Consider the following 57,671-nt stretch of genomic DNA (forward strand, 5'->3'; position numbering starts at 1 on the left):
AAAATAAAGGTCGAAAACCCGGTTAATGTTGCAACCTTATTAACCACATTACGCTTTGTCATTTAAGCCGTTTTTTCTTAATGTGGGTGTAACTCAGGAACAATCACGGTGTAACCTCCACAGGTTATGATATATCTCGTTAAGTAATTGATAGACAGATTCACTAATCAAAAGGAGGACATTCATTTTTATGAATATCAAAAAAGTTTTAGTATCTACATTGGGAACTGCAGCCGTTTTAGGCGCTGGCTTCTTCGCTAGCACCACTTCCGCAAATGCCGACGTCCGGGTTTCGGTTAAGTCGGGAGACACGGTTGCTAAGATCGCTAACCAATACAACTCCAGTGTTTCATCAATCGAACAAGCAAACAACTTAAAGAACGTTAACTTGATTTACGTCGGTGAATCCTTAGTGATTCCTAGCGCTGCTTCAACTAGCACTAGCACGACTACGGCGGCTACGACTGGTTCAACGACCACGACGACGCCTAGCCAATCAACGACGTCAAACACGAACTCAGCAAACTACAGTGGCACTTCTAACTACAACCACAATACTGCCTCAACTGGGACGACCAGTTCAGCTTCTACGGCTTCGACGACCACATCTGGCTCAAGCTCTTCAGCTAAGTCATGGATTGCGAACAAGGAATCCGGTGGCTCATACACCGCTACGAACGGGAACTACTATGGGAAGTACCAATTGAGTAAGTCTTACTTGCACGGTGACTATTCAGCCGCTAACCAAGAAAAGGTAGCGAACTCTTACGTATCTTCTCGTTATGGTTCATGGGCTGCTGCCAAGTCATTCTGGCAAGCAAACGGCTGGTACTAAACTGATTTAGATCAGTAACTTAATTAAATCACGAAATAAACGACGGAAAAGTCCTAGCGGCTGACCGTCGTTTTGTCGTACCAAAATCCCGCTATTTCGGCATTTTGACGATGAATGTTACACCAGACTGCAAAAAATGGGGTTGGCCGTTACGGTTTTGTAACATTCGGACAATCTGGCTGTAACGTTTAAACGTTATGCTAAACTTAACAAATTCGCTAGGAGGGAAAATCTTTGAAATTAAAATCATTTTTCATGGTCATCGTGATGGTTCTTACGTTGGCCGTTCCTAGCGTCACATCCGTTGTGACTCCAGCAACGACAGCAGAAGCCAGCACAACTTATGTTTCCACGTTATCCAAGAAGGAACAGAAGGCTAAGGCCTGGATCGCTATGAAGGAATCTGGCGGTAATTACCGCGCCCGTAATGGTCGTTACTACGGGAAGTACCAATTAACGATTTCCATGTTACGTGGGGACTACAGCAAGACTAACCAAGAAAAGACCGCTGACAAGTACGCGCACAACCGTTACGGCTCGTGGACGAAAGCCAAGCGTCACTGGTTAGGCTACGGCTGGTTCTAACTTAAAACTTAACTGAAATAAAATCCCTACTAGTCGGTTGGCTAGTGGGGATTTTTTGTGTTTGGGTGGGAAAAGTCAGGCGGTCAATCAGCAAGTTGATTCTGTTTTAAGTCTAAATGAAAGCGAAGGATGATCAATAAGTTGAAACCCACAGTCATGGCAATCATCATCAGCCAAGCCCCGGGAAGACTTACATTGGTGGAGATTGCCGAACGGAGAACTTGAATCAAGTAGGTCATGGGTAGCCAAGGATTCACTAGTCTGGCCAAAGGGCTAACTAGCGGCAGGGGGTAGAGGCCACCGGAGCTGGCTAACTGGAAGACGAGCACGATGGAGATGAGCCAAGTGCCAAAACCGCCTAGTAAGAGTCGCAGGCAGAAGATGAGGGAGAGAAATAGCAGTGATCCGAGAAAAATCGCTGCCAGTAATTCAACCTGCGAACGGGCGGCAAGGTGATTGGCAAGAGCCAACGTGCTAGCGAGAATACCACTCTGTAGAATAGCAACCCCGCCGATTAGCAAGGCTTTGCTGCCCCACCAGTTCAGGGCCGACTGGGGTCGTTCATAAGTTCGGTGACCGTCGTACATGGTCCCTAGGGCAATCCCACCAACGTAGAGGCCAATGGCAATAGCAAAGGGGGCCATACCGGTCCCATTGTTTGGAACGCTGGCCACGTCATGTGTCTGCGCGACGATTGGTTGGGTAATGGCAGTGGCGTTGGCCGGTCCAGTTTGAATACCGGCCAGTCGACCACTGCCGGTAGTGAGAGCGTCACTCAGCTCTGCATTGCCTTGCTCTAGACGCAGTAGGCCGGTCATTGAGGCAGTGAGTCCTGCAGATAGTGCTGGATTGTGAATCGGCGTTGTAGAAGTTTGCAGTTGTTGATTGCCATTTAAGAGTCGCTGAGTGCCACTGGTTAACTGGGTGTTACCAGCAGCGACACGGCTCATGCCGGTCGTACTTCCCCGTAGCGCTTGTAGAAGGGTAGTTGATTCCAGTTGAGTGACGCTATGGCTGACCTTAGCTGTAATTGTGTTCGCCACACCGGTCGTCATTTTAGAGACGATGAAGTTAGCACCGGAATTGATCTGATAGTGAAGGCGTAGTCTTTGAGGAGTTTTAGTCAGAAGAGTTGTCGCATTCTGTGAGAAGTTATGAGGGATGGTGACAATTAGATAGATTTTCCCTTGACGTAACTGATGATTGGCAGTGGTATCGCTCAGTTTATGAAAGTCTAGGGAAGTTGAGGTTTTCAAGTTATGCGTCAGGGATTGGCCAATGGCAATGTGATGGTTGTGGAAGGTAACGGGATGGTCGTGGTTAACGACGGCAACGGGGAGGTCGTCTGTGTGGCCGTACGTGTTCCACATGGAGGAGAGGTACAGGAAACAATAGATTGCGGGAATCAAGGCAATCATAAACAGGACGACGAACGTTTTCTTATGTTGACAAAGAAATTGCCATTCACTTTTGAACATCAAATCACACCTTTCAAATAAACACTTGGTTGATTGACCGTCTACAGAATACGCATTGAAACTGAGGGAAGCAATCAACAATTTAGTGAGAGATGTTTGGTGTTAGGGCAAGATAAATAGCCTAGATTCTGGTTTCATCGCATATGATTAGTGACATAACTAGCAACAGAAATGATCACGTTGTTGATTGCTTGGTGGTAGGAAAAGATGATTTAATTGGGGCAGAAAGTTCAGTGACCGATTATTTGGGGGGATGGCTATGGAAAGTAATACGCAGGTATTGATGACGGAAGCTAGATTGCAACGCGCTTTTATTAAATTAATGGCGCAGGAGGGCTTTGACCGGTTGACGGTTCAGAAACTTACTCGGATTGCAGGTATTAATCGCGGAACGTTTTATTTACACTACTTGGATAAGTTTGATCTGTTGGCACACTATGAGGGGGAACTAGTTCAGCAGGTTACTGAGATCTTTCAGCGTTACACCAAGCCAGTACGGGTAACGGATACGTCACCAACGCGGGATGCCTTCTGGCAATTCTTTCAGTACGCCTATCGGCAGCGTGCGCTATTGATCACCCTGCTTCAAAGCCCCGCTTCTAGCCTCATGACTCAGACAAAAGCGGTTATCAATCAGGTCGTTGGGGTCCCACTGACTAAGGAGATGCCAACTGACTTTGCTCAGGAACTCATATCGCAGGGAATCTTGGATTTCATTATTTTTTGGTTAACGCGACCAGAAGTATTAGCTCCACGGGCCGCCTACACAATCTTTGTGCAGTCGCGGACCCTTTCACCGCAGCAGTTATTAACCGAGTAAGTGCAAAGAATGGACCAGTTTTTCACTAAAACGAGAATTCTTTCTTGAAAACGGTTACAAAATTCTTTAGACTAGGAGGTAACCGAGAAAAAAACGATTGGGAGGAGTATCATGGCAAAAACATTAGCAATTAACGCAGGTAGTTCAACACTGAAGTGGAAACTCTTTTCCATGCCCGAAGAAAAAGTTATCGCATCGGGTCTGGTTGACCGTTTGAACTTACCCGGTTCCATTTTTAAAGTGAAATTAGCGGACGGTAAAAAGATTACCGATACGCAGGATAACATTACGAATGAACTCGCAGCAGCAATGGTGCTGACGCGGTTGAAGTCCTACGGTATCGTGAAACACCTTAGCGAAATCACTGGGGTGGGTCACCGAATCGTTGCTGGTGGGGAAGTCTTCAAGGACTCCGCTGTCATTACGCCAATCGTACTCAAACAGATCAAGGAACTGAAAGACTACGCACCCCTTCACAATCCCGTGCAAGCGTACTACGTGGAAGTCTTCCAAAAGTTACTGCCAGAAGCCAAGCAGGTCGCTGTCTTTGACACGTCACTGTACGCTGACATGCCTGCAGTTAACTATATGTACAGCATTCCTTACGAATACTATGAAAAATTTGGTGCCAGAAAGTACGGCGCTCACGGAACCAGTCACCGTTACGTGGCTCACCGTACGGCCGAATTGCTGGGCAAACCGCTAGAGGAACTCAAGTTGATCACGCTGCATTTGGGCTCTGGTTCGTCCGTCACGGCCTTTGACCACGGTCACGCTATCGATACCTCGATGGGCTTCACGCCGCTCGCAGGGGTCATGATGGGGACCCGTTCTGGGGACATTGACGCTTCATTGGTCGCCTTCCTGGCTGAAAAGCTCCACAAGACGATGCCAGAGATGATCGATGTTTTAAACAATAAGTCTGGGTTACTTGGTATTTCAGAACTTTCACCCGACCAACGGGACCTGGAACAGACCCAGGATGAACGGCCAAAGTCTAAGTTGGCCCTGCAGATGTTTGTTGACCGCGTTGTTCGCTACGTGGGGAGCTACATTGCTGAACTAGGTGGTTTGGATGCCATCGTCTTCACGGCGGGTTCTGGTGAAAATGGTGTTGAGATGCGCCAAGCGGTTGCCGATAAGCTGAGCTACTTTGGCATTGCCATCGACCCAGCCAAGAACGATTTCCGTGGGGAAGAACACATTGTGAGTCCTGATGGCAGTCACATCAAGACGTTAGTTGTACCAACGAATGAAGAATTAATGATCGTGCGAGACGTTGAACGTCTGACCAAATAGGACGCAGGTTTAATTGCGTATGATTATAGGTGAAAAGCAGTCTACCAAGTTAGCTTGGTCAGACTGCTTTTTTCGTTTAGCGGGCACAGGGTGGCGTCGCATAAATCCCCCAATAATACCGTATCATAACGGTGTTAAGGGTAGCTTAAGTGGACCATTAACCCTTTCTTGAACACTATGTCATTTTGGTAAAGGCCGTGACAAATTGTCATGAAATTTACGTTCGCTTAATCAATCGGTAACGTGGCAATCACGGGTTTGAGATATTGTGGCAGTAAGCTATGGGTAATCGAAAGGGAGGAACACATTGATGATTAAGAAAGTAATTATCACCACGTTAAGTACCGCCGCCGTTTTAGCCGCAGGTATCGGCGCCTCCAGTGTGACCGCAAATGCCAGCACCCTTCATTCGCAGGCACCACGGAGCGCACAACGTTATCACTACCAACCACAAACTTCAACCTATGGGGCATACACCTCAGCTACTAAGAGTACGGGCAACATCAAGACGACCACTGCCAGTGCCACGACGACCCAGGCAAGTGGCGCCACCATTACGGTTGCCCAATTTGAAAGTCAGGGCGTCGTTTACCTCAACGGAAATAAGTGGACGTACTATTCCGGGAGTTTGACCGCTGATGGCACAAAGATCAGTGCCAACGGCCTGGATCCTAATGGTTACCGGGTCGTGGCCGCTCCAGCCAACGTGGCTTTTGGGACGAAGATTATGACGCCGTTAGGGATGGGTGTCGTGCATGACCGCGGGACGGCCATCACTGGCAACCACTACGATGTTGTGATTCAGTAGTTGGCGCCTTACCGGTCACAGCAGATGGGCTGGAACGGTGCCGACACAATTTTAAGCCTCACCAAGCCCGTGAGTCTTAAAACTTGGTCTTATTCTAACTGCCAGAAAACCACTGGCACTAAGAATAACGAGGCGCCTGAGCCCATCTGCTGCGACCTCTCGGCTTTGATTGCTGACCACAAATTAAAGTGAGTAGATTTTGTATGGTATGATAGCCCCTTGCTCGAACAGCAAATCATAAATTAACCGCGTCATCTCCTGGTTCTAGCCGGGGATGACGCGGTTTTTAGGTGCTTTTTAGAAGGCTGGGGGAGCCAACATAAAATAGCATACTGGAAGCTTGAGAAAATTGCGAGGATTATTACGCCGTACTAATTGGACCGTCACTGGTCTGAGGTGGTAATCGGGTGGTTATTGAAATGGTTAAAATATGTGACTAGTTCAGTAATCTTGATGGTAGATTAATGGACTAATTTTTATTAGCCAAGTAATAATGAAATGAGGCATGAAATCAAAAAATAGCGCAGAAGTCCGGAAATAGTGATGCTTGTGCAACCGCCCCCGTCCATGTCGTACTTTTCACACATGTCTTTTATCTCCCAAGGGTAAATGTATTGCACACGTATTAGTTGCACACAATTTTTGATTTGGCTTAGTGTTGTGGCGCTAAGTAGATGGCTGCGTCACCAAAGTTGACGCCCTCGCCAAATTCTTGGTCAGTCTGGGTGGCGACGCCAATGTGCCACCCCTTAAAGGTAGCCAATTTGGCAGCGGGGTAGCCAGCAGTGATTAGGGCCTCACGGTAACTCTGGGCGGTTGGTTGTGTCACTTGGTTGTAGAGGCGAATGTAGACCTGTCCTGCCGGTACTTTGGGAGAACGTTCCCCGTCAGAGGGGTTGATGGCGGCACTAGCCTGGTTGCTCAGGGTAGTGTCGCTGACAGTTCCAGGAAAGAGACTACGAATAGTATTGTCAAATCGTTGTCCCTGTTCCTGGTTGAGGTCGACGGACGGCTTGTCGGTGGGGCTCGGTTTAACGGTGGCACCACCAGGGGTTAAATACCCGCGCCAGATCCAACCACCGTGGCGACCATCAAAACTATTTACGTGGTAGTAAATAGCGGCTTTGTGGGTGCGTTTGTCGTAAAGTTTTTCGTGAGCGTTTGTGATCCACGTGATGTCCTCCGTGTTGCGACCATAACGGACGCCCAGATGCTTAGAGTAACGGGAGCCGCGGTGAGTATGGTAGAGGTGTTGATGCATAGAATGACGCCAGACCAAACGGACCGAATTGGCGCGAGCGGCAGAGTATTCAGATGCCTGAACGTTGGCAGGGACCAGGAGCATGGTGGCTAGGGTGGTACCGATGAGCAGTAAGCTGGCTGATGGTTTCATGAAGGAACCTCCTTTTGCTCTTGATATTACGACTAATTCGGCAGATTACTAGGCTAAATTCGGTCGGACAGTCTATATATAAACGTTGATATAACAGTATTTGTAAGGCCTTGCGATTCAATAATTGAACGAGCTGAAGAAGTCTAGAACGTCATATTAAATCGGTAACTGTTCTAAGTACAAAGGTATATCCGGGGCAATAAATATTTATATTATCTAATTCATCAACGACTACGTGGATTTATAATCAAAAAAGTGGTGATATCGCCAGTATTCCGGCAACATCACCACTTCACGTTCACTATTTTAAATGATTTAATTCTGATTGAATGTTTGCATAGATTACAGTGTAGCCGCAGGTAGTCAGGGAACGGGACCCGCAGTGTCGGCGGTGTTGGTCGGGGTATTTTCCCGGCCTACAGCGCGGGTCGAGCTTGGAGATACGGGGCTTTCGTAGCTTCAAGTCGAGGTGGAAACCCGGGTTGGGGGTTGGAACCGACCCCACAGCGGGTCCCGTCCCCTGGCTGCCGTAGGCGGACAATTAGAGCTGTTTCTCTCCATAGGCGGGCAATTAACTCATGTGTAAATCACGCCGCCGGTAGCCGAACCAACCGATTAGAACCAGTGCTAGCGCCAACCCAATCATCCAACTAAATGTGGTCCAGTTAACGTCGTGAATTGGGACTCGTGGCATCCAACCGGCCGGTGTCAGGTTTTTGACCCAGCCAGGAAGCTTCAGAAGACTGCCCATGTAGACGCTCACGAAGCCCAGTGCAAGGTACGCCCAACTCAGTGATTTCAGACGCGGCCAGCAGCCAACGAGTAACACACTCAACGCGAGAAATACCCAGATTTCAGGGAGTTGGGCAGCTACGGCTTGCCAAAATTCTGACGCACTAATGCCGTCTTTAATGTGCGTCAGGCTGGCGTCACCCATGACAACAATACCTGCTAGGCCGCCCATGTAGGCCAGCGTGCTGGTGACAAAGGCCGTACCTACGTAACTGAATAGTAGGCGGGTACGACTCAATGGTCGTGCGTAGAGGGCTTCTAGCCAACCGCGGGTCTCATCGGTGTGCAATTTTAAAATCAATTGCATGCCAGGAATAACGGAAACGGCGGCCATCACCACGGCCAACAGGGCAGTAAAGCTCACTAGGATGCTGTGGTTGGCCTCGTGGACCATGGTGGCACCAAAGACCTGTTGCATGGTCGGATTGGTCTTCAGGATGTCGCCAATGGTGTTGAAGACCGTCCCGTAGGCTGCACCAAAGATGATGATGCCAACCAGCCAACCAATCAGTACGTTACGTTGCCGCCGCCAAATCAGAGAAATGGGACCGCGTAAGAAAACGGAGGCTTGTTTGCGGCCGGGACGGGTCGTGATGGCACCAGCCCCCAGGTCCCGGTGACTATTGGCCCAGAAGGCAATGGCTAAAAGGATGAACGCCAGTCCTAAACTCAACCAGACAGGCTGCCAGGTAGGGTCATTGTAGGGGGCTAATTTTTCCACCCACCCCAGTGGTGACCACCACGTCAGCTTGGGGTGCTGGACGTCGGTGACCATCCGGGCTAGGTAGCTCAGGCCAAACAACGTGTAAGCGAGGCCAGTGGCACTCGAGGAGTGGTCAGCGACCTGGGCGGTTATGAGGCCTAGCATGCCAAATAGCAGACCGGTGGCCGCTAATCCGATACCGATCAACCAATTACCTTGGGTGGTGGCGCCGGGCATGTTTGCGGCGGTCAATCCGGCACCGTAAAGAAGTCCCAACAGACCGTTGACTAAGACGAGCTCAATGGCCGCGGCTGACAGTGGGGCTAACGTTCCCACCGCGTGTGCTCGTACGAGCTCCGTAATGCCTAAATCTTCTTCAGCCCGCGTTGCGTGGACACTCAGTGCGAGGTTCATTACGACCTGAATCAGTCCCATGAACAGGAGCATCTCATTGGCAAAAATCTCGGCCGTGGTGACTTTGCCACTAAAGGAAAAGGCGCCAAACATGGCAACGATACCGGGGCTAGCCAACGTCCCTTTGATAGCGTTGATTTCAGTAGGAGTGCCGTAGATGCCTTCAAATTTCCAGGCAACGCTGGCCATTAGCGCGGCCAGAATAAGAATCCACATGAGAATGCGAAACCGGTCCCGGCGTAAGTTTAACCGAACCAGTTGGCCAGTACGTCCATAACGAGACATCGTGGTCACTCCTTTCCCGTGTAGTAGTGCATAAAGAGGTCTTCCAGCGTGGGTGGCGTGCTTTGTAAAGCCACGATTTCGTGTTGCGCTAGCGTAGCCATAACGGCTTTTAGTTGGGCATCTTCTACCGCAAATTGCCATTCTTGAGGTTGGTGACCAGCAGTTACACCATGGACGCCTGCTAACGTGGTGACGTCAAAGTCATCGCCCAACGTCACGGTGATCATGGTTCGCGTCAGGTGGCGCATCTCGGCTAAGCTGCCGGTCTCGATAATCTGGCCTTCACGGATGATGCCGATGCGGTCACACATGCGTTCAACCTCTGATAGGATGTGGCTGGATAAAAGGACGGCTTTGCCACGCGCCTTTAAGTCCAGAACCGCTTCCTGGAAGATGCGTTCGTTCAGGGGATCGAGTCCGGACGTCGGTTCGTCAAAGATATAGAAATCTGCGTCCTGGGAAAAGGCTGCAATGAGTGCCACTTTTTGGCGATTTCCCTTTGAATAAGTGCGGGCCTTCTTGGTGGGATCGAGGCCGAAACGTTTAATAAGTTCGTCGGTTTTTTCGGAGTGGGCCGTTCCGTTCATCTTGAGTAGGAGGTCGATGATTTCGCCACCAGTTAAATTCGGCCACAGGTAAACGTCGCCGGGAACGTAGGCCAGGCGTTGATGAATCTTGACGCTGTCGTGCCAAACGTTTTGACCGAAGATACTGGCACTTCCGCCGCTGGCCCGGATGATGCCCAGGAGGACGCGAATCGTCGTGGATTTCCCCGCGCCATTGGGGCCAATAAAGCCGAAGACTTCGCCGGGATGGACGTCAAACGTAATATCTTTTAGGGCCTGAAAATGGCCGAATTTTTTTTGTAGATGGGTGATTTGAAGTACAGGATTAGTTGTCATAAAAAATCCCCTCCTCGCAGTTTTTAAATCGCTATCATCGTAAGCCCGGGGATACCCAAAGTCAATGAAAAAGTGAACTATTTTAACAAAATAGTTCACTAAAATTAAAAACGCTGGTGGAATGCGTTATGATAAAATAAACGAAGAGAGTTTAGCGAAGGTGGCGACGGAATATGGCGACAAATCAGGAACGAAAGCAACGTCAACGTCAGAGTATTTTGGCCGCGGGAATGAAACTATTTATGCGTGATGGCTATAAACCGACCCACATCAAGGCGGTAGCAGCCGAGGCGGGTGTTTCCCAAGTCACGTTGTACAAGTACTTTGATAGTAAACTAGAACTCGGACATCAGGTCGTCATCGACTTGATCAATCAGGGATATGCGAGCTTTCGGGAAACTGTTGACAATCAGCAGATGTCCTTTACCGAAGTCGTTAAGTGGATGATGACGACCAAGGTCGCGATGAGTGACGGTCTGAATCCGGATTTTTACAGTTTTGTGATTGATGAAATGCAGGGTAATTTAGGTAGTCACGCGGTCAAGGACGCCTATGAGGCCGGAAAAAAAGAATTCTGGGACGCCATGGTCGCCCGTGGGCGCGCCGCTGGGAGTATTAACCCAGAGATTTCCAATGAAGCCTTGATGTTATTTCTAGATATGTACGTCGATTTCTTTAGTCGCGCTAAGGTGGGGCCAGACGAGTATCAACACTTGGTTGATCAGTTGATGCATCTCTTTTTCTACGGGCTCGTTGGGGGCCCCGTACCACCTAAACCAGAACAGCCATCCAAGGAGGATCAAGCATGACAGCAGCAACAGTATTAGCAGCAGTTCGTGAATTTTCAAAATCTAAAATGGGGGACGACGAGACGGGCCACGGGTTTGATCACATTCAACGGGTCGTAGGGTTAGCCGATCGGTTAATTCAGTCGTATCCTGAGGCTGACCGCGTGGAAACGGTGACCGCCGCCTACCTCCACGACGTCATTGACGAAAAATTGGTGACTGATACTGAAGCGGCGAGCGCTGAAGTCACGCAATTTTTAACGGCTCAAGGATTTTCCACCGCGCAAATCACCACGATTTTTCTGATCATGGATAACATGTCCTACCACAAAACCCTGGATGGGACCGCTAAGCCGTTACCTTTGGAAGGCCAAATCGTCCAAGATGCTGACCGACTAGACGCCATTGGGGCCATCGGTATTTCGCGGGCTATCTATTTTGGCGGTCACTTTGGGGAAAAGATTTATGATCCAGCGGTGAAGCCCAGAACGGCCATGACGCACGCCGAATATCGCAATTTAGATAATGAAACTATCATCAATCATTTTTACGAAAAACTCCTCACACTGAAGGATTTGATGAACACGGCGGCAGCGAAGCAGTTGGCTGAACACCGCCAGCAAGTTATGTTGGATTTTCTAGCCGAATACAAGGCAGAATGGAATGCGGAAGCTTAGGCGACCGTGTTTTTTATTTGAAACCGGTTTAAGTGAAATTAACCCATGCATTTTGGTAAAAATGTGCGTATGATTGGGAGTAATGCTAATTTGAGAGAAGAGATTAAAATGCAAACAACGACTCAACCAGAGAAGGTGCCACGGGAGAACCTGATTGCCATCTTTGCGATTGCGCTGATGGCCTTCCTGGGCATCCTGGTCGAAACGTCAATGAACGTGGCGTTTCCAGCCCTGATGAAACAGATGCACGTGTCCCTGAACACCGTGCAGTGGATCACCACCGGTTATCTACTAATGGTAGCGTTACTGATGATTACCTCAGCGTTTTTAAAGCAACGTTTTACGAATAAACAATTATTTGTGACCGCCGCGCTGGCGTTTATTTTAGGTGATTTAATTTGTGCGCTCGCAACTAATTTTCCTATTTTATTGCTTGGTCGCTTGATTCAAGCAGGGTGTGCTGGTTTGGCGATTCCCCTGATGTTTAACATCGTGGTTGAAAGTGTCCCACGGTCCCGACTGGGATTTTACATGGGCATGGCTGGTTTGATTTTGATGATTGCACCAGCAAGTGGGCCGACGTTTGGTGGGGTGATGGTTTATTTAGCCAACTGGCGGCTGATCTTTTGGTCAACGATGCCGGTAGAAATCATTCTCTTGTTGCTGGGGATGGGAGCCATCAAACAGTACGCACCAACGCAGAAAATTTGCTTCAACTGGGGCCAATTTATCTTATTAGCCGTGGCGTTCGTGAGTTTTACGCTGGGCGTTAACAGTCTGTCATCAGCCGGATTGGTGAGTTGGCAGTTTTTAGGTGGGGTCTTATTGGCCGTAGCGGCACTCCTGGGGTATATCTGGATTTCTAAACGCAGTGAGCGTAAGCTCTTGAAGCTAGAAATCTTCAAGAATCCGGTCTTCACATACAGTTTCTTTGCCTACGTGATTCTGCAGTTCTGTAATATCGGAATCAACTTTGCGTTGCCTAACTATGCCCAAATCGTGGTAGGCGCGACATCACTGATTGGGGGCATGATGCTCCTACCCGGGAGTCTGATTACGGCGATCCTGCAACCCTGGTTTGGCCATTTACTTGATGAGCACGGTGCCCGGTTACCAATTTTACTGGGGAGTTGCCTATTCTTGATTGCCGCGCTGATGTTTACCTTGTTTGGTCAGGGACTTAGTGTGATTATGATTGCCGTTCTCTACATTATCTTCAGTATTGGCCGGTCGATGGCCTTCAGTAACACGTTGACGAATGGTTTAAAGGAAGTCGACGTGAGTCAACGGGCGGATGCCAACGCCATTTACAACACTGGTCAACAGTTTGCCGGATCACTTGGGACCACGATTCTGGCAGCATTGATGTCATCGGTTAAGGTATCGGGCATGTCCTACGCGCATGAAACGGCAATTGGGAGTCAGCTGGCATTTGGCCTGATCTTTATCCTCAGTGTGGTTAACTTTGGGTTTTACTTTATTGTGTTCCGGTATCAACGGACTGATAAGTAATCGGGAGAGTGGCATTGCTAAATTAGTACTCTGGTGGCCAGGTATTCTGCCTGCTGTGGGGCGCTTCAAGTATGCCAGTTTTCTCACTCGCTTAACCTGTATCTTCAAAGTCGCTGGTGCTGTGAACTTTTAACTTCCAGATGAATAATTTCAAAAGTAGGGTGTGGGACAAACGTCTCACACCCTTTTGTGCTCTGAACGTATATGGTTGAAACGTGCGTCAGAAGGCGGTTAGTCAATGTTCATTGCCTAACTGCCTTCTGGGCCACTCTGTTTAATGAATCTTGCGAATCCGCCATAAATCAACGATTCCCATCATCGAGCCAAAGAAAATCGTCCGCCAGAATAGGCCAGTGAGGCTGGTCCATTTGATCAACTCCCGTAGCGCACTCACCTTATCAGTCGTGGCATCGGTGATGGCAAACAAAAAATAGGTGGCCACGCCATACATTATTCCGCTCACGATGGCTGCCCGTAAAACGAGTTTTAGAGCACTAACCTTATCTGGGGCATCAGCCGGATCTGACGATCGAATTTCTATGCTCCGACCGGCGAAGCGCAGGTAGAACAGAAGGTAGAAAATAAATATAATGTCGGCGTAAATGAAAACGAGCAGTGCCGTGGTCGGTTGGGCAATCCAAATGCTCACGACCACGGGGATTACCAATAAAAAACCAATACACATTAATAGTGCATTGAAGATAATTTGATGAAGGGCCCGACGCTGCTCAGCACTCAGGTCCCAGTTGATGCCGTAGAATCGCTTGATGAGTTGCTCACGAAAATCCCGTTGCTTGTGCATGGCATGATTCCTCCCTTGAAACGACCCGTGAACTGGGCGAATGAGGTCGCTGATTAGCCCTAGTCTGCGAGGGGACGGATTGTCAGTCAAGGCGGACCCCTTAGCTGGTTCGTTGACTGTTCGAGAAGATGTTTCATGTGAAACAGATGGTTGGACTATCAGGTTAGTAATCCAAAAGGTTGAAAGTACTGAAATACCCACTGTGCCTGATTCAACAAGGATTGGGTGTTGGAGCTTAGTCAGACATAGTGGAAAATTGCCGCCTGACCGTTCGCCAAATTTGGACCGGAACGCGGTGGGAAGGACGGGACAAGCCAAAGGGCGGTCTTGCCCCTCGCTTGAAGCCGCAAAGGCACGTCTTCAAGTCGCCATTTTTAAGAAAATCACTTAAAAATCCCACGGCTGAGTCCAAATTTGGCTCACTCTACGGCTACGTAGTGGCACACCAATAATATTGAGTAAGTGCTGTCATGCAAGTTCTTAAGCTAGCTCGGTTCCTAGAACCCGTTTAACCGGAGGGGGTCAGAGGTGGAGCCAGCTGTGTCGACGGTGTTAGCCGATTCTCGGCTTACAGCGTGGGAAGTGGTTGGAGACTGGTGGTTTTTCCAGACTTCAAACCGAGCCGCAGGACCGCTTTTCAGGCCGCAGGCGTTCCCCACAGCAGGCGGAATCTCTGACCGCCTCTGGTGGCTGGGTGAGACTAATTTTAAGTCTATACCGCCTTACTATTCTTGGTTTGATAACGTTTTTTTTTTGAACTTTTAACCTTTAATTAGTAACTCAAAAAAGCGGTATGACTGCCGTCATACCGCTTCCTATGAAGCATAGTTTAAATTTATCCGGTACGACTAGTGATCCTTAATCTGCAAACCCAAGCGGACTAGTAGATTAGTCAGGAAGGAGACAAACAGAGAGTAGCCGAGAACCAGCGCTAATAAGGTAATTGCTGCCGCAACGACCTTTAAAAAACCGTCCGCCAGATTCAGCATGGTGAGGATCACGGTTACGGCCGTGATGATGCCAATGAAGCCAATTAGCCCGATACGGGAGTTGGCAAAGTCCGCGGCACTTAGATCGAAGCCACCAATACTAATATTGAGCGATAGCAAAATCATAATCGTCCAACGAATGAACGGGTGGGTATCGCCACCCAGCGCCTGTGAGAAGCCCTGCCAATTCAGGTTGAAAGGGTCGGCTACTAGGGCCAACATGCCGTTGAAAATACTGGGAATCAATAAGGCCGTCAAGCCTAACAACACTGCGGCACAGCCGAAAATTGGGGCAATACCGATAAACAAATTGCCAATGGTTTGGTACCAGTTGCGTTGATTCCAGGTGTGATTGACGTAGCCTAGTGCCAGGTCAGGCTGGCCATCGGCACCAACTCGATCTGGATGGGGTCGCTTTAATAATCGGACGCGATCGATGCGATGACCAAATAAGACGGCCGTTAGCAGGTGACTGAGTTCATGGAAGAAGATACCAATGAATCCTAGGTAGAGCTCGCTGTTCACGCCGAAACCATTGGCTAAGAATTTTTTCGTATCGCGGTTGAGGTAGGTGAGCAACGTGACGAAGATGAAGGGAATCACTAGGAGGTTTAGTCCCACGATGCCGAGATTTTTAAAAATCACGGTCAGATCCGTATTCATTTCCTTACTCCAGCAAGTCGGTGAACGTGCCATGAACCAGCGTTGCTAATTCTGTGGCATCGAGTTCCACCGACCGGCCAATCTGACCAGAGGAAACCAGTATCTGTCCCTGAGCTTGCGCCGTGTTGTCGAAGTAGATGGGGAAATGGTTCTTTTCCCAAATTCCGACGGGCGTGTTGGCACCGTGCTCGTAGCCGGTAGTTTTAACTAAGTCTTTTAAAGGCACCATGTCGACTTTTTTATTACCAGAAGCCTTGGCCAGCTTCTTCTCATCGAGGTGTTCATCAATAGGTAAAACGCCGACAACGGGACCAGTGGTAGGGCCACTCAGAACCAAAGTTTTGTAAATGTGGTGCTCATCGACGTTATCGTGTTCAACGTCTAACTGGGCCACGTCCCCCTTGGTATGGGTGGCGAATTCAAACTGCTTGTAGGTAATTTTATTCTTATCTAATATCTGTTCGACGAGCGTCTTGTGGAGACGTTTGCCCTTTTTCTTTTTAGCCATGGGACTCACCTTTCGAAAGTAATCTTTATAATTGGACCGCACTTTAAAAATAAATGGAACGGTTGTTTTTGAAGAAAAGAAGACACCGCCACTAAAACCTGTTATACTCTAACACAGAGAATTGTCTAGTTGAAGAGTTTATGAGGAGATATCATGGCAGATTTAGTCTATCGACAAGTAATGCGCGACTTGAAGCAACGCATTCATCAAAATGAATTTCCCAACAAACGGCTCCCGGATGAACGGAGTCTGAGCGAGGCCTATGGGGTCAGCCGCAGCTCCGTGAAGCGGGCCCTAAGTGTTTTGGCCAACCAGGGGATCATCTTTAAGAAGCGGGGATCAGGAACCTTCATTAACCCATTATATATGAAAAACCAATCGATTTTTCAATATGAAGGATCTAATTTAGGAATTACCGACAGTATGAAGTCAGCGGGGAATACACCAGGGATTCGGTTGTTAAAGTTTGACGTGGTGCCTGCTAGTAAGGAAATCCAACAAGATTTATTTTTGGACGCCGGGGACTTTGTCTACGAAATCAAACGACTGCGGTTATTTGATGACAAACCCTTTATGATTGAAACGGGCTACATTCCCATCAAGATTGCGCCTAATCTATCCCAGAAAACGGTGGGGGACTCCATCTTTAACTACCTTGAAAGTCAGGGTAAGGTGGTTACTAAGTCCTTCATGTCGATTCAAGCCCAGCCCTCAACGGCGGAAGATCAAGAACTCCTAAACCTGAAGCCGGTGGAACCCGTCGGCATCATGGAGGGTGTGTTCTTCCTGGATGACGGCACACCGTTTGAATTTTCTAACATGCGGTTGCATTACCAGTATTTGAACTATAACACCTTTGTTTCATTAGAAGAAGAATAAAGCGACCGTGGATTGTGAAAGTGGTTTGTCCGCAAAGAAATTTACCGGTTGTCGTACGGTTTAACTATATACGTTCGGAACGCTAAAGGGTTTGAGACTTTTATCTCAAATCCTTTTTTTATGGATGCAATTGCTTGTGGTCCGTGTTTTTATAAATTGATACGACCCAATTTTCTAAAAGGTTGACTTTTCAAAAAAAGAAGCTATGATAGAGGCTGTAAAAACATCCCGGTATTCAATACGAGATAAATTTTACACATTTTCTATCAACTAGATTATGCAGTTACGAATTCAAAGAAGGAGTGTTAATTACATGGCAAATACAGACTTCGACTCCAAGGCATACTTGGAAGGCGTAGACAAGTACTGGCGTGCAGCGAACTACCTGTCAGTCGGTCAATTATTTTTGCGTGACAACCCATTATTGAAGCGTGACTTAACCTCTGATGATGTAAAGATTAAGCCAATTGGTCACTGGGGAACAATCGTTTCTCAAAACTTTATTTATGCTCACTTAAACCGGGCAATCTTAAAGTACAACTTGAACATGTTCTATATTGAAGGTTCAGGTCATGGTGGCCAAGTTATGGTTTCTAACTCATATCTTGATGGAAGCTACAGTGAAATTTATCCAAACATTTCCCAAGACGAAGAAGGTTTGAAGCGTTTATTCAAGCAATTCTCCTTCCCAGGTGGTGTTGCATCTCATGCCGCCCCTGAAACACCAGGTTCTATCCATGAAGGTGGGGAACTCGGTTACAGCCTTTCCCATGGGACTGGTGCTATCTTAGATAACCCAGACGTCATTGCCGCAGTTGAAATTGGTGATGGGGAATCCGAAACTGGCCCATTGGCCGCTTCATGGTTCTCAGACAAGTTCATCAACCCAATCAAAGACGGTGCCGTTTTACCTATCATCAACATGAACGGGTTCAAGATTTCTAACCCAACCATCCTGTCACGGATGTCCGACGAAGACTTGACCAAGTACTTCGAAGGAATGGGCTGGGATCCTCACTTCGTTGAAATTGATGAAAACGAAAAGGACTTCACGCGGGTTCACGAAGACATGGCTAAGACGATGGACGAAGTTATTCCTGAAATCAAGTCCATTCAAAAGCATGCTCGTGAAAACAACGATGACTCATTGCCTAACTGGCCAATGATTATCTTCCGTTCACCTAAGGGCTGGACTGGTCCCAAGGCTGATTTGGATGGTAACCCAATCGAAGGCTCCTTCCGTGCGCATCAAGTGCCAATTCCCGTTGCCGCTGGCGACATGGAACACGCTGACACGTTGGTCAACTGGATGAAGTCTTACAAACCAGAAGAATTATTCAACGAAGACGGTTCCGTTAAGGAAGAAGTCCGTGACATGGCCCCTAAGGGCGATCAACGGATGGCAATGAACCCTATCACTAATGGTGGGATCAAGCCAGAACCATTGAAGTTGCCAGACTACAAGAAGTACGCTTTGGACATCCCAGAACACGGGAAGACCATCGCACAAGACATGTTAGTTTGGTCTGATTATCTGGCTGATGTCATGAAGTTGAACCCAGAAAACTTCCGGGCTTTTGGTCCTGACGAATCCAAGTCTAATCGCCTTTACAGCATGTTGGATTACGGTAAGCGTCAATGGATGGAAAACATCAAGGAACCAAATGATGAAAACATGGCTCACGAAGGCCGGGTCATTGACTCACAACTTTCCGAACACCAAGCTGAAGGTTGGTTGGAAGGTTACGTTCTGACTGGTCGTCATGGTTTCTTCGCCACCTACGAATCATTTGGGCGGGTTGTTGATTCCATGTTGACGCAACACATGAAGTGGTTGCGTAAGGCTACGGAACAAGACTGGCGTCATGACTATCCATCATTGAACTTCGTGGATACCTCAACTGTCTTCCAGCAAGACCACAACGGGTACACCCACCAAGATCCTGGTATGTTGACCCACTTGGCTGAAAAGAAGCCAGAATTCATTCGTGAATACTTGCCAGCCGATGCCAACACCTTGTTAGCTGTTGGTGACGTGGCCTTCTCTAGCCGTCAAAAGATCAACTTGATCGTGACGTCTAAGCACCCACGTCCACAATGGTTCTCCATTGATGAAGCCACTAACCTGGTTCACAATGGGTTGGGCTACGTTGACTGGGCTTCTACTGACCAAGGTCAAGAACCTGATATCGTCTTTGCTGCAGCTGGTACTGAACCAACTTGGGAATCATTAGCCGCAATTTCATTATTGCATGACGAATTCCCTGAAATGAAGATTCGCTTCATCAACGTGGTTGATCTCTTGAAGCTTCGTTCACCTAAGTTGGACCCTCGTGGGATTTCCGATGATGAATTCGACCGTCTGTTTACGACAGACAAGCCTGTCATCTTCGCCTTCCACGGCTACGAAGACCTGGTTAAGGATCTCTTCTTTGACCGGACGAACCACAACCTTTACGTTCACGGTTACCGTGAAAACGGTGATATCACCACGCCATTTGATATGCGTGTCCTGAACCACTTGGACCGTTACCACTTGGCTAAGGAAGCCGTTAACGCCATCGATTCATACGCTATCAAGGGTGCTTACTTCACTCAGCGGATGGACGACATGGTTGCTAAGCACAATGCTTACATCCGTGAGGTTGGGACCGATTTACCAGAAGTTAACGACTGGCAATGGAAGCCACTTAAGTAATCTACGGATTACAGTGGTTTAAAAAGCAAACTTAAATAAGACGCGCAAGAATTGCTCGAAAGGGCCGTTCTTGCGCGTCTTTTTTGTTGTGTCACTGCTTGTGGTCATGGGTCACCGGTGGTCAGGGACTACGCCTGCTGTGGGGACCGCCTGCGGCCAAAGGGCGGTCCTCCGGCTCGACTTGAATCCCTGTTCAAGGTGCGAACAGAGCTTCAAGTTCGTCCCACGCTGTAGGTTGGCTTAAAATCGCCAGCCAACACCGTCGACACAGCTGACTCCGTCCCTGACCACCGGTGACGGGGTTGGTTTCAGACAGAGACACCAATGAAGTTTGTTTTTTAAGCACAGGTTACTTCTTTAGCGTTATCTATTTTTAGTGATACCGTATAAAATAGCGACGATTACCAAGACTATGTAAATGATGATAGACTCAGCCGTCGCGGCAATATCAAGGATGATTCGTAGCGAAAAAAGCTACCAACAACTCGTTAAGAACTTATTGGTAGCTTTTTGCGTTATCAGCTTGCTGAAGATAGTGGATGTTGTGGTTAGGTGGTTAGAGGGAGTTTGTCTAGAAAGGTCAATGTAGCCGGAAATCGTCAGGGGGGTTACCGGCTGTGTCGGTGGCGTTAACTCGGTGGTTTTCCGAGTCTACGCCACGGGACGAGCTTTCAGACTTGATGAAGGACCAAGGCTGAAAGTCGAGGGCCAAGACCGACCTGTGGCTTGGCCCGGTCCCCATAGCAGGTGGCACCCCTGACGATTGGAGGCGGTCAACATACATCAATACTAGCGGTTAAACCACGTCAAACCCAGCCTCCGCTAAGATCTGATTAACGGTAGCGGCCTGGTCGTTAGCGATGTGAAGTTCGATGACCCGTTCCTGATTTTCACGGACCACCATTAACGTTTGAATGCTGAGGTCGTGGTCGGCTAAGACCTGGCCAACCTTGAAGATGACCCCCGTATGGTCGTGGGCTACGCGGATACGACTGATGACACCAGGTTCACCGTAACCGGAAATATTGAGGAAGGCGTCCAAAATATCGTTATTGGTAATGATGCCAACGACGCGATCATTGGCCATCACTGGCAGGACGCTAATTTTATGTTCTCGCATTTGGTAGATGGCATCCTCTAGTTGAGCGCCGGCCGGAATAGTTTGGACGTTCTTTTCCATAATACTGGCAACGGTGGTCTTGGTCAGGAGGTAGTTGGTCTCGTAAACGGAAAGACTGGTTGCTTGTGAGGGCAGTGCCCGAGAAATGATGCCCTGAGTAATCAGGCCGACCATGGTTTCTCCGTCCATAACGGGGAGTCGGTGAATCTGATTTTGTTTCATTAATTCAACTGCGCCGCTGACGGTCATTTGGGGACTGACGACGACTAATTGTTGGGTCATGTAATCTGCTACACTCATGGTTAACCTCCTAAGTAAGCCTTTTGGACGGCGGAATTGGTGAGAAGTTCCTGACCAGTTCCGTGAAGTTTCACCTCACCTGCGGCTAAAACGTAGCCACGGTCGGCGATGGACAGGGCTTTTTTGGCGTTTTGTTCAATCAGTAATACCGTCGTACCAGCCTGATTGATGGCCTGAATAATTTCGAAAATTTCATTAATAAATAGTGGGGCTAGGCCCATAGAGGGCTCATCCAGCAACATTAATTTGGGCCGGGCCATCAACGCCCGTCCCATGGCGAGCATCTGTTGTTCCCCACCAGAAAGGGTGGCGGCGTCTTGGTTAAGCCGCTGCTTAAGCACTGGGAAGTATTGATAGACGTCTTCATAGGCTTGGCTGAGGTGGGCGCGGTCTTTTCTAAGAAAGGCGCCCATTTGGAGGTTTTCTTGAACGGAGAGACCTGGAAAAATGTGGCGCCCCTCGGGAACCTGAGAGATACCAGCCTGTACAATCTTGGGAGCAGCGGTCTTTTGAATCGGGTGATCGAGGTAGGTGACCTCGCCGCTGACGGGCCGCATGATGCCCGAAATGGTGTGAAGAATCGTTGATTTGCCAGCACCGTTAGCGCCAATCAGGGTAACGATTTCCCCCTGTTGGATGTTGAAGCTGACTTTTTTAACGGCCTGAATGGCCCCGTAGTTGACGACCAGATCTTTGACGTTGAGCATTAGGCTTCACCTCCCAGGTAAGCTTTGATGACGGCGGGATTCTGTTGGATCTTGCTAGGTGTTCCTTCGGCTAGTAAGGCCCCATGTTCCAGGACGTAGAGGCGTTCCACAACGTTCATGACCAATGACATGTCGTGTTCAATCAGGACGATAGTAATGTGGAAATCGTGTTGAATTTGACGGATCAACCGGGTCAAATCGGCCGTTTCCTCTGGATTCATGCCAGCGGCCGGTTCGTCCAAGAAGAGAAGCTTGGGCTTGGTAGCAAGAGCCCGGACGATTTCCAACCGCCGCTGGATCCCGTAGGGCAGGTTCTTAGCGGGCTGGTCGGCGACCCCCGTGAGGTCAAAGATTGCCAGCAACTTCTGGGCGGCAGTGGTCATGTCGGCCTCCGTGCGGTAGAACTTGGGTGTACGGAAGATACTGGTGAAGAAGCCTTCACGGTAGTGGTTCGTCATGGCGATTCGGACGTTGTCGAGGACGGTAAGTTCTTTAAAGAGACGGATGTTTTGAAAGGTCCGCGAGATACCAGCTTGGGCAATTTCTGCCGGCTTTTTACCGTTGAGGGACTGGACGCCTTGATCCGTGTAAAGGCTAATTGCGCCCGAAGTGACGGGGGTAACACCGGTTAAGAGGTTAAATAACGTGGTTTTGCCAGCGCCATTGGGACCAATCAGGCCAATCAGTTCGTTCTGATCAAAGTGGACGGACACGTTGGCCACGGCGGTCAGTCCGCCGAAACTTTTGACGATTTGCTGTGCGGTTAATAGGGGACTACTCATGGACGGACTGCTCCTTTCGTTGGCGTGACCCAAGGGGTTTGAACGAAAATTCCCACGTCCCGAGGAGGCCGGATGGTTTGAAAATCATAATGAGAATCAGGGCTAGCGAGTAAATGATCATGCGCAGGGTCCCAAAGTTTTGGAGGACGGTATCCAACGTCCCCAGGACAATGGCGGCGATGAAGGTCCCGGTGATACTCCCAACGCCGCCTAGGACAACGATAATCAGGATGGCAATCGAGGCCATGATGTTGAAGTCTCCCGGGGCAATCGTTTGAATGTAAGCGGCGTGGAGGGAGCCCCCAATCGCCGCCGTGCTAGCGCCGAAAACAAAGGCCGCTAATTTCCACCGGGTCGTGTTGATGCCCATGGACTCGGCCGCAATTTCATCTTCACGAACGGACATGACGGCTCGTCCGCTACGACTATGAATGAAGTTGACGGTCACGATGGTGGTTATGCACATGAAAACGTAGACCGTGGCCCAGGTCACCAGTGGTGGAATGTTGAAGAGCCCTGCGGCCCCGTTGGTAATCTTGAGGTTATTGATCAGAATCCGAATGATTTCGGCAGCTCCCATCGTCGCAATGGCCAGGTAGTCCCCACGTAGACGCAGGGTAGGGATACCAACGATCAGGGCAGCGATGATGGCAATGCCGATGCCGACCACCACCGACAGGTAAAAGCCAATGGGAGTGACGAGTGTCTGCGTGATGATCCCAGTGGCGTAGGCCCCAATCGCCATGAATCCGGCATGGCCCAGTGAAAATTGACCAGAGAAACCAATGATCAGGTTCAGCCCAGTGGCCAGGATGATGTTAATGCCAATAGTAACGAGCATGTTTTCAATGAAGGAGTTGATGATACCGAGAAATTCACAGGCGTCGATCACAACGAAGCCGAGCACCATCACGCCTAGCCAGGCGGCATTGTATTTCAAATTGGCTTTCATTTATGACTCACCTACACTTTCTCTTTGGTCTTCTTGCCGAAAATACCAGCAGGTAGGACCAGTAGAATCACGATTAGGACGAAATAGACGACGGCATCCTTGTACGCTGAAAGACCCACGGCTTGGACGGCCGTTTCCAACAGGCCAATCAGGAAGCCGCCAAGGGAAGCGCCGGGGACGGAACCGATTCCGCCAATGACGGCGGCAACGAAGGCCTTGATCCCGGGGGTCATGCCCATCAACGGGTCGATCGAGTTGTAGTATAGGCCAATCAGCACACCCGCTGCCCCGGCCATGGCGGACCCTAAGGCAAAGGTGAAGGAGATAGTGTGGTTGATATTGATGCCTACTAGTTGAGCGGCTTCGGGATCCACGGAAACGGCCCGCATGGCCTTGCCCATCTTGGTGCGTTTGATGATCAACTCTAGCAGGAGCATCAGGAGACAGGCAGTTCCCAGAATAAGCAGTTGAATATTGGAAATTTGAATCCCACCTAGGTGGTAGGTTACGGTCTGAATCGCCTGCGGGAAGTTGCGGGTATTTGCGGTAAAGAAGTAGGTCATGCCATTTTCAAGGAGGAATGACACGCCAATCGCCGTGATCAATGCCGTGATACGGGGTGATTTCCGGAGGGGCCGGTAGGCAAAATATTCAATGATGACGCCAACTAGTGCACAGAAGAGCATGGCCGACAGCATGGCGAAGAGAAAGTTGAAATGGAGCTTGTTGATGACGAAGTAGCCCCAGAAGGCCCCGAGCATATAGATGTCACCATGGGCGAAGTTGATCAGCTTGATGATGCCGTACACCATGGTGTAGCCCAATGCGAGTAGCGCGTAAATACTACCTAGCGAGAGCCCATTAATTAATTGTTGTCCAATTGTTTGCATGTAATCACTCCAAGTCTATTTCACGTTGTACGTGCGCTGAACCTCACCCTTAGTCAATTGTTCAACGATCATGGACTTCTCAGGGTTATGGTGTTGATTCATCGTGATGGTCCCAGTGACACCCTTGAAGTTCTTCAGCTTGGCCAACCCATCCGTGATTTTAACGGAGTTGGCGGAGCCTTCATTTTCAATCGCGGCCTTGACCATGTAGACGGAATCGTAGGCCAAAGCGGAGAAGGTTGGTGCCGTGGTGTGGTACTTCGCCTTGAAATCCTTCAGGAAGCTAGCGGCAATGGCGTTCGTGTCACCGGACTTCGTGGAGAACGGCGTGGTGTAGTAGACGTTGTTGGCGCTAGCTTTACCAGCAATCTTAGTCAACTTTGCGTCGGCCATACCGTCACTGCCGACGATGGGAACGTTGATGCCAGCCTGCCGCGCTTGTTTGATGATCAAGCCCAGTTCTGAGTAGTAGCCGGGAGCGTAGATGGCGTCGATCTTTTTGTGCTTGAGGGCGGTCAAGATGGCGTTGAAATCTTTGTCACCTTCTTGGAACGTTTGGCTACTAGCAACGGTGCCCGTGTAGGTCTTCTTAAAGGCCTTGGTCAACCCGGTGCCGTAGTCGCTGGAGTTATCGGTGAGGACGGCGACCCGTTTGGCTTTCAGTGTGTTCGTCATAAATTTGGCTGCTGAGGACCCTTGGAAGTTGTTTTGGAAGCAGGCCCGGAAAATGTACTTTTGTACGTCGCCATTCTTTTGCAGCGTGTAATCAGGGTCGGTAGCGGAAGGACTGACGGATGGGACGGCGGCCTTGGTCATGTTGGGGATGGAAGCTGTCCCAGCGTTGGTGGCCGCTGGTCCAACCACAGCAACTACCTTGTCATTGTTGACCAACTGAGCGGCGACGGAAGCAGCGGTGGTGTTGGAAGTCTTGTTATCACGAATGACCAGCTGAATCTTCTTCTTGGACTTGCCAACCTTAATCCCACCGGATCGATTGATTTTGTTAACGGCTAATTGGATACCTTGTTTCTGTTGTTGACCATAACCGGCAGCGGAACCTGAGAGCTCCATGTTGACCCCGATTTTAACGGTCTTACCGGGATTGTTGCCCTGACTGCCATTGTTCTTAGCAGTGCTACAGCCGGCCATAGCGACGGCGGCGATAGAAAGTGCTGCGATTCTAATTGTCATTTTTTGCCATGTTTTCATATGTAATTCCTACTTTCTGAATTTGATTTGGTGACCAACTAAACTGTTTGATTCCCTCCCTTGGCTAACAAAAAGGCCTCATCCACGGAATGGATGAGGCCTAAGTACGTGTACTCAGCCCGCCATCCACGCAATGGGAAAGAAGGGCTCAGTACTTGAATTTGAGTGTTACCTCAAGGTCAAGTGACCGGGTCCTTCTTCGTTAATAATAAGGCTGCGTTTTGAACGGCAGGGGCGGCTGCCATGTTGGTTGTCTTTGGAGTTGTCATCATGATAGAATCCCTGCCTTTCAAAAGTTTTTTGATGTTTCTGCATTAGTTGATGTGTCCTACAATAATTAAAATTAGATGAGATGTCAAGGGTAAATCTCATTTTAATTTTAATGGCAATACAAATCCCTTGATATAAAAGGGTTTTGCAATATTGAAAAATAAGAGAATTGTTTGAGACAATCAGTATCTGAACGGAATTTTGACGATTATTGTGGGTGTAGTCAAGCTAATCAATCCAAGCGGAGGCGGCCAGGGGCGCCCTTGAAGACACGTGGGGTTCGTAGCTTCAAAGCGAGCTAGAAGACCATACTTTGGTTGAAGCGTCCCCACGGCAGGTCCTGCCCCTGACCGCCGGAGTGACATTATTAGATTGCATTTAAAGAATCAACTAAACAAAAAGCCGACTTAGAATTCGTCATCTTTCTAAGTCGGCTTTTTGACTCGTATACTGTGTTTATGCTGTGGGGGCGGTGAGGCTGACCGTGAGAACTCGCACGTCGTAGCTGGCGTTGGGCGCCTGAATGGTGACCGTGTCGCCCGGTTGGTGGCCCAATAAGGCCTTCCCTAGCGGCGACACGCGAGTAATTTTGCCGGCTTCTAAATCGGCTTCTTGGGTACCGACTAGCTGGTAGGTGGCCTGGTCCTCATCGTCTAAGAAGGCGACGGTGACCCATTTACCGAGTTCAACCACGTTGTTAGCAGTGGGGTCCACGACCTTGGCATACTGAAGTTGCTTATTGAAGAAACGTAGCTGACTTTCTAGGTGGCGGAGGTCCCGCTTCGCCGCTGAGTATTCGGCGTTTTCTGAAAGGTCCCCGTGCGCTCGCGCTTCTGCTAAAATTGCAATTTTTTCTGGTCGGTCGGCTTCAAGCGCGGCAATTTTGGCCTGTAACTCCTGGTAACCGGCGGCCGTGATGGGGTTGAAGTCCCGTGAATCTGCCATCGAATCACTCCATCCATTTCAAGATTTAGGTCTAGTTTACAGCAATTTGGTTACGAAAGGAAAAGGGGGCGATTAATATGGCGTTTTCTGGTCGATATTGGGTGTGCCAAGCGAGCTGTGGTCTCATTGTGATTGGTTTCCTGCTTTTGTTAGGTCACTGGGATTATGTTACGGGCCAGTTCCTCACGCATTTTTCGGTGTGGGATGGCTATCTAATGGTGAGTTGGGTGTGCTTTCCGTGGGCTAAATGGGTCGTTTTGATGGATACCCGGCGCGTGCAAGCGCCTACCATTCACCGACATCAACGGGAGCAGCCGGCCTCAGTCTATGAAGAAATGTGTCAACCACGGGGCCCCGTTGCTGCTCCCAAACAGACGTTACGCTGGTACTGGCGAGGGTTGCTGGATTTTCTACTTGCCATCCTAGCACCTATCATTTTAGGAGGGTTTGTCATTTATTCTCTTTGGCACAATTAAATTGTACTGTTTTCCCCTACCTTAACGTTAAATAATTGACGTTTTCGCTACTTAGCAACTGATTAGCGGGGAACATGTTAAAGTAGTGACAGTTGGAAGGAATCAGTTTTACGGCAACTGATTTTGCAGGTCAATCGGTTAAAGTATATGTGTTTGACAGTGGCTAACCGTTGACGCTAGTAATTCCATGAATCTAATCCAAAGGTTGAACTGGTAGTCTATCTAGTGGGCAATTAACGAAGTTAGTAAAGTAACGCGTTACCAATTGGCTGAAGAGTAAGTGGTGGTTATTGGAGAACCCGAGGGGATTAGACGTGTTAGGTTAGAGCTTGGGGGAGTGCTAATTTGACAGAATAGAAGTATATAATCCACTTAGGAAGAGGCTGCCCGGGGTAGCTTCTTTTTTTGGTCGTAGAAATCCCACTGATTCCCAAAATTTCGTGATAATAACGATTGCAAACAACTAGCTTTCAGGTTACATTAATGGGTGATAGGTATTACTACGGTTTAGTTAAGAGGGTGGTACAAAATGCTAGCGGTTTATCTTTGCGAGGATAATCCAGAACAATTGAAGCATTACACCGACGTTGTTCAGCGGTATATCATGATTAATGACTACGATATGCAGGTTCGGTTGGCAACACCGAGTCCTAAAGAGTTGTTGGCTAATTTGACGGCTAACCCACCGGAGTACGCGCTGTTTTTCCTGGATATTGAATTTCCGGCGGAAGATACCACGGGATTGGAAACGGCGATTACGATTCGGCAGCGCTTAGGCTTTGCGGAAATCGTGTTTGTGACGACGCACTCGGAGATGGCACTGCTCACATTTGAACGGAAGGTCGAGCCCATGGACTTCATCGTGAAGGACTTAGGCCGTGCTCAAATCGACCAAAAATTACGAGAAAATATCGATTACGGCTATGAACGCTACACAAATTACTTAGGAAATACGGAAAATTTATTTAGTTATACGATTGGTGGTCGCCAATTCAGTATGCCGATGGGCGACGTGTACTTCGTTGCCACCTCTGAGATGGCCCATAAGGTTACGGTGCACGCTGCCAATCAGTTGGTTGAGTTCCCTGGTTTTTTGAAGGATATTGCCGATGACTACCCAGAACTCTACCGCACGGATAAGAGTTTTTTAGTCAACCTGGACAACGTTAGCGGACTGGACACCACCAATCGGCGGCTGATTTTTCCCAATGGGGACGAGACGGATGTGGCGACACGGCGCTTTCATGAGGTTAAAACGTTGGTTCAGAAGCACTTAAAGGCCTGAGAGGGTGACACGATGCACATCTTTGATACACATTTTTGGATAAACTTTGTGTTGGCCATGACGATGCAGTGGTTTTGGACGCTGTGGATTGGGGTTATTCGCCCACGTAACTGGAAATTACCGCTGAAATGGATTGGGTGGGCGTTGATTCCGGCCGTCATTGGGACTTCCTGGTCGTTGGCGATTCCCCCCGTCTCCGCCTTACTTTACTTAATTCATCATCGACCGAAGATGTCGCTGATATTTGTTAACGCAACGATTGTGATTTTTCTGGTGGTCGTGTTAGTTAACGATGTGGTCCGCGCGGTAACCATTGAATTATTTGGCTTTGTTAGCAGTCAGACCGCTCCGGTCATTACGGGCCGGCTAGTTTTCCAAGTTCTGGTCTATACGCTCTGTTCATTGGCGGTTTCTGGAATGAGGATTCAACCCGGGAACTTGGAAGAGTTGGCGTTTAGTCGCAAGGAACAGTGGACGGTCATGGCATTGCTAGCAAGTATGAGTGTCTTGGCGCAGTTGTCGACGGTTATCATTCACCGGCTGGCAATTACCCACGCGATGATGACCTTTGCGCTGAGCATTGAACTCGTCATGATCCTGTTGATCAGTACGAGTCTGTTCTTCTTTTTACAGAGCTTTTTTCACCGGCAACGCGTTAAGGCAGGCTATCAGGAATTACTCTTGCGGTCACGGTATGACCGGCGAATCTCTGATCAGGTCCGGGCCATTCGGCAGTTTAAGCAGCAGTATCAAAAGCAGATGTTGCGGTTGGGCGATTACTTGGATACAGCGGATTATGATGGGTTGACAGCCTACTTTCAAACGTTGGATTCACGCTGGCATGCGACCAGTCACGTGACCGATCTGGAGGAGGATGGGTTACAACGACTGAGTGACCCACCGTTGAAGAGTTTATTGTTTCAAAAGATTTTGGCGGCTCAGGCTAAGGGTCGGGATCTGCGCCTGGAGATTCCCGATGAGGTTCGAACTTTTCCAATTGATAGTCTCCTCTTGATTCGCATTGTGGGGATCTTGCTGGACAATGCCTTGGAATCAGCGCCTGTTGCGGGTCAACAGGATATTCACTTTGCCATTCTGACGTATCCTGGGTCTGTTGAAATTTCTGTAGCCAATCCGGTTTCACAGGAGGACCCACCGCAGATCAACCGGTTCTTGACGACTGGGTACACGACGAAGGGGACTGGCCATGGTCAAGGACTGAAGACCGTGCAGGAAATCGTCATGCAGACCGACAATGCGTCCCTGCAGATTGCGTTGAAGCGAGGGATGCTGTACTTTACGCTGATTCTAACCAAGGAAGGCGGGTGAGAACGTGATTCAGGTCAGTGCGTTGAGTTTTTCACTATCAGAGTTTTCACTGGTCTTTTGGTTTGTTTACTTTCAATATTATTGGTTCCCCCAACTGCGGTTTAAAAAGAACTTTTCGTTGTACTGCGCGTTGGTGGCCGCGGGTTATACGTTGATTGATTTTATTAATCCATTTACTTTTAACAGCTCGCTGTTGGGTGCCCTTTCCGTGGTCATTATGTTGGGTGTCGAGCTGGGCCTGATTGGCTATCAACGGAAATGGGCGTACCTACCCGCGTTTATTGAAGTTTCCATTTTGGCGTATTTATTAATTGAATTCATTGATATGGTGGTCATTGTGACCACGATTTATCTGACAAACATGGAATTTGCCACCAGCCTGTGGGGGACATTGTCTGAAATTGTGATTGATAATATTATCTTTGCATTGATCATTATGGGGCTGTGGATGACCCGTGCCCCAATGGAAAATCTGATTGAATCCATGCTTGGTCGTTCGCTTGAGTACATGTTTTTGACGTTTATGGCGACTTTGGCGGTTGTGTACATTCTATTCGAATACTCCTTACAAATGCTGCAGCGGTCGGATCAATACCTGGTTTTTTTGGCGGGAATTGCTGGGACGTTGCTAGTGGGGTTGTCTCTGAGCACGTACATGTTGATGCAGACTCACTTGCAAGAGGAACACACGCAGCTTCAACGGCAACAACAGGCGTTTAGGGAGCAGTATACGACCGAGTTGAATCGGCAAATGAGTGTGGTTAAGAAGTTTAGTCATGACTACCAGAATATGTTGCTGGGACTGGGGGGTTACCTGGAAGATCAAGACTATGAGGGGTTTCGCCAGCTATACATCGATATTCGCTCTGGTTGGGCGACCAGTAATGCGGCTGAGTTGACCATTGATGACTTGGAAAACGTGCCGGGGACCAGTCTACGTTTTCGGTTATATCACAACTACCTATTAGCAAGACGGGCGGGCGTTCAACTCTTCGTGAAGGTTTCAGACCCATTGACGGCAACCGTTGCCGCGCTTAAGCAAATGGGGACAGTGATTGATGAACTGACGCCGGAAATACTGCCGATCATTAAACAGGTGCCGCCAGCCATGATTACGCTGGAGCTGAGTGAGACGTCGCGACTGTTACGGTTGCAGTTGACATTTCCGAGTCCGCCTAATGCACGAGTCGACGGTCACAACCGAATTATCTCTGACTTAGACACATTAGATTTTTCTAATGCATTGGGAATGATTCCCCAACAAGGAGCTAGCACATTACAACTGAAATTCCACTGGGGTCAGCTGATTGTGACATTGCCGAAGGGTTCTGGGCAATAGACCGGGGCTTGGAGTATTCACAAAGTCCCACTGATGAATAGTTTATAGTTCGCCCCTAACAGTTGAAAATTATTTACTGAAAACGCTTGCAATCTTATACCCATCTGATATACTAAGACTTGTAATACCAATCAATCTTTCAGGGAAGTTGTAAAATAAAGTGATTTTATAAGTTCCCGACTTTGTGAAATAGCTCTCATTTAAAAGATAAGAGTTATCTTTACAGCACGATTAGTTTTCGTTAACTGAACGTGTTTGAATTGCTCAATAACTACATATTGAGATTAATAACTGAATTCGAGTGAACAGCGTTTTCCTGACTACAAACTGTGATGATGTTGAATGCTCTAATGATGTTAGTGGGAGTCGGAGAGTGGTTACTCCGACTTTTTTTGTGTCTAAAATTAGTTTTCAAGCAGGGATGATGTTGTGCTCCGCCTCCGGCCGGCAGGGCGGGCGCCTGCTGTGGGGACCGCCTGCAGCCAAAGTACGGGCTTCCGGCGCGACTTGAAACCTCGGAAGTTCGCCGAGTTTCCAAGCTCGTCCCGTGGCGTAGACTCGGAAAGTCACCGAGTTAACGCCACCGACACAGCCGCCGCCCGCCCTGCCAACCTGCGGCTACAATTGTGGATAATTGATATGTAGGTTTTGAAAAAGCTGGGGGAACCACAGGGTGCTGGGTTAGGGATTTACCGGAAACAGTTGCAACGTACTATATAGTTTTGAATTGCCATTTGTAGGATAGTGGCCCATTGCTTGTATAATTTCGGACTGCCAGTAACTGAAAGTGAATCAAATATCAGCATCTAAAAAGGCGCGTGCCGCTAGGGGATTGAGACCCAGCGGCACGCGCCTTTTTTACACAATATTCAGTAAATTCAAAATTCCCCAGACCAATAAGCTGGCTAGTAAAACCAATAGGATAAGGATTGCCCATTTCTGTGGCCAACGCATCATATCCCCCCCTAAGCCATTCAACTGATTTTAGTATACGGGATAAAAATGATTAACGGTTACAATCGTCTAAATCGTGGAAAAATTGACGATTACGCTAATTTGTGTGAAATGTGGCGAAATCAGCGGGTACGGGCGCCGTCACGGTGGTTAAGGAACCATCCAGTGTCCACGGCTGGGGGAAGTCTAAACGCCAACAGTGTAGCCGTAAACGGTCCTGACTGGGGTCTGCATAGAGGGGGTCGCCAACCAGTGGATGCCCGGCATTAGCTAAGTGGACTCGGAGTTGATGGGTCCGGCCAGTCTCTAGCCACAACTTGACTAGCGTGGCGCCAGGCTGGTGGTTGACGGCTTCGTAGTGGGTCACGGCGGGTTGCGCGTGGACACCATTGACTAGGCGCTTGCGTTTGTCATTGGGATCACGACCGATGGGACCGGTAAACGTGCCCTGACCCTGTAAAGTCCCCCGAACCCAGGCCAAGTAGGTCCGCTGGACGCGCTTTTCAGCGATATTGCGCACCATCACGGGGACCACTGCGGGGGTCTTGGTCATTAGGAGGGCGCCGGTCGTTTCCTGATCGAGGCGGCTTAGAATGTAAGGACCTGGTTCGTCGGGACCCAAGTAGGCCGCCACGTGATTCAGCGTGGTACCACGTTCTGCTGGTTGATTGGGGTGGGTTTTACTGCCCCGGGTTTTGTTGATAACGAGCAGGTCGGCGGTTTCGTAGAGCACGCTGACGGTGGCCGCACTGTCAGGGAGCACATCGGGGAATGGTTCCTTGAAATCAGAGGGAACAAAGGTGAGCTGGACGGTTTCGCCAGCGTAAACGGGTTGATTCATGGTCCGGTAGCTGCCATTAACCAACACACGCTGGTGAATACGTAGGTCGTGGACGAGATGACTAGGGAGTAACCAGGCCGTCAATAATGCTCTGAGCGGCATGGGTGCTTGGGTTGCGGGGATAGTTTGAGTATAGGTCCATTGCATGGTGGCGCTCCTTTCCGTGACAGGGGAATTCCGAATCACAAGCTGGTGGACAATTGAACGATGAAAGCTTTTAAAGGTTGGTAACACAGTGTAACCGGCCGCCTTATTGGCTGCTAGATATGGTCTCAGGCGACCTCTCGGTTTACACAGAAATTTTCTGCAGACTAAAATTGCAGTCAGCCCATCATGAGGAATATGAATAAATCCGTCGTCGGTTATTATGTTAAACGGCAATCAGAGCCGGAGGAGGTCAGGGATGTAGCCGGCCGTGACGGTGGTGTTAACTGGTGTTTTGTGCCAGTTTACAGCACGGGCGACTTTGGAGACACGGGGTCTTCGTGGCTTCAAATCGAGCGAGAAGCCCGCTCTTTGGCTGAAGCGTCCCCACGGCAGGCGGAATCCCTGGCCGCCGGAGTGCAGCCAATGTATCATTCAACCTTTAGTGGGCAACAAAAAGAGTTTGGAACAATTGTCCCAAACCCTCACATTAACATTATCTAGAATCGTTTATTCTGGCTTAACGATCAGCACGTCGCAGATAGCGGAACGGCTGACGTAGTTGGTAACTGAACCAACCATCAAGCGTTCAACGGCCGTTAAACCAGTTGAACCGATGATAATCAGTTCCGTCTTGTGGTCAGCTGGGAATTCACGCGCAATGACGGGTTTTGGATTCCCAAAACGAACGTGAATGCTGACGTCAGGGACACCGGCGTCGATAGCTTGTTGCTTCAAGGCATCGAGACGATCTTGGACGTCTTGAGAAAGCTTGTAAATGACGTCACCACTGACGGCACCACCATAGGTATCACTGAACTGGTTAACTTCCAGTACGTTTAAAATATCAAGATGAGTGTTGTTACGCTTAGCAACTTCAATCGCTTTGTCTAAGACTGGTTGGGTTGCTTTAGAACCATCAACTGGAACCAGAATGTTCTTGTATTGTTGTAACATATGCAATGCCACCCCTTCACGATGCATCTTATACTTTACCTATACTATATCATTTATTCCCCAGCATGTAAGCACTTAATTCAACGGTGAACATTGAAAAAACGTGAAAAGGCCGCCATTTAGGGCGTTCTCTGATTTCAAAAATTCGGTTGAAATATTCATAGGTTGGATGAATAAATAAATATTCCGGTTTTGATCCGCCGGGTTTGGCAAGTTTGGATAGAGAATGGGTGGCCTACATGGCCAGCAATCGGGCTACCCAGTGGTCGATTCAGTTCCTGGCATGACCATGAGGGCGGTCTCGGCGATCCCGTACTTTTGGGTCATCAAGGTATTTATGGTCTGGGTCAGCTGGTAAATGGTGGCAGCAGTCATTTGAGGGTCGACGGCAATAGTCACGCTGACCATCACTAAATTCCCGTCGTAGTAGGCCTTGAGAAAAACAATGCGTTGGACCTGGGGAAGCTGGGCAATCGTCTGACAATACTGTTGTTCTAACTGAGGGTCAAAGTAATCGACCAGTTTAAGGCTACAATTTCGAAATATCTGAATCCCCGTGTAGAGGATGTAGATGCCTAGCAGCAAGCTGGCCAGGCCGTCGATCCAGGCCCAATGTAGCCAGCTAACGCCCAGGATAGTCAGCACGGTCACGAGGCTAGTGAGGGCATCCGTGTAGGTGTCCTGAGCGGCCGCAGTCAACGCGGTATTTTGGAGGCGCTGGGCCCAGCGATGATTGGCCCGCCATAGCAGCAGAAGCACGCCACTAGAGATGAGGGCGGCAATGCCAGCTGTATTGGGTTGCAAGTGATAACTAGGGTGCAAAATCAGCGTTCTGCTAGCCTTATAGATAATGTCGGCAGCAATGATAACCATGACTAGGCCGGCCGTTAACGTGTAGAGGGTTTCGAAACGAAAGCGAGATTGTTGGGTACGGGGGCCTACGTGCTCCTGTTCTGTGACGGCAATGGGCGCGCCCCAAAGGTCGTCATCTCTGGTTTTACTGGCAATGTAAAGACCAGTCATGAGCAGGCTAGTCGAAAAAATACCGGATAAGTTGTTGAACGCATCTGCCCGGAGAACCTGTGAATGACTCCAAGTGGCGGCGAGGTCCTCTACCAAAAACAAGCCTAAGTAGGTGGCGACATTTTCCCACAAGTGTCCGTAGGCTAGTCGGAGGTCGTGGACCACGGCGTGTTGCACCCGATTCCAATCATTAGCGGATTGATTCATCTCATCGCCTCCAGCTGGTTATTAAGCCAAGTGAAATTTTTGCTGAATATCAAAGCGTTCCTCTGGGCGCAGCAACCAAGCGGTCGTGACGATTGCAATCACAAGTTCACCGCCACTGACAGCTATCTGGATACCGTAGTGGATGGGACCTGAGCTTGAGAGGGAGCCAGACGCCGCCAAAATCAAAAAGTCGTTTAGAAAGTGTCCCGCGATTGGCCACCAGAGACTGTCGGTTCGTAGGTAAACTGCAGCGAATAGCAGGCCAATTGCTAAGGCACTAGTGGCCTGGAATCCAGTTGATAGCAGTGATTGGTGGGTGAGGTTTAGAAGGTGACTCAGACTGAAAAGTAGGCTGCTAACAAAGGTGATGGTCAGTAAATGGCGGGTTCCCCAGATGCGTAAGAGGCCACCCAACACGATGCCACGGAAGAAAATTTCTTCGTACGCGGCAATGCTGAGGCCGGTGCAATTGCTTGTAACGCTTGCCTGGCGGGGAGTGGCCCCACGGTCGAAACGCCCATCAGAATTAAGAGCACGTAGATAACTGGTACGATGCTCACCCAGAGCTGATGCGAAAAAGTAAAGGGTGATTTGAACTTGAGTGGGGCGTGGATAATGGTGTGGTTGATAACCAGTATGACGAGCAACAAGGTTAGGTCGGTGACTAGAATGCGGTTAGCAGCGGTTAGCGGTAAATGGCTAATCGGCAGCATGAGTACCAGCATGAACACCCAGAAGAGACCAATGATCCCAGTTTTACGAAGCTTCATACGATTCCCCCCTTTGGTGACCATCATTCTAGTCGCAAAGTGCTTAAACCGTTGCGTGAATGGTCACAAAGCGAGGAGTAATGGTGGTCACGTGACAAACGGTTATGTGGATATTAGGAAATAAATTTATGATCGATGGGTGATTCTTTGGGAGGACTCGGCTAGGCTAGTGTGCATGCCGATGGGGCAGGATTATTTGATATAAGTGCCTTTATTTCAGAGGGCTGGCGGCTGTCAAAACGTTTGGCACGGGTGTTATTAGCGGGTATAGTACGACGTAACTACGGGACGCTCTGGGGAGAACTGCCTGCAGAATTAGGCAAAAGTGGGGCGGCAATATGAAACCAATTATTCAGGGGTTTTTGATTTTGGTAGTGGCTATTGGTGCTTGGGTTGGGGGCAATCATCAGGCCTTGGCAAATAGTCAGTATTCTGCGACACGGTCGCGGTCAGTGCGGTTAGTTTGGCGTCGAAGTATGGGGCGGCACGCCCTAGTGGCCACCCAGGGTGCCCGTTATTCGCGGCACTTAGGCGTTCGGTACAGCAACAATGACGTGACGCTCAACGTCGTTTGGTACACGGATGCTCATGAAAAATTGTATGAAAAGGACAAGCATAAAAATGCTATTTACTATCACGTTAAAAGTGCAGATGGGACGCTGAGTGGCTGGATCTGGCGGGGATATTTAAAATCAGCCACCAAACATTCAGCAAGCACGATCACTGGACCAGTGACGGTGGATAATCTGGATTGGACTAAGACGCGGGCCTCTAAACGGGAAGCCCAGATGATGCAATTATTCCCGGGAGCCACGTATGATGCGAGTGTTTTTCAAGCGGCAGATACGATACTGACGATCGATGATGCGCCAGACGTCGCCGATGCAATGACCGAGATGGGCACTCAAAAATTCTTGGATTTTTACAAGGTGAGCTATCGGCAGTTTAAACGAATTAATTTTGTGGCGAAGGATCCGGACAGTGTTGCCAGTATTGCGCAGGGCTTGTCAGCAGCGGGATATAGCCAAACTGCACGTAAGCAATTTGCCGGTTGGCATATCGGTGGGAGTTTAATTGGACCGGATGATGGCAATGACGATAATATTTTAGAGGGCACCGTGCCGGGAGAGGGTTACCTCATACTGGTGAAGAAATAGCGGCGTTAGATATTGCAAAATAAATATTGAGATGTTGGAACGTTGACCATTTTTAGGGTAATTAATGAATGGCTTACCGGGAAATGGGGAGTCGAACAGGTAGTTGAAAAATAAGCCTGTTAATTTCAACACTTTTTCCGCGAGGTGACGGGGTTGGCAAGGCCTGGACCTTCCGGTATAGTACGGGTTACCCACCTAAAGAGATTCACTTCCTTCCAAACAAAAAGCCGACGAATCAGAAACGATTCGTCGGCTTTAGTGGGTTTTTACTGAAAATATATGATGGGTTGTCTCCGGTTGCCGGGGCGAGACTCTGCTGTGGGGACCACCTGCGGCCTGAGAACCGGTCCTCCGGTTCGACTTGGAACCACACCTAGACCGCGTGTTTCCAAGCTCGTCCCATGGTGTAGATCCGGGGCAGAGCACCCGAACCAACGCCATCGACACAGCTGATCCTCGCCCCGACAACCTCCAACGTTAGATATTTTCAGTGAAGTTGGTTGTGTTGAAGCTTGAGATGTTTATCTCAGATAAGCAGAATCCCTGATTACCATACAAATTAATGTTCAGCTATTCCAAACTGTTGGACGTTAATGACAAGTTGCTCCAGAATTCAGAGTTACCGTTGCCAATGTCGTAGCCCTTGACCCGGTGGTTAACGGGGGCCCAAGTGTAGTTGAACGCGTTTGGCACGACGTAAGCCTCTTCGTTCATGTATTCTTGCCATTCCTTGAAGATCTTAGTCCGGTAAGTGTTGTTCCAAGACTTCGAGTTGTTCATTTCACTGATCAGCTTATCGTTCTTGGCTTCAACAAAGTGACTGAAGTTAAAGGTTGCAGATTGACCGTACAACGTGGTTGGCGTTGGTTCGGAGGACAGGCTGAAGTTCGCATCAAAGATATCCATCTTGTCTTGCTTTGGTTGTTGCAGGATGTTGTAGAAACTGTTCATTTCCATCGTCTTGCCGGTGGCTAACTTGACGTTCAAACCAACCTTGTGCCATTGCTGCATGTAGTCTTGGTATTCAGCTGCTTGGACGGAGGTTTCAGTCATGGCACCGAAGTAGATGGTCAGTGGCTTGCCGTTTGGTTGGACCCGCCACTTGCCCTTCTTCTTGTAGCCAGCTTCGTCCAGTAACTTGTTGGCCTTGCTCAGGTTGTAAGGGTAGCCCTTAGCTGTGGAATCCCAGTACTTTGCGAAGATTGGTGGAATCAGTGAGTTGGCCCGCCAAGTAATGCCATTACCGAACTTCTTGTTGACGGCATCGAGGTTCAGGGCGTACATCATGGCTTGCCGAAGATTCTTGTTGGACATTTTACTCTTCGGGTTCATGACGTTCTTACCAGCCTTGGTATCAAATTGCCCAACGTTGAAACCGAAGTAGCCGTATCCCAGTTCTGGTTGACCAACTGGTGTGTAATTCTTTAGGTTCTTCAGTTCCTTGTAGTCGGTCCCACGCATGACCCCAGCGGGTGAGGTGAAGTCGTATTTACCAGATTGAATTGCCTTGTCGATGTTGTTCGGGGAGACCACAGTGATGGTAATGTGTTGAATTTGTGGCTTCTTGCCGTAGTAGTACTTGTTAGGTGACCAGGAAGTTGATTCGCCTTCAACGACCTTATCTAGCTTGTAAGGACCAGTGAAGAGGGGATCCTTTCGAATCTGAGCGGAAGCAGCCAGTTTAGCGATTGGCACACTCTTGATGTATTCGTAAGGTTCCACGGCGCCCCAGATGAAGGTGTTGCCAATATATTTCATACTTGGTGACATCTTGTCGAAATGAATGACGGCTACTTTGCCGGTCGGGCCATCTGGGAGGGTAATTCCAGGAATGGTCTTGGCGGTTCCAGCGTGGTATGCGGCCATGCCTTTAATGGCGTTGAAGTCGGACGAATACTGCTGTGAAGTCGTGTCCTTATTCCCGATGACTTCGTAGGCGTATTCGATGTCCTTGGCGGTAACGGGCATACCGTTGGACCACTTACCATCTTTACGAATGGTGATGGTGGCGGTCTTAGCCTTCAGATTCAGTCGTTGGTTAGCCAGCCCACCGTCAACAATCTTAAAGTCTTTGTCGTAGTTGAAGAGACCATCGATGTTACCGGGTTGGTTCCCCCCAGGAGCGAAGACGTCGGTATCCTCAGCGTTAGTGATCAGGGATGGATCGGTCAGGCCTTGGAATGGAGCGCTATTGGGTTCAGCAATCTTTAAAGTGCTGTTCTTCGTGGCCGATTGATCGGTGGCCTTAGAATTGTGATAGATTTCAGCCAGGTTGATAGATGAACCGACCTCGCCCGAACTATTGGAACTTGAACTCTTTTTGGAACAAGCGGCCAGTCCAATTACGGCTAGCAACGCCATGGTAGACAGGACGATTTTGTTTTTTTTCATGTCAAAGTTTCCCCCTCGAAGTAAACTCCTCACATTGGTGACACAGGTTAAGTGAAGTAGGCACCATCTCCTCAAATGATGATGAATTAGTCCGTGGTTCCTTGTCGTTGAGAAGCGTCGGCGGCCCGACGAAGGACTTGGCCGATATAGCTGATAGCTAAACACAGGATGATAATCTCAAGCGCGGCGGGCAACCAGGTCCACCAGTACTGTGTAATATTGTTGGGATCGTTGGCGTTAGCAATCATGGTCCCCAGCGAGGGCGTTTGGCTTGGTAGGCCGAACCCCAGGTAAGATAGCCCCGTTTCGACGCCAATATTTTCAGCGAACGACAACGTCGTGTCCACGATTATCAGTGATGAAATATTGGGCATGATGTCACGGAAAATAATTTTCCAGCGGTTAGTTCCAGAGGTCAGGGATGCAGCGGCGTAGTCCTTGCCAGACTCCGCCAAGGTACGTGAGCGAATCAAACGTGACGTGCCTTCCCAGTAGAAGATGGAGAAAATTAAGGTTAGGGTGACGGCATTGTAGTGTGGGATGATGGTGACCAAGACGATGATCATCATGGTCATTGGTAGCATCATCATGAAGTCGTAGACCCGTTGCATTCCCCAGTCAACGTACCCACTGAAGTATCCGGAAATCAGCCCCCAACAGATACCAAACGTCGATGAAATGATGGTTAATCCTAAGGCAATACCAATTGAATTTCGTGAGCCAACAATTAGTTGCAGGAGAATGGAACGGCCACCTGCATCTGCTCCCAGCGGAAAGCCAGCAGTTAATGGCCGATTAAAGTAGTCTACGATGTTAGTCTCCATCATTTTGGGGGTGTTGATGAACAGGGCGCCCACCATGACGAAGAGAATAAAGCCAACGACGACAAATAGTGAAATTAAGGCTGGTCGGTCCGCTTTGAACTCATTCCAGATAATGCGGGCGGTGGAGGGCGTCGCTTCGGCCTGGGCTTCACGGGTCAACCGATCCAGGTCAGCGGCCGAGATACTTGAGTGTTGTGCAAAATTTTCAGCCATAGAACCGCCCCCTTAGTCGATACGAATCCGTGGATCAACCAGGCTGAGAATGATATCCGAAAGTAGTGTTCCCAGTAAGTTCAGAATGCCGTAAATCAGGACCAGTGCTGTAATTACCGTGTAGTCCCGGTAGATGATGGAGTTCACGAAGAGCAATCCCATGCCCGGGTAAGAGAAGACCGTTTCCGTAAAGATGGAGCCATTGAGTAATCCGGTGATAGAGTAGCCAGCAAATGCGGCAATCGGTAGCAGGGAGTTACGGAAAATGTGGTGCCGATAGATATCCTTGCTGGGAACGCCCTTCGACTGAGCGGTCCGCACGTAGTCGGAATGTTTGGCATCGATGACTTCAGAACGGAGGTATTGCACGATATTGACGGTCCCGAACAATGCACCGAGGAGGCCGGGCAACAGGATGTGGGTTAGATGCGACCCAATGGTTTGCGCCCAGCCGTTGGCATTTGGTGAAATGGATCCAGTCGTTGGGAACCAGCCCAAAATGTAGCCGAAAACCCAGATACCAATGACTAAGATAACGAAGAAGGGAATGCAGTAGGTCACGTAGGTGTAGACTCGAATGACTGTGTCGGGGAGCTGCCCTTCATGTCGTCCAGCGAAGACCCCCATGGGTAATGCCATGGCGTAAGTCAAAATCATCGTGAAGAGCGATAACCAGAGGGTATTGCCTGCCCGTCCGGCAATTAAGCGGGAGACGGGTTCTTGGTACTGATAGCTGTCACCTAAGTTACCGTGAAATAAGTGGACGACCCAGTGCCAATATTGCTGGTACCAGGGATCGTACAACCCGTTGAGTTTCATCAAGTGATGGATTTGTTCGGGGTCCGCCTTGGGATTGATGGATCCCGTAAAAGGGTCACCAGGCATCGCCTTAGCTAGTAAGAAAACCAAAATGCTAAGGATGATGACTTCGGGAATCATAATTAAGAGGCGACGAAGAATTGTTTTCCACATTAGTCCTGCGCCTCACTTTCTTGAACCAGCAGTTGTTGGGCGAGTTTCGGGGGCAGGGCGACCGAATGGGTCGGACTGACCTGAACGAGTGGGTAAGCCTCCCCAGACTCGTCGTAGTAATCGTGCTGTTGGGATTGGTAGATTTGTTCGACCCTCTGTCGCATGGCCCGGTGAGCGGCACGTTCACTGACGTTGACGTCTGGAATAGCTGCTAGTAGGCGTTTGGTGTAAATGTGCAGGGGATGGTTGTAGATATCATCGCGAGTGCCCACTTCGACCAGCCGACCGCGGTTCATAATGGCAATGTTGGTACACATATGACGAACGACGCCGAGATCGTGTGAGATAAACAGGTAGGAGATGCCAAAGCCCCTTTGAATCTTCTTCATGAAGTTCAACACCTGCGCCTGGACAGAAAGGTCTAAGGCGGAAACGGGTTCATCAGCGATGATGAGTTTGGGGTTGGTTGCTACGGCGCGAGCAACTCCAATCCGTTGTCGTTGTCCCCCTGAGAACTGATGGGGATATTTGTACAGTGCGTCGGCGTCTAACCCGACAATGTCTAAGAGTTGCAAAACCCGCAGCTTTTCTTGATCCTTAGTGAGGTGTTCGAAGTTACGTAAGGGTTCCGCAATGATGTCTTCGATACGTTTGCGGGGATTCAAACTGGATAGTGAGTCCTGAAAAATCATCTGAACGTCGCGGTTGTAGTCCAAGAGTTGGCGGTTACGACGCTGCGTAATGTCCTTACCCTGATACAGGATGGATCCGCTGGTGACCTTCTCGAGGCCAACCACGGACTTCCCGGTGGTCGATTTTCCAGAACCAGATTCACCGACGAGACCGTAAGTTTCGCCAGCCTCAATGTTGAAAGTGATGCCATCCACGGCTTTGACGGAATCCGTCACCCGGTTCCAAAATCCCGACCGGATGGGATAGTGGACTTTTAAGTCCTTGATTTCAATTAAGCTCATACCGTGACGCCTCCCTCGTCCGGAAACTGAAAGGTTTGATAACACGTGCAACGTACCCAGTGGCCGGGCACCACCTCGTGCATCTGTGGATCGGCCTCGTGGGCACTGGCAGGAACCCAAGGAATTCGTGGTGCAAAGCGGTCACCCGTGGTGGGCATTTTTTGCAGAGATGGCACGTTGCCTTTGATGACGTAGAGGTCATCTTGTTGATTGTCTAGCTGTGGCATGGAGCGCAGGAGCGACCGCGTATACGGGTGCTCCGGGGTATCAAAGATTTGTTCGGCTGACCCCTTTTCCACAATTTGGCCGGCATACATGACGGCCACCTGATCAGCCGTTTCGGCGACGACGCCTAGGTCGTGCGTGATGAGGATAATGCCGGCGTGATTTTCACGTTGAATGTCCCGCAGAACGTCTAAAATTTGGGCTTGAATCGTGACATCTAGTGCGGTCGTGGGTTCATCGGCAATGATCAAATCGGGCTTGCAGGCAATCGCGATGGCAATGATGACGCGTTGGCGCATGCCACCTGATAATTCGTGGGGGTACTGGCGGGCCGTACGTTGGGGATTAGTGATACCAACTTGGTTGAGCAGCTCCAGGACACGGTCGTGCTTAGCCGCCTTAGAGAGGCTCGTATGGTAGGTCATGACTTCACTGATTTGGTCTTCGATTCGTTTCAACGGGTTTAGCGCGGAGAGGGGATCTTGAAAGATCATCCCAATCTTAGCGCCTCGAAATTGGTTGTAGCCGGCTTCGTCAAGCTGGAGGAGGTCAGTGTCTTCAAAGTCGATCTCGCCGGTAATATGCGTCTCGCTCGGATCATGGAGGCCCATGATGGTCGTGGCCAGCGTACTCTTGCCACAGCCTGATTTTCCCACGATGGCTAAAATTTCATCATGGTGGACTTCAAGATTAATGTGAGAGATGGCGTCGTAGTACTGACCGTTGATTTTAAACGCCGTGCTGACATCTTTGATTCTTAGAAAATTGTTGGCAGTCTCCACGAAAATCCCTCCCCAGAATTGGTGGTCGGTCATCCTGAGCCGATCGACTACGAAAATGTATAAATTTACGACAACATGCACCCATAGCTTGGGCGATTGAAAGTTCGCAATGATTGGTCGTTGAGAGAAAATAAAAGCACGGAAATTAGGACCAAAATCCTTGATAAGCTTCAATGGCGCAATCATCGCAGATAACGCCGTTGATGGTAAAATTTTCGGCTTAAAAGTGGTTGGTTGGATAACGGGATTGCCAAACTAATGGTTGAGGGACAACCTTTATACAAGGCTTTGAAATAATATACATAACTAGTAACTAATGAGAATCAGGTGAGGAAATTTAGTTACGGCTACTAACGAACCAACTGAATGTGTTATGATAACAGTAATAAGAACAGATTTTTCGAAAGCGATGGCTGAACGATGAGACTAGACTTTTCCGTTGCCGTTCACAGCTTGCTGTATCTGGATGAGAACCGTCCCCGGAAGATAGCGAGCCGTGAGTTGGCAACCTCCTTACAATTGAATGCGGTCATGATTCGTAACATCCTCTCGGTTCTGCATAAGCAGGGCTATATTGAGGGCTCCGTTGGTAAAAATGGGGGTTATCAATTAATCCGTGATCTTGCCGATATCAACGTGGGTGAGCTATATGATTTGACGATTCCGCCGACCATTAGCTACGCCCGTTTTATTACGGGTGACTCTAAGGGCACCAAGACGGGTGATCAAACGGATATTTCTGCCAACATTTCTCAAACGTTGACGGACCTTTTTACACTGGCTGACGAGGATTATCGTAAGTTTTACCACCAGTTCACGATGACTGACTTGAAGAAAGACCTGCATGCGCATGGTTTTTTCCGACAGTTAATTAAGCAACCGGAGACGCCAACTGACTGAGCTAAATGCTGCCTTTTTGTTAGTGAAGCGTCTATAATTGAACTTGTAGATAAGGGATGGCGGTTACGGCCACCATTAATGATGTTGGAAGCTGCCCGGGGTGAACTTGGACGGCTTTTTAGTTTGCCAAAAACCGCCGGTATGGGTACAGTTACGGCAGCTAAGTGACTAATTCTGTCCTATCAGTAACTGGTCCGTTTTTTCATGACAAATCAATGATTAACCCCTAAATTGTAATCGTTTGCAAACCGTGCTATGATTTAAAGTAACCGGGATTACGACAGTTTAAGTCCGCCCCCGGGTTGGTTAATTTGAAAGGGGTTTTGGGTTTATGTATTGGTATGCCATGGAATCACATGATATTCGTCACAACTTAGCGACTGAACAATATTTGATGAACAACAAAAAGTTTGATGAACCACTGGTCTTGTTCTACTACGAAGGCCCTTGCATCATCGTTGGTCGTAACCAAAACACATTGGAAGAGATCAACCAAAAGTACGTGGAAGAAAACAACATCACGGTCACCCGTCGGTTATCGGGTGGCGGTGCTGTGTATCAAGATCTCGGCAACCTTTGCTTTAGCTTCGTGGTTGATAGTGATAGTGAAGAATTTGGCGATTTCAAATCCTTTGTGCAACCCGTTGTGGATGCCTTACACGCCATGGGTGCGACAACTGCCGAAGTTTCTGGCCGGAATGACATTTTAGTCGATGGTAAGAAGTTCTCCGGTAACGCCATGTACTCACACAGCGGTAAGACTTTCTCCCATGGGACTTTGATGCTGGACGTGGACCAAGATGTGATTGCTCACGCCTTGAACGTGCCAGAAGATAAGATGAAGTCTAAGGGAATCAAGTCTGTTCGTTCACGGGTGACGAACCTGAAGCCTTACTTAGCGCCTGAATATCAAAACTTAACGGTTCCAGAATTCCGGGACACGTTACTGAAGGAATTGTTCCACGTGGACAATCTGGATGCCATCGCTGCCAAGAAGGTTGAAATCAAGGACGACGAAAAAGCCGCTATTGATAAGATCTACAACGACTACTACAGCAATTGGGACTGGGTTTACGGAAACTCTCCTGAATTTACGGTCAAGAAGCGGAAGCACTTTACGGCCGGCACGATTGATGCTCGCCTATTAGTTGACGGTGGGAAGATCAAGAACATTAAGTTCTACGGCGATTTCTTTGGCCCATCCGATGTTACGGAACTGGCCGACAAGCTTGAAGGCGTTCGGTATGATCGTGAACACGTTGGCGAAGTGCTGAACAGTGTTAACAGCCAATTGTATTTCAATGGGATTGATGTGCAGGATGTTGTTGACCTGCTCGTAGATTAGGAATCCAGTAGTTTTCGTGGATTAGCTGATTTTCCGCGGGGAATACGTTAGAATAGAAGAGGAAATTGACTAAAACGTGGTCGGTTTGACCACGTTTTTTATTTTAGCGAAATTATTGAGGAGTTTATTTTAAAATGAAAGATCGTAACGTTATTGCCTGGGCAATTGTGTCCCTGATTGGCTTTATCGCCATTAATTTTCTGATGTCCCGTCCCTTCGTTGAAGTTGCTGGCGCACAGATGAACATGAGTGAGTTCTGGCGGTCAACGATTTTGGCGGTCGTTCTGTACGCAGTGCCCATTGTGCTGGCCGCACTAAACTGGCGACCATCGTTTTACCTCATGGGGCTCGTGATTGCGATGTACACGTTGTCCCTGGTAGGGGTGCTCTTGAACATGTGGAGCAACAGTAGCGCCGAAATGCTGATTCGGGTGCTGATGTCGGCCTTTGCCGTGGCACTGATGGTGGCCAACGCCTACTGGTTGGTCTTAGCGTTACGTTTGCGGAAACGCGACCGGGATTCTAGGGATCGTCGACGCTTCAGTAATTAAAACGAGGTGGAAGAATGAAACGAGAAATTCAAACGTTTATTGATGCTGCAGAAGCTGACGAGGTGGAACACTTCACGGCTGAAACGACGCAAGCTAAGTTCTTTGCAGACGCAGACAAGTTAATGGCACCACTGGCTGACTTTATTCGCCAACAAATTGGCGCAGATAAACTGGCACAGGCGGAACTGAAGCTGACTGATACGGACGTTTCAGTTCGACTGGAAATGAGTGTCATCAACTTGCCGCTGCAAGATAGTAAGACGATTGGAAAAATCATGGAGACGTCGGATGAAGCGGATATCAACGTTTATGCTGTGATTGAGACGCCAGACATCAACGTTTCCGGTTTACGAATCGATGCCTTAGCCCCCGCTACGACTTACGTGGATCAAGCGAAGGTTGCGGATCAAAGCCTGCACGATTGGTTGGGCTTGCAGATTGAGAAGCTCCAAGCTGCGGCTAGCAACAAGGAAGAAACTGACGTTAAAAAGAAGTAGCCTTGTGTTTCGAGGACTTGTGTGCTATTATAGTTTCTATGCGATGAGTCGAGAAATCACGCGTTCCTTGCTTGCAAGGGATGTCCGCGCAAGCGGCTAGGTGAATTTGTCAGCAGGGCACATATGTCACCGGATTTGTGACGTGTCTGGTTTTGAGGGAATGTGGATTCCGAGATAAACCCATTCGTTTCGGCGAATGCTGTGTTAAGAACGTCCAATCAGTCTTTTGACTGGTTGGACGTTTTTTTATATCTTAAAATTTTCTAGCCATCACCAATCACTCCCTACAGTAACTGTGCTATTCTAAAATTAACTTGAAATTGAGGGGACCTGAAGATGAACAAAGGACGTGTGGAGGCCTTCACTGATGCAGTGGTGGCTATCGTTTTAACGATTATGGTTTTGGAGTTCAAGACGCCAGAGGAGCCGACCTTTGCGGCTTTGGCCACAGAGTGGAGTTATTTAGTAGCTTACTTGATTAGTTTCTTATTTATTGGGGTGGCTTGGTACAATCACCACTATATGTTTTCACTGACGAAACGAGTGACCAAGGGTATCTATTGGATGAATAACCTCTGGATCCTAATCATGGCGATGTTGCCGGTATCGACGGCCTGGGCTGGCCGCTTTATTAGTGATGTTCAGCCGGAGCTTTTTTACTTTATTATCTTCACTCTCTGGCAGTGGGCCTACGCGGGCCTTTCTTACGTGGTCATGCGGACCAATCGGGAGCACCATCCAGAAGTGGCCCAGAAGATTCGCCAAATGTCCGTCTATCGGATGAACGTTAACGTTGGCTATTGGCTTGTCTGGGTTATCGTGACGGTGTTAATTTTTCAGTGGCCACCAATTGTCCTCGTCTTTACGGTAGTAGAATTGATTGTGATGGCAATTTCTACACCAAAAGATAGTGACAAATTGTTTTAGGGGAGTTTAAAAAATGCAAGATAATTTATTCAATATTCCAGCCGTCGCCTACCTGGGCTGGCTGATTCCGTTGTTCTTCGGGGCTGGTTTTGTCATTAGCTACAGCATTGAAAAGCGGCGACTGGGCAACGGATTGTGGTTTTCGCTATTTTTCTATTCATTTTTAACGCTATTAGCGATGACGATTTTAGGCACCAGTAATCGGTGGTTGATCGTCATCAGTCTGGTTTTATTCGTCCTGCTACTGTTATTGATTGGGGTGGTGTTTACCCTCCAAGCCTTCCTGCTACTCTGGAATGCGTGGATCGTTTGGAAACGAGAAAGTCATACACTAGCCAATATGTTGACGTTGTTTTTAGGAATCGCCATTTTGGTGGCGCCGTTCGTGGTCCGGGCCACAACCCTGTACCTGCCCGTTCCGGTGGCCACAGCACTGAACCTATTTCCGTCATTAGTGATTTTTTACGTGCTATTTTGGTTTTATAACTACCTCACGATGCTCTTCATTTATCAGTTCAACCGGCCACGGTATAAGCAGGACTATCTGATTGTCCTGGGAGCTGGTCTGTTAAATGGTGACCAGGTGTCACCGTTATTGGGCCAGCGGATCGACCGGGCCTTGACCTTTTACCACAAGCAACTAATCAAGACTGGCCGCGCGCCCGTCATCATCTTTTCCGGTGGCCAGGGCGGTGATGAAACGGTGCCAGAGGGCGTTGCCATGCGGCAATATGCCCTGGACCGGGGATTACCCGTTGACCATGCGCTAGCGGAGGATCGGTCGAAAACGACCTACGAGAATATGATTTACTCGAAAAAAATCATTGATGAACGGGGACCACAGCAGCCGCGCGTGACCTTCGTGACGAATGGGTATCACACATTTCGTGCAGGGATGATTGCCAAACGGGCGGGCCTCAAGGCCAATGGTATTGGGGCGCACACGGCCAAATTCTTTTTGCCTAACGCTATTTTGCGGGAGTACATTGCCGTTTTCGTGGGCAATAAACGATGGCACGCCGTGGCTATTGGGCTGATGCTCCTGCTGACGATTGGCCTCACGGTTGCTGAATATTATTAGGTGATTTATGATGCAAACTAATCGCTTATTTGCAGCAAAGTAGGTATAGTGAGGCGTGAAGGGAGTGAATTTCAATGATGGAAAAAGACCCCGAAAACTTTGAACAGAACATTAAACCCATTTCAGAACTTCGTTCGTACAATAAGTTGCTGGAAGAGGTTAGCCCACAGAACCCGGTTATTTTGACGAAGAACGGGTATGGTAAGTACGCTTTGATGGATATCTCGGACTTTAAAAAATTTCAAGAGTCTATTTTTGCTGCAAAAATGATGAAAGTTGCTGATGAGGCCCGAAGGGGTAAAAAGTATTCTTGGGACGACGTCAAAAAAGAGTTGGAGAGCTAATGAAGTACCAACTGGCGTTATATGCAGAAGCTAGGAATGATTTGTTACGTTTAAAGGAATACTTAATCACTGCTTTCGACAAGACTGTGCAAGAAAAAACCTTAACCAGTATTGCGGGGACGTTAGACCAATTGGCCCATTTTCCTAACTTAGGGTTGCCGGTTAGTTCATTGGTTGATGAGGATATTTATTTGGTAGGATTCTTTGTATTCCAAACGGCCAGAAATACAATTTTGTATGAAATTGATGAGCTAGCTAATCAGGTCATTATCTTAAGAATTTTTGGTAATCGGCAGGATGTTGCGCATAAGGTCCAGTATTACTTAATGAATCAAAAGAGAGCGTAGAAAAAACACCGATCAGTCCAAATGGACGGGTCGGTGTTTTTGATTATTCATCGCGATGTGCTTGGTAACTGGCAAACGCTGCGTAGCCAAGTGCGGCTATCAGTAAGGTCCCCAAGCCGTAAAATAAAATATTCCCCAACGCTAACATACTGTGAATCCTCCCTGTATTAATTAACCAGTAATATCATATCAGACGGTTAATACGGGGTAAATAGGTCACTGTCAGTTTGGTAAAATGTAATATTTACTGCTGAACTTTTCAGTTACTTGACCAAGTAAACGTGGTCTTGAACCAGATCAATTTGCGTGTAGTGGCGGTTTAAATCACGGGTGTCCTTGTTTTCCAACAGGTCAGCGTGGTTCCAGAAGTCCTCTGATCCCGTGGCACCATGGGGCTCCCCAATGACAACGAAGTCCACGTCTTTGCTAGACTGGCGAATAGCTTGGAGCAGTTCCCAATCCAATGGCAGGCCATCTGGTGACCAGGACATGACGACAACGCCAACCTGGTCTTGGTACTTGTTCCAGGCATCCACAGCGCTCAGGGGTTCAATCGGTGTTAGCGGGTGGCGGCCAGTTTCATTTTCTGTCGTCCATGCCTGACTATCCGTCGCGTAGACCGTCTTGTGAGCGTCACGCAATCCCTTGGAAATATAGCCGTTTCCCGCCATCACTTCAAGTACGGAGCGGTCACCAACGAACTTGGCGAGGTCGCCGACAAATGGCGCTGGCGTGTAGGCCCACATGCCATAGTGATTTTCCAGATAGTCTCTGAAGGACCGCAAGTCGTGGTCGAGGTTTGGCAGCGCATCACTCAGCTCGTTCCAAAGTTTATCGCCTGTAGGGTCACCGGCAGGATAGCTTTCATTGAGTTTTTTAAAGATCTGATCCTGGCTATCGTCTGGGAGCTGCAGTAGTGGTACCTGCTGTGGCAAGTCGCCAGCTGCCAGCATTCGGTCGGCCAAGAGGACGTTACTAATTAAAATCTTGATGGCCGGGTAATCATTAAATTGATGATAATAGGCCGTCATCCGCTCAATGTAGCTAGTTTTACGCTCGCTGAGGGGGGCGTGCCGGACTTTTTTCTTTAATTTTTGTAGTTTCTTAGGATTCAAAGTAAGGGTCCTTTCTGGGTAAAAATTGGTAAGGAATGCTTAAATTCAGTTTTTGAGGGTGACAACTCACGTCTGGATTTCGTTAGTGTCTATAGACGGCCAATTATAAGTAACGTAGAACGCCAATTCAGAGTTCACTATAAAAAGACATTTGTCAGTGAGAATCTAGTGTATCAAGTTTAGCCGTGAGGTCACAGGAGCTGGGCTCAGGCGCCTCGTTCTGCTTAGTCGTTTACGGCTTAGCAGAAGACCAAGCTTCAAGACTTGTGATTTTCAAGGCTTGAAGTTGTGTCGGCACCGTTCCAGCCCAGCTCTTGTGACCGGCAAGGCGGCCATACCATACTCACGCATTGTCACGAAAAAAGTCGGCCGATTAGCATTGATTGCCGACCTGCCGACTCCTAATTAATGATCGTCTAAATGAAGATCCAGTTCTTCTTGCTGGTTTGGTTCTTGGTTGGTGGCGCGGTTTTCCCGACCATGCAGATAACCATCGATCAACTGGTAAATTTCGTAACGGTCCTGTCCGCTCAGCAACTCACGGTTGAAGCTGAGTTGCTTGCCGGAGAGGAAGAGGCGACCCAAGTCGTACTCATCACGCTCTGCTTTACCAGTTAGGTAATCCATGGTCACATCAAAGTATTCGGCGAGCTTTCGGACTTCGATAAATGACGGCGTCCGAATGCCCCGTTCCCAGTTACCAATCTGTGAGGCCGTGTTGGCGTGATCGTCCGGCCCGGCCGTTTGCGCGTTTAAGGCCGTTGCCAGTTGTTCCAATGTAATGTGTTGGCCGCGTCGCAAGGCCCGAAGTCGTTCTGAAAACATCCAACTCACCCGTTTCTTTCATTTGTTTTTGTTGTGTTCGTCCTGGCGGGCAGACACGCCGCCCATGGGACCGCCTGGAGCCATAGTGCGGTCTCCAGGCTCGTCTTTAAGCCTCGAAGGTCATGAGTCTTAAAGGCCGTCCAGGTACCGTAAGTCCTAGTAAAGCGCTGGGACTTACGGGTACCTTCATGGGCTCTGTGTCTACCCACCAGGACTACATTACGTGTTAATGTCATAATCGAGACTATCACGTCTGTAGGCTTCAATACTACTGTTCTCGCCGTATTAGAGCGATAGTGAAGTGGTCATGTTACTAAAATCATTATACCACTCTGTGTGGTTTTTAACGGAAAGTTGGACTATTTCACGAGTGAATCAGTTAGGCGCATGAATTCAGCTACGTCGTGCTTGATCAGTCTGACGCCGGCCAGCCAGAAGTCTGGTTGGGTCAGGTCAACCCCCAGGTGTTTTTGGGCGAGTTGTTCCGTCGACATGTTGGCCGTATCGCGGAGCAAGGCAATGTAGTCATTTTCAAAATTCCCAGCTTGTTGCGCCTTGGCGTAAATACCGAGGCTGAAGAGGTAACCAAAGACGTATGGGAAGTTATAGAAGGCCGGTTCGTCGATATAGAAATGCAACTTGCTGGCCCATAAATGTGGTGAGTAGGTCGATAAGTCGTGACCAAACGCTTCTTTCTGTGCGTTAAGCATCAATTCGTTCAGTTCGGCTGGGGTAACCAATTTTTGTTGCCGTAACTGATAGAAGCGGGTCTCAAAGAGGTACCGGGCCCGAATGTTGAGGAACATGGCCAATGGATTATCCATCTTGGCGTTGAGCAACGTAATTTTTTCTGCATCGGTCTTGGCTGCGCGAACGTTGGCGTCCGCCACGATGAGCTCCCCAAAGGTCGAAGCCGTTTCCGCCACGTTCATGGCGTACTCTTGCCGCAACAGGGGCAGGTCGGCCATGACGCTGGAATGGAAGGCGTGACCGAGTTCGTGTGCCAGCGTTGAGACGTCGTTGGGTGAACCCGTGAACGTCATAAAAATACGGGATTCGTGCGTTTCGGGAGCACTTTCCATCCAACCACCAGGCGCTTTCCCAGCCCGGTCCTCGGCTTCAATCCACCGATTTTCAAATGCATGTTGGGCGAGGGCGGCCATCTTAGGCGAAAATTCACCGTAGTGTTTGATAATGAATTCGGCGGCTTCATCATAAGTGAAGTGGTGTAGTTGACCACCCGGCAACTTCAACGGCGCTTCAACGTCTTGCCAACCGGCGTGCTTCTTGCCCAGCAACGCGGCTTTACGATCCAGGTAGTCGAGCAGGAACTGTTTGTTTTCATCGACGACCCGCCAAATCGTGTTAAGGGTCTTGGCACTTAGCCGATTTTGCTTAAGGGGTTCCTGGAGAAAATCGGTCACGCCGTGGGCCCCATATTCGGTTAGGCGGAAACCGGCCAGATGGTTCAGCGTATCGGCGAAGAGTTGTTCCTTGTCCGTCCAGGCTTGTTCCCAGGCAGGTAACAGTGCAGCGCGATACTGGGGGTCGGCGTTCCCTAGTAGGTTATTATCGGCTTGTCCGGCTGAGAGCGTTACGGGCTGGCCGTCGGCATCGTGAAAGGGGACGCTGATCGTGGCCACCAAGGAGTCGTAGTGACTACTCCAGGCGGATTTGCCGTCGAGATTTAACCGGTTGATCAAGGCTTCAGTCTTGTCGTCCAGCAGTTCCTTACCTTCATTGCGCATTTCCTGCAGGTTAAAGGCGATTGGCTTAAGGTCAAAGTCGACCAGCATGGCGTTGAAGTTGGCGTCGGGGACTTGGACCAGTACTTTCTTTAATTTGCCACTGACGTTTTGAAGCTGGGTATCTAAATCTTGTAGTTCAGCTTCAACGGGAGCCACGTCGGGATTGTGGATGTCCGCAGAACCGACGGCGGTCACAAAGATACCCGCTTGGTCGAGGCCAGCGTCGATAGCTTGAAGTTGCGTGATTAATTTTTTGAATTGGGGATAGTCGGGGGCATCACTGGCGGCGTCCCACCGATCGAGGAGGTCACCCAGAGCCGCGGTGGCGGTCTTGATTTGTGTTAATTTTGCTTTGAGCTGGTCGGAATTGATTCCACCGGCAAACAGGGAGTCGAGATCCCATTTCATAGAATACTTCATCGACAATACCTCCTAGGGTTAATTGTTGTGACTATTATAGCAAACATCGTCAGGATTGCGCTGATAAGAAGAACTCCGTATACTTACGACAGAGAGAATTTAGAGAAACCGAGGGGAAGAAAAAATGAGTAAACGTTTAAAGCACTGGCTAATTGGTTTGGGTATCATTTTGGTACTAGTTGTGGGCGGTCTGGTGGGGGCCAGTCTGTATTTCTACAACATGACCGTTGCCAGTGGTAAAAAGAGTTTTGTAGCGACAAATACCCAATTGAAAAAGACTGATCCGTTGTACGCCGAAAAGAATTGGTATCGCAACGTTAAGAAGCAACGCTGGACGGAGCAAGCCGCTGGGGCTAATTTAAAATTGGTTGCCGACTATATTCCAGCCGAACAGGCCACTAAGAAGACCGTCGTCCTGGTACATGGTTTTGGGTCCAACAAGGAAGCTATGGGTGGCTACGTGGCCATGTTCCACAAGCTGGGCTATAACACGCTGATTCCGGATACGCGTGGTCAGGGCCAGAGTCAAGGCAAGGTTATTAGCTACGGGTATTACGAAAGTAAGGATTATTTGAAGTGGGTCAATCAGGTAATCGCCAAGCAGGGGCAACAGTCCCAAGTGGTGTTGTTCGGGGTGTCCATGGGGGGTGCTACGACCATGATGACCAGTGGACTCAAGACGCCGAGTCAGTTAAAGGCGTACGTTGAGGATTGTGGGTACACCGATGCTGAGGAAGAAATCACGTACCAGGCCAAGCAAATGTACAATATTCCATACTGGCCGTTGGTACCAATGACCAGTACCGTTGCACGGATCAAGGCTGGTTTCCACTTCAAGGATGCAAACGCGGTGGCGGCGGTTAAGAAGAACCATAAGCCAATGTTGTTCATCCACGGGGGTGCGGATAAATTCGTCCCAACGCGGATGGTGCACCAAGTTTACCGGGCGGATGCCGGTCCTAAGCAATTGTTAATCGTTCCTGGCGCGAAGCATGCGGCTGCTCTTTCGCACAGTCCCGTTATTTACGAACGTACGGTTAAAGCCTTTTTGGCGAAGTATATTCAGTAAGTCTAATTGTTAAATTCGCCACCTCCGGTTGTCAGGGCAGGCGGTAGCCGTGGGGACCACTTCCGGCCTGAGGGGCGGTCCTCCAGCTCGACTTGAAACCTCGGAAATTCGCCGAGTTTTCAAGCTCGTCCCGTGGCGTAACCTCGGGAAACCACCGAGCTAACGCCACTTTCACCGCTACCACCTGCCCTGACAACCTCCGGTTACATCGGCGGTGAAGTTATAATTCGTTGTGAATTGCTAGTAATCAGGTAAACTGAACTGGGATTAAATACTGTGTAAGTAGGTAGTCGGAAGTATAATCGGCGACCAGCATTGATTCGGTTAGGACTTGGCAATCGCAGTTGTAACGATACCTCAGCTTAACTGAGCGTTATTAGTCAGCATCAACATAGTAGTTTTACGACTATCACTGGATGGGTGATAGCCAACCTTAGCCGTGAGGTCACAGGAACTGGGCTCAGGCGCCTCGTTGTGCTTAGCCGTTTACGGCTTAGCGGAAGACCAAGCTTCAAGACTTGTGATTTTCAAGGCTTGAAGTTGTGTCGGCACCGTTCCAGCCCAGTTCCTGTGACCGGTAAGGCGGCAATTACGCAACCACATTAAACCAGAAGGAGTGAGTTGATGGCTGACGAACCATCGCATCAATTTAGACCGATGACCGAAACCATCCTGACGTTAGGGGCCACCCTAGTGATGGGGATGGTTGATGCCGATACGTTTCTGAACCACGGGTCCGTCTTTGTGAGCGCACAAACGGGTAACCTCATTGTCTTCATGGTGAAGCTGGTGACGCACGGGTGGTCCGTGGCTTGGGTCAACGTGCCTGTCTGGATCGGTTATTTTCTGGGCTGTTTCGGTGCCCAGGCGTTAAGTGAGCACTTCAACCGCGGGAATAAGCGCCGGCAAATGCGGTGGTTGATGCTGTTGAACGTGGTGGCGTACCTGGTCCTGTCCAGCCTTCAAACTGTGATTCCAGGAATGTGGCTGATTTTTCTGTTGGGTATTCTGGCTGGTTACGAGCTCACCATCTTCCGTCAGGTGGGGGGCATTGCCCTAAACAACGGTGTTATGACGGGAAATACCAAAAGTCTCGCCATCAGTAGTTATCAGGCGTGGATCGGTGGCGATAAAGCCGCCCGTCATCGCCAAATACAGGTCGTACTCGTCCTCGGAATTTTCTTGCTGGGATGTGGGGTCGGTGCCTGGTTGGCCAGTCAGTTTACCCTGGGCGTGTTGTGGGTAGCGACGCTGATTAAGGCCTTTCTGCTGCTTTGGCTATTCTTACCAGTTGCTCAGCAACGCCCGACCATTTGAATAGTTGGGTTGCGGGGCCAAATAGCGTATAATTAACGAGAATAGGATGAAACTAGCCCGAGAAACAGTCGGGATTGAAAACTAAGGAGCACAGCATATTGTTAATCACAGGAGTAATTATCGGTCTCTTGCTGATTGGGCTGGTGCTCGGCTACTTGGTGCGTCAGCATAAGCACCGGCAGGAACTTCTGGCGGTACAGGCGCAAGCGCGGACAATTATTGCCCAAGCAACCAAAGAGGCCCAGCAGCGTGTGGAGAAGATTCGCACGGATAGTCGCCGGGAAACCTTGGCCTATCAGCAATCAGTTAAAGATGAATTGACCGAACAACAGAGTGACATTGCGGTGCGTGAACAACGCCGCAAGCAACGGGAACAATTGATGAGCCAGGTCACGGTCCGTTTAGACGATCAGACAGCTATGTTGGATGAACGGTCACAAGCGAATCGTGAACAGCGTCAAGGGATTCATGTCTTACGTGATCAAGCGGAAGAACTGAGTACGAAGCGGGATGAAACGTTAGCCGAACGGGCTGGCATGGATGCCCAGCAAGCCCAAGATACGGTGGTTCAGAGCACTGAGTTTGCCTTGAAACGGGACCGCGATGTTGAGGTGAAAGCCTTAAACGATAACGCCGTGGCTAACGCTGAAAAGTGGGCTAAGGACGTCGTTTTGTCGGCGACCGAGAGCGGGCCACAAGACCTGCCTAAGGAACACTTGGAACACACGGTCACCGTACCTAATGGTGAGATTCGCAGTAAAATCATTGGTCGTGAGGGACAACATATTCGGTTACTTGAGACCTTGACCGGGACGGATTTAATTTTCGTGCCGGATGATAACTCGACGCTGTTTATCAGTACCCATGACCCCATTCGGCGAGAAGTGGCGCGCGTTGCTTTGACGAACTTGGTTGCCAGTCGGCGAATTTCAGCCAATCAGATTGAAACGCAGGTGGAAAACGCCCAGCGTGACGTGAACCACAGTTTGTGGGAAACGGGTGAGCAAACGGTGAGCCTGTTACACGTTGGTTGGATGCACCCCGATTTGATGAAACTGATTGGTCGGCTTAAGTACCGGACCAGTTACGGGCAAAACGTGCTGTTGCATTCGATTGAAGTGGCCCAGTTAACGGGGGCCATGGCCGCTCGCTTAGGGTACAACACCCGACTCGCGCGGCGGGCCGGCTTACTCCATGACTTGGGGAAGGCCATCGACCATGAAGTTGAAGGCACCCACGTGGAAATTGGGACGGAATTTGCCCAGAAATATGGTGAAGATGCCGTGGTGATCAATGCCATTGCAGCGCACCATGGGG

Annotated in this window: 53 protein-coding genes (1 of these 53 only partly in view); 26 read left to right on the forward strand and 27 right to left on the reverse strand. The window is 49.1% G+C overall.

From position 1 onward, the window contains the following. Positions 1–190: 190 nt before the first annotated feature. A complete protein-coding gene (gene apf / locus EKM87_RS04755) occupies positions 191–835 on the forward strand; it encodes an aggregation-promoting factor (RefSeq protein ID WP_125682395.1) in 645 nt (214 codons plus the stop codon). 234 nt (positions 836–1,069) lie between these two features. Further along, positions 1,070–1,420, forward strand: a complete 351-nt coding sequence (locus tag EKM87_RS04760) for an aggregation-promoting factor C-terminal-like domain-containing protein (protein WP_125682397.1) — start codon at positions 1,070–1,072, stop codon at positions 1,418–1,420. 83 nt (positions 1,421–1,503) lie between these two features. Here the strand turns inward: EKM87_RS04760 and EKM87_RS04765 are convergent, their stop codons facing one another. Continuing rightward, positions 1,504–2,898: a YhgE/Pip domain-containing protein gene (locus EKM87_RS04765; protein WP_125682399.1), complete on the reverse strand. Its 1,395-nt coding sequence runs from the start codon at positions 2,896–2,898 to the stop codon at positions 1,504–1,506. A 259-nt stretch (positions 2,899–3,157) separates the two neighbouring features. On the opposite strand from EKM87_RS04765, the gene EKM87_RS04770 reads away from it, so the two are divergent. The 3 genes from EKM87_RS04770 to EKM87_RS04780 all read left to right on the forward strand — a co-directional run bounded on the left by EKM87_RS04770 (position 3,158) and on the right by EKM87_RS04780 (position 5,825). Further along, the gene (locus EKM87_RS04770) at positions 3,158–3,718 is read left to right on the forward strand and encodes a TetR/AcrR family transcriptional regulator (RefSeq protein ID WP_125682401.1); all 561 of its coding nucleotides are present in this window, start codon (positions 3,158–3,160) and stop codon (positions 3,716–3,718) included. A 111-nt stretch (positions 3,719–3,829) separates the two neighbouring features. Further along, a complete protein-coding gene (locus EKM87_RS04775; protein WP_125682403.1) occupies positions 3,830–5,017 on the forward strand; it encodes an acetate/propionate family kinase in 1,188 nt (395 codons plus the stop codon). Between the two features lie 310 nt (positions 5,018–5,327). After that, positions 5,328–5,825 (forward strand): hypothetical protein, encoded by a 498-nt coding sequence (locus tag EKM87_RS04780; protein ID WP_125682405.1) that lies wholly within the window; start codon positions 5,328–5,330, stop codon positions 5,823–5,825. 652 nt (positions 5,826–6,477) lie between these two features. Here the strand turns inward: EKM87_RS04780 and EKM87_RS04785 are convergent. From EKM87_RS04785 to EKM87_RS04795, 3 genes are all read right to left on the reverse strand, one after another. Continuing rightward, positions 6,478–7,218, reverse strand: coding sequence for a hypothetical protein (locus EKM87_RS04785; RefSeq protein WP_125682407.1), 741 nt, complete (start codon positions 7,216–7,218; stop codon positions 6,478–6,480). A gap of 571 nt (positions 7,219–7,789) precedes the next feature. Then, positions 7,790–9,412 (reverse strand): ABC transporter permease, encoded by a 1,623-nt coding sequence (locus tag EKM87_RS04790; RefSeq protein ID WP_125682409.1) that lies wholly within the window; start codon positions 9,410–9,412, stop codon positions 7,790–7,792. 5 nt (positions 9,413–9,417) lie between these two features. Continuing rightward, on the reverse strand, positions 9,418–10,314 hold the full coding sequence (locus EKM87_RS04795; RefSeq protein ID WP_125682411.1) for an ABC transporter ATP-binding protein: 897 nt from the start codon (positions 10,312–10,314) through the stop codon (positions 9,418–9,420). 173 nt (positions 10,315–10,487) lie between these two features. Between EKM87_RS04795 and EKM87_RS04800 the strand changes: the two genes are divergently transcribed. The 3 genes from EKM87_RS04800 (at position 10,488) to EKM87_RS04810 (ending at position 13,291) form a co-directional block, all read left to right on the forward strand. After that, complete coding sequence (locus tag EKM87_RS04800) at positions 10,488–11,123, forward strand: TetR/AcrR family transcriptional regulator (protein WP_125682413.1); 636 nt, start codon at positions 10,488–10,490, stop codon at positions 11,121–11,123. Beyond that, positions 11,120–11,779 (forward strand): HD domain-containing protein, encoded by a 660-nt coding sequence (locus tag EKM87_RS04805; protein WP_125682415.1) that lies wholly within the window; start codon positions 11,120–11,122, stop codon positions 11,777–11,779. The genes EKM87_RS04800 and EKM87_RS04805 overlap by 4 nt, the downstream gene beginning before the upstream one ends. A gap of 102 nt (positions 11,780–11,881) precedes the next feature. Next, positions 11,882–13,291 carry an MFS transporter gene (locus EKM87_RS04810; RefSeq protein WP_404819661.1) on the forward strand — a complete coding sequence of 470 codons (1,410 nt, stop codon included), beginning with the start codon at positions 11,882–11,884 and terminating at the stop codon, positions 13,289–13,291. Between the two features lie 274 nt (positions 13,292–13,565). On the opposite strand, the gene EKM87_RS04815 is transcribed toward EKM87_RS04810, so the two are convergent. The 3 genes from EKM87_RS04815 to ybaK form a co-directional block, all read right to left on the reverse strand. Next, a complete protein-coding gene (locus EKM87_RS04815; RefSeq protein WP_125682419.1) occupies positions 13,566–14,093 on the reverse strand; it encodes a DUF3278 domain-containing protein in 528 nt (175 codons plus the stop codon). 848 nt (positions 14,094–14,941) lie between these two features. Next, positions 14,942–15,778, reverse strand: coding sequence for a hypothetical protein (locus EKM87_RS04820; RefSeq protein WP_225428395.1), 837 nt, complete (start codon positions 15,776–15,778; stop codon positions 14,942–14,944). Further along, positions 15,750–16,253, reverse strand: coding sequence for a Cys-tRNA(Pro) deacylase (ybaK, locus tag EKM87_RS04825; RefSeq protein WP_125682423.1), 504 nt, complete (start codon positions 16,251–16,253; stop codon positions 15,750–15,752). The genes EKM87_RS04820 and ybaK overlap by 29 nt, the downstream gene beginning before the upstream one ends. 153 nt (positions 16,254–16,406) lie before the next feature. Here ybaK and EKM87_RS04830 point away from each other — a divergent pair, with 153 nt between their 5' ends. Next, complete coding sequence (locus EKM87_RS04830) at positions 16,407–17,132, forward strand: GntR family transcriptional regulator (protein ID WP_125682425.1); 726 nt, start codon at positions 16,407–16,409, stop codon at positions 17,130–17,132. A gap of 313 nt (positions 17,133–17,445) precedes the next feature. Beyond that, positions 17,446–19,830 (forward strand): phosphoketolase family protein, encoded by a 2,385-nt coding sequence (locus tag EKM87_RS04835; protein WP_125682427.1) that lies wholly within the window; start codon positions 17,446–17,448, stop codon positions 19,828–19,830. 796 nt (positions 19,831–20,626) lie between these two features. Here the strand turns inward: EKM87_RS04835 and EKM87_RS04840 are convergent. From EKM87_RS04840 to greA, 7 genes are all read right to left on the reverse strand, one after another. Next, positions 20,627–21,250: a CBS domain-containing protein gene (locus EKM87_RS04840; protein WP_125682429.1), complete on the reverse strand. Its 624-nt coding sequence runs from the start codon at positions 21,248–21,250 to the stop codon at positions 20,627–20,629. Between the two features lie 2 nt (positions 21,251–21,252). After that, a complete protein-coding gene (locus EKM87_RS04845) occupies positions 21,253–21,957 on the reverse strand; it encodes an ABC transporter ATP-binding protein (protein ID WP_125682431.1) in 705 nt (234 codons plus the stop codon). Beyond that, positions 21,957–22,739, reverse strand: coding sequence for an ABC transporter ATP-binding protein (locus EKM87_RS04850; protein WP_125682433.1), 783 nt, complete (start codon positions 22,737–22,739; stop codon positions 21,957–21,959). The genes EKM87_RS04845 and EKM87_RS04850 overlap by 1 nt, the downstream gene beginning before the upstream one ends. Next, positions 22,732–23,691 (reverse strand): branched-chain amino acid ABC transporter permease, encoded by a 960-nt coding sequence (locus EKM87_RS04855; RefSeq protein ID WP_125682435.1) that lies wholly within the window; start codon positions 23,689–23,691, stop codon positions 22,732–22,734. Before EKM87_RS04855 ends, EKM87_RS04850 begins: the two co-directional genes overlap by 8 nt. 11 nt (positions 23,692–23,702) lie before the next feature. Continuing rightward, positions 23,703–24,581, reverse strand: coding sequence for a branched-chain amino acid ABC transporter permease (locus EKM87_RS04860; RefSeq protein ID WP_125682437.1), 879 nt, complete (start codon positions 24,579–24,581; stop codon positions 23,703–23,705). 15 nt (positions 24,582–24,596) lie between these two features. After that, positions 24,597–25,790, reverse strand: coding sequence for an ABC transporter substrate-binding protein (locus EKM87_RS04865; RefSeq protein WP_125682440.1), 1,194 nt, complete (start codon positions 25,788–25,790; stop codon positions 24,597–24,599). A gap of 726 nt (positions 25,791–26,516) precedes the next feature. After that, a complete protein-coding gene (gene greA, locus EKM87_RS04870) occupies positions 26,517–27,005 on the reverse strand; it encodes a transcription elongation factor GreA (protein ID WP_125682442.1) in 489 nt (162 codons plus the stop codon). Positions 27,006–27,220: 215 nt separating this feature from the next. On the opposite strand from greA, the gene EKM87_RS04875 reads away from it, so the two are divergent. From EKM87_RS04875 to EKM87_RS04890, 4 genes are all read left to right on the forward strand, one after another. After that, entirely contained in the window at positions 27,221–27,481 is a 261-nt protein-coding gene (locus tag EKM87_RS04875) for a hypothetical protein (protein WP_225428396.1), read from the forward strand. A 529-nt stretch (positions 27,482–28,010) separates the two neighbouring features. After that, positions 28,011–28,766, forward strand: coding sequence for a response regulator transcription factor (locus EKM87_RS04880; RefSeq protein ID WP_125682446.1), 756 nt, complete (start codon positions 28,011–28,013; stop codon positions 28,764–28,766). 12 nt (positions 28,767–28,778) lie between these two features. Beyond that, complete coding sequence (locus EKM87_RS04885) at positions 28,779–30,095, forward strand: GHKL domain-containing protein (protein WP_125682448.1); 1,317 nt, start codon at positions 28,779–28,781, stop codon at positions 30,093–30,095. A gap of 4 nt (positions 30,096–30,099) precedes the next feature. Continuing rightward, positions 30,100–31,434, forward strand: a complete 1,335-nt coding sequence (locus EKM87_RS04890) for a signal transduction protein (protein WP_125682450.1) — start codon at positions 30,100–30,102, stop codon at positions 31,432–31,434. A 1,051-nt stretch (positions 31,435–32,485) separates the two neighbouring features. On the opposite strand, the gene EKM87_RS04895 is transcribed toward EKM87_RS04890, so the two are convergent. The 5 genes from EKM87_RS04895 to EKM87_RS12505 all read right to left on the reverse strand — a co-directional run bounded on the left by EKM87_RS04895 (position 32,486) and on the right by EKM87_RS12505 (position 36,330). After that, positions 32,486–33,376: an RluA family pseudouridine synthase gene (locus EKM87_RS04895; RefSeq protein ID WP_125682452.1), complete on the reverse strand. Its 891-nt coding sequence runs from the start codon at positions 33,374–33,376 to the stop codon at positions 32,486–32,488. Positions 33,377–33,883: 507 nt separating this feature from the next. Next, entirely contained in the window at positions 33,884–34,330 is a 447-nt protein-coding gene (locus EKM87_RS04900; protein ID WP_125682454.1) for a universal stress protein, read from the reverse strand. Positions 34,331–34,585: 255 nt separating this feature from the next. Continuing rightward, positions 34,586–35,560, reverse strand: coding sequence for a cation diffusion facilitator family transporter (locus EKM87_RS04905; protein WP_125682456.1), 975 nt, complete (start codon positions 35,558–35,560; stop codon positions 34,586–34,588). A 21-nt stretch (positions 35,561–35,581) separates the two neighbouring features. Continuing rightward, on the reverse strand, positions 35,582–35,977 hold the full coding sequence (locus EKM87_RS04910) for a CPBP family intramembrane glutamic endopeptidase (RefSeq protein ID WP_263853766.1): 396 nt from the start codon (positions 35,975–35,977) through the stop codon (positions 35,582–35,584). Further along, positions 35,932–36,330, reverse strand: a complete 399-nt coding sequence (locus tag EKM87_RS12505; protein ID WP_225428397.1) for a hypothetical protein — start codon at positions 36,328–36,330, stop codon at positions 35,932–35,934. The genes EKM87_RS04910 and EKM87_RS12505 overlap by 46 nt, the downstream gene beginning before the upstream one ends. A 338-nt stretch (positions 36,331–36,668) precedes the next feature. Between EKM87_RS12505 and EKM87_RS04915 the strand changes: the two genes are divergently transcribed. Continuing rightward, the gene (locus EKM87_RS04915; RefSeq protein ID WP_125682460.1) at positions 36,669–37,487 is read left to right on the forward strand and encodes a hypothetical protein; all 819 of its coding nucleotides are present in this window, start codon (positions 36,669–36,671) and stop codon (positions 37,485–37,487) included. 570 nt (positions 37,488–38,057) lie between these two features. On the opposite strand, the gene EKM87_RS04920 is transcribed toward EKM87_RS04915, so the two are convergent. The 5 genes from EKM87_RS04920 to EKM87_RS04940 form a co-directional block, all read right to left on the reverse strand. After that, positions 38,058–39,878, reverse strand: a complete 1,821-nt coding sequence (locus tag EKM87_RS04920; RefSeq protein ID WP_125682462.1) for an oligopeptide ABC transporter substrate-binding protein — start codon at positions 39,876–39,878, stop codon at positions 38,058–38,060. An 86-nt stretch (positions 39,879–39,964) separates the two neighbouring features. Then, positions 39,965–40,915, reverse strand: coding sequence for an ABC transporter permease (locus tag EKM87_RS04925; RefSeq protein ID WP_125682464.1), 951 nt, complete (start codon positions 40,913–40,915; stop codon positions 39,965–39,967). Positions 40,916–40,927: 12 nt separating this feature from the next. After that, positions 40,928–41,887 carry an ABC transporter permease gene (locus EKM87_RS04930; RefSeq protein WP_125682466.1) on the reverse strand — a complete coding sequence of 320 codons (960 nt, stop codon included), beginning with the start codon at positions 41,885–41,887 and terminating at the stop codon, positions 40,928–40,930. Continuing rightward, entirely contained in the window at positions 41,887–42,861 is a 975-nt protein-coding gene (locus EKM87_RS04935; protein ID WP_125682468.1) for an ATP-binding cassette domain-containing protein, read from the reverse strand. Before EKM87_RS04935 ends, EKM87_RS04930 begins: the two co-directional genes overlap by 1 nt. After that, positions 42,858–43,901: an ABC transporter ATP-binding protein gene (locus EKM87_RS04940; RefSeq protein ID WP_125682470.1), complete on the reverse strand. Its 1,044-nt coding sequence runs from the start codon at positions 43,899–43,901 to the stop codon at positions 42,858–42,860. The genes EKM87_RS04935 and EKM87_RS04940 overlap by 4 nt, the downstream gene beginning before the upstream one ends. A 387-nt stretch (positions 43,902–44,288) precedes the next feature. Between EKM87_RS04940 and EKM87_RS04945 the strand changes: the two genes are divergently transcribed. The 8 genes from EKM87_RS04945 (at position 44,289) to EKM87_RS04980 (ending at position 49,860) form a co-directional block, all read left to right on the forward strand. After that, positions 44,289–44,768, forward strand: coding sequence for an Rrf2 family transcriptional regulator (locus EKM87_RS04945; protein WP_125682472.1), 480 nt, complete (start codon positions 44,289–44,291; stop codon positions 44,766–44,768). Positions 44,769–45,099: 331 nt separating this feature from the next. Then, a complete protein-coding gene (locus tag EKM87_RS04950) occupies positions 45,100–46,113 on the forward strand; it encodes a lipoate--protein ligase (protein ID WP_125682474.1) in 1,014 nt (337 codons plus the stop codon). A gap of 134 nt (positions 46,114–46,247) precedes the next feature. Next, a complete protein-coding gene (locus EKM87_RS04955; RefSeq protein ID WP_125682476.1) occupies positions 46,248–46,664 on the forward strand; it encodes a hypothetical protein in 417 nt (138 codons plus the stop codon). 14 nt (positions 46,665–46,678) lie between these two features. Further along, positions 46,679–47,161, forward strand: coding sequence for a hypothetical protein (locus EKM87_RS04960; RefSeq protein ID WP_125682478.1), 483 nt, complete (start codon positions 46,679–46,681; stop codon positions 47,159–47,161). Between the two features lie 336 nt (positions 47,162–47,497). After that, positions 47,498–48,088, forward strand: coding sequence for a TMEM175 family protein (locus tag EKM87_RS04965; RefSeq protein WP_125682480.1), 591 nt, complete (start codon positions 47,498–47,500; stop codon positions 48,086–48,088). Positions 48,089–48,101: 13 nt separating this feature from the next. Beyond that, the gene (locus EKM87_RS04970; protein WP_125682482.1) at positions 48,102–49,169 is read left to right on the forward strand and encodes a YdcF family protein; all 1,068 of its coding nucleotides are present in this window, start codon (positions 48,102–48,104) and stop codon (positions 49,167–49,169) included. A gap of 74 nt (positions 49,170–49,243) precedes the next feature. Further along, positions 49,244–49,513 carry a type II toxin-antitoxin system prevent-host-death family antitoxin gene (locus EKM87_RS04975; RefSeq protein WP_225426614.1) on the forward strand — a complete coding sequence of 90 codons (270 nt, stop codon included), beginning with the start codon at positions 49,244–49,246 and terminating at the stop codon, positions 49,511–49,513. Next, positions 49,513–49,860 (forward strand): type II toxin-antitoxin system RelE/ParE family toxin, encoded by a 348-nt coding sequence (locus tag EKM87_RS04980; RefSeq protein ID WP_125682484.1) that lies wholly within the window; start codon positions 49,513–49,515, stop codon positions 49,858–49,860. The genes EKM87_RS04975 and EKM87_RS04980 overlap by 1 nt, the downstream gene beginning before the upstream one ends. 263 nt (positions 49,861–50,123) lie before the next feature. Here EKM87_RS04980 and EKM87_RS04985 read toward each other — a convergent pair whose 3' ends face one another. The 3 genes from EKM87_RS04985 to EKM87_RS04995 form a co-directional block, all read right to left on the reverse strand. Then, positions 50,124–50,975: an SAM-dependent methyltransferase gene (locus EKM87_RS04985; RefSeq protein ID WP_125682486.1), complete on the reverse strand. Its 852-nt coding sequence runs from the start codon at positions 50,973–50,975 to the stop codon at positions 50,124–50,126. Positions 50,976–51,380: 405 nt separating this feature from the next. Continuing rightward, positions 51,381–51,800 carry a helix-turn-helix domain-containing protein gene (locus EKM87_RS04990; protein ID WP_125682488.1) on the reverse strand — a complete coding sequence of 140 codons (420 nt, stop codon included), beginning with the start codon at positions 51,798–51,800 and terminating at the stop codon, positions 51,381–51,383. A gap of 359 nt (positions 51,801–52,159) precedes the next feature. Then, positions 52,160–53,968: a M3 family oligoendopeptidase gene (locus tag EKM87_RS04995; protein ID WP_125682490.1), complete on the reverse strand. Its 1,809-nt coding sequence runs from the start codon at positions 53,966–53,968 to the stop codon at positions 52,160–52,162. A gap of 124 nt (positions 53,969–54,092) precedes the next feature. Here EKM87_RS04995 and EKM87_RS05000 point away from each other — a divergent pair, with 124 nt between their 5' ends. The 3 genes from EKM87_RS05000 to rny form a co-directional block, all read left to right on the forward strand. Further along, entirely contained in the window at positions 54,093–55,037 is a 945-nt protein-coding gene (locus EKM87_RS05000; protein ID WP_125682492.1) for an alpha/beta hydrolase, read from the forward strand. Positions 55,038–55,661: 624 nt separating this feature from the next. Continuing rightward, on the forward strand, positions 55,662–56,354 hold the full coding sequence (locus EKM87_RS05005) for a YoaK family protein (protein ID WP_125682494.1): 693 nt from the start codon (positions 55,662–55,664) through the stop codon (positions 56,352–56,354). A 98-nt stretch (positions 56,355–56,452) separates the two neighbouring features. After that, positions 56,453–57,671, forward strand: the 5' portion of a protein-coding gene (rny, locus tag EKM87_RS05010; protein WP_125682496.1) for a ribonuclease Y. 389 nt of this gene lie beyond the right edge of the window; only the first 1,219 of its 1,608 coding nucleotides appear in the window; the start codon lies at positions 56,453–56,455; the stop codon falls past the right edge of the window.

Source organism: Levilactobacillus yonginensis, assembly GCF_003946265.1.
Classification (GTDB): Bacteria; Bacillota; Bacilli; order Lactobacillales; family Lactobacillaceae; genus Levilactobacillus; species Levilactobacillus yonginensis.

Coding starts and splice junctions, on each gene's coding strand:
- EKM87_RS04950 (WP_125682474.1), top strand. CDS start 45,100: ATGTATTGGTATGCCATGGAATCACATGATATTCGTCACAACTTAGCG.
- EKM87_RS04775 (WP_125682403.1), top strand. CDS start 3,830: ATGGCAAAAACATTAGCAATTAACGCAGGTAGTTCAACACTGAAGTGG.
- EKM87_RS04965 (WP_125682480.1), top strand. CDS start 47,498: ATGAACAAAGGACGTGTGGAGGCCTTCACTGATGCAGTGGTGGCTATC.
- EKM87_RS04970 (WP_125682482.1), top strand. CDS start 48,102: ATGCAAGATAATTTATTCAATATTCCAGCCGTCGCCTACCTGGGCTGG.
- EKM87_RS05000 (WP_125682492.1), top strand. CDS start 54,093: ATGAGTAAACGTTTAAAGCACTGGCTAATTGGTTTGGGTATCATTTTG.
- EKM87_RS04915 (WP_125682460.1), top strand. CDS start 36,669: ATGAAACCAATTATTCAGGGGTTTTTGATTTTGGTAGTGGCTATTGGT.
- apf (WP_125682395.1), top strand. CDS start 191: ATGAATATCAAAAAAGTTTTAGTATCTACATTGGGAACTGCAGCCGTT.
- EKM87_RS05005 (WP_125682494.1), top strand. CDS start 55,662: ATGGCTGACGAACCATCGCATCAATTTAGACCGATGACCGAAACCATC.
- EKM87_RS04920 (WP_125682462.1), bottom strand. CDS start 39,878: ATGAAAAAAAACAAAATCGTCCTGTCTACCATGGCGTTGCTAGCCGTA.
- EKM87_RS04830 (WP_125682425.1), top strand. CDS start 16,407: ATGGCAGATTTAGTCTATCGACAAGTAATGCGCGACTTGAAGCAACGC.
- EKM87_RS04815 (WP_125682419.1), bottom strand. CDS start 14,093: ATGCACAAGCAACGGGATTTTCGTGAGCAACTCATCAAGCGATTCTAC.
- EKM87_RS04805 (WP_125682415.1), top strand. CDS start 11,120: ATGACAGCAGCAACAGTATTAGCAGCAGTTCGTGAATTTTCAAAATCT.
- EKM87_RS04860 (WP_125682437.1), bottom strand. CDS start 24,581: ATGCAAACAATTGGACAACAATTAATTAATGGGCTCTCGCTAGGTAGT.
- EKM87_RS04990 (WP_125682488.1), bottom strand. CDS start 51,800: ATGTTTTCAGAACGACTTCGGGCCTTGCGACGCGGCCAACACATTACA.
- EKM87_RS04980 (WP_125682484.1), top strand. CDS start 49,513: ATGAAGTACCAACTGGCGTTATATGCAGAAGCTAGGAATGATTTGTTA.
- EKM87_RS04945 (WP_125682472.1), top strand. CDS start 44,289: ATGAGACTAGACTTTTCCGTTGCCGTTCACAGCTTGCTGTATCTGGAT.
- EKM87_RS04935 (WP_125682468.1), bottom strand. CDS start 42,861: ATGAGCTTAATTGAAATCAAGGACTTAAAAGTCCACTATCCCATCCGG.
- EKM87_RS04845 (WP_125682431.1), bottom strand. CDS start 21,957: ATGCTCAACGTCAAAGATCTGGTCGTCAACTACGGGGCCATTCAGGCC.
- EKM87_RS04765 (WP_125682399.1), bottom strand. CDS start 2,898: ATGTTCAAAAGTGAATGGCAATTTCTTTGTCAACATAAGAAAACGTTC.
- EKM87_RS04930 (WP_125682466.1), bottom strand. CDS start 41,887: ATGTGGAAAACAATTCTTCGTCGCCTCTTAATTATGATTCCCGAAGTC.
- EKM87_RS04800 (WP_125682413.1), top strand. CDS start 10,488: ATGGCGACAAATCAGGAACGAAAGCAACGTCAACGTCAGAGTATTTTG.
- EKM87_RS04795 (WP_125682411.1), bottom strand. CDS start 10,314: ATGACAACTAATCCTGTACTTCAAATCACCCATCTACAAAAAAAATTC.
- EKM87_RS04785 (WP_125682407.1), bottom strand. CDS start 7,218: ATGAAACCATCAGCCAGCTTACTGCTCATCGGTACCACCCTAGCCACC.
- EKM87_RS04895 (WP_125682452.1), bottom strand. CDS start 33,376: ATGCAATGGACCTATACTCAAACTATCCCCGCAACCCAAGCACCCATG.
- EKM87_RS12505 (WP_225428397.1), bottom strand. CDS start 36,330: ATGAAGCTTCGTAAAACTGGGATCATTGGTCTCTTCTGGGTGTTCATG.
- EKM87_RS04940 (WP_125682470.1), bottom strand. CDS start 43,901: ATGACCGACCACCAATTCTGGGGAGGGATTTTCGTGGAGACTGCCAAC.
- EKM87_RS04820 (WP_225428395.1), bottom strand. CDS start 15,778: ATGGCACGTTCACCGACTTGCTGGAGTAAGGAAATGAATACGGATCTG.
- EKM87_RS04835 (WP_125682427.1), top strand. CDS start 17,446: ATGGCAAATACAGACTTCGACTCCAAGGCATACTTGGAAGGCGTAGAC.
- EKM87_RS04790 (WP_125682409.1), bottom strand. CDS start 9,412: ATGTCTCGTTATGGACGTACTGGCCAACTGGTTCGGTTAAACTTACGC.
- EKM87_RS04840 (WP_125682429.1), bottom strand. CDS start 21,250: ATGAGTGTAGCAGATTACATGACCCAACAATTAGTCGTCGTCAGTCCC.
- EKM87_RS04925 (WP_125682464.1), bottom strand. CDS start 40,915: ATGGCTGAAAATTTTGCACAACACTCAAGTATCTCGGCCGCTGACCTG.
- EKM87_RS04855 (WP_125682435.1), bottom strand. CDS start 23,691: ATGAAAGCCAATTTGAAATACAATGCCGCCTGGCTAGGCGTGATGGTG.
- EKM87_RS04875 (WP_225428396.1), top strand. CDS start 27,221: ATGGTGAGTTGGGTGTGCTTTCCGTGGGCTAAATGGGTCGTTTTGATG.
- EKM87_RS04780 (WP_125682405.1), top strand. CDS start 5,328: ATGATTAAGAAAGTAATTATCACCACGTTAAGTACCGCCGCCGTTTTA.
- greA (WP_125682442.1), bottom strand. CDS start 27,005: ATGGCAGATTCACGGGACTTCAACCCCATCACGGCCGCCGGTTACCAG.
- EKM87_RS04955 (WP_125682476.1), top strand. CDS start 46,248: ATGAAAGATCGTAACGTTATTGCCTGGGCAATTGTGTCCCTGATTGGC.
- EKM87_RS04770 (WP_125682401.1), top strand. CDS start 3,158: ATGGAAAGTAATACGCAGGTATTGATGACGGAAGCTAGATTGCAACGC.
- ybaK (WP_125682423.1), bottom strand. CDS start 16,253: ATGGCTAAAAAGAAAAAGGGCAAACGTCTCCACAAGACGCTCGTCGAA.
- EKM87_RS04905 (WP_125682456.1), bottom strand. CDS start 35,560: ATGAATCAATCCGCTAATGATTGGAATCGGGTGCAACACGCCGTGGTC.
- EKM87_RS04975 (WP_225426614.1), top strand. CDS start 49,244: ATGATGGAAAAAGACCCCGAAAACTTTGAACAGAACATTAAACCCATT.
- EKM87_RS04850 (WP_125682433.1), bottom strand. CDS start 22,739: ATGAGTAGTCCCCTATTAACCGCACAGCAAATCGTCAAAAGTTTCGGC.
- EKM87_RS04960 (WP_125682478.1), top strand. CDS start 46,679: ATGAAACGAGAAATTCAAACGTTTATTGATGCTGCAGAAGCTGACGAG.
- EKM87_RS04880 (WP_125682446.1), top strand. CDS start 28,011: ATGCTAGCGGTTTATCTTTGCGAGGATAATCCAGAACAATTGAAGCAT.
- EKM87_RS04900 (WP_125682454.1), bottom strand. CDS start 34,330: ATGTTACAACAATACAAGAACATTCTGGTTCCAGTTGATGGTTCTAAA.
- EKM87_RS04885 (WP_125682448.1), top strand. CDS start 28,779: ATGCACATCTTTGATACACATTTTTGGATAAACTTTGTGTTGGCCATG.
- EKM87_RS04865 (WP_125682440.1), bottom strand. CDS start 25,790: ATGAAAACATGGCAAAAAATGACAATTAGAATCGCAGCACTTTCTATC.
- EKM87_RS04995 (WP_125682490.1), bottom strand. CDS start 53,968: ATGAAGTATTCTATGAAATGGGATCTCGACTCCCTGTTTGCCGGTGGA.